Source organism: Mycobacterium sp. E2479 (genome assembly GCF_001667925.1).
Classification (GTDB): domain Bacteria; phylum Actinomycetota; class Actinomycetes; order Mycobacteriales; family Mycobacteriaceae; genus Mycobacterium.
This window is the reverse complement of the sequence record NZ_LZJR01000024.1, coordinates 1-56,757: the sequence shown is the minus strand read 5'-3', so window position 1 is coordinate 56,757 and position 56,757 is coordinate 1. Positions and strand designations below refer to the sequence as shown.

At 65.9% G+C, this 56,757-nt stretch carries 44 protein-coding genes and 2 tRNA genes; 23 read left to right on the top strand and 23 right to left on the bottom strand.

All coding sequences use genetic code 11. The features are described 5' to 3' along the window. Nucleotides 1–81: 81 nt before the first annotated feature. The 9 genes from A5686_RS02885 to dnaA all read right to left on the bottom strand — a co-directional run bounded on the left by A5686_RS02885 (nucleotide 82) and on the right by dnaA (nucleotide 11,296). A tRNA-Ala gene (locus tag A5686_RS02885) sits at nucleotides 82–154 on the bottom strand. Nucleotides 155–299: 145 nt separating this feature from the next. Further along, nucleotides 300–376 (bottom strand) — tRNA-Ile (locus A5686_RS02880). Between the two features lie 71 nt (nucleotides 377–447). Continuing rightward, entirely contained in the window at nucleotides 448–1,341 is an 894-nt protein-coding gene (locus A5686_RS02875) for a DUF3566 domain-containing protein (RefSeq protein ID WP_067930763.1), read from the bottom strand. 89 nt (nucleotides 1,342–1,430) lie between these two features. Further along, on the bottom strand, nucleotides 1,431–3,947 hold the full coding sequence (gene gyrA / locus A5686_RS02870) for a DNA gyrase subunit A (protein WP_067930760.1): 2,517 nt from the start codon (nucleotides 3,945–3,947) through the stop codon (nucleotides 1,431–1,433). Between the two features lie 42 nt (nucleotides 3,948–3,989). Then, on the bottom strand, nucleotides 3,990–6,023 hold the full coding sequence (gyrB, locus tag A5686_RS02865) for a DNA topoisomerase (ATP-hydrolyzing) subunit B (RefSeq protein ID WP_067930757.1): 2,034 nt from the start codon (nucleotides 6,021–6,023) through the stop codon (nucleotides 3,990–3,992). A gap of 257 nt (nucleotides 6,024–6,280) precedes the next feature. Further along, nucleotides 6,281–6,838 (bottom strand): DUF721 family protein, encoded by a 558-nt coding sequence (locus A5686_RS02860; RefSeq protein ID WP_067930754.1) that lies wholly within the window; start codon nucleotides 6,836–6,838, stop codon nucleotides 6,281–6,283. After that, nucleotides 6,835–7,992 carry a DNA replication/repair protein RecF gene (gene recF, locus A5686_RS02855; protein WP_067930750.1) on the bottom strand — a complete coding sequence of 386 codons (1,158 nt, stop codon included), beginning with the start codon at nucleotides 7,990–7,992 and terminating at the stop codon, nucleotides 6,835–6,837. Before recF ends, A5686_RS02860 begins: the two co-directional genes overlap by 4 nt. Next, on the bottom strand, nucleotides 7,993–9,192 hold the full coding sequence (dnaN, locus tag A5686_RS02850) for a DNA polymerase III subunit beta (RefSeq protein ID WP_067930744.1): 1,200 nt from the start codon (nucleotides 9,190–9,192) through the stop codon (nucleotides 7,993–7,995). A 568-nt stretch (nucleotides 9,193–9,760) separates the two neighbouring features. Further along, nucleotides 9,761–11,296: a chromosomal replication initiator protein DnaA gene (dnaA, locus tag A5686_RS02845; protein ID WP_067930742.1), complete on the bottom strand. Its 1,536-nt coding sequence runs from the start codon at nucleotides 11,294–11,296 to the stop codon at nucleotides 9,761–9,763. Nucleotides 11,297–11,890: 594 nt separating this feature from the next. On the opposite strand from dnaA, the gene rpmH reads away from it, so the two are divergent. The 9 genes from rpmH to A5686_RS02810 all read left to right on the top strand — a co-directional run bounded on the left by rpmH (nucleotide 11,891) and on the right by A5686_RS02810 (nucleotide 18,360). Next, entirely contained in the window at nucleotides 11,891–12,034 is a 144-nt protein-coding gene (gene rpmH, locus A5686_RS26345; protein WP_003874369.1) for a 50S ribosomal protein L34, read from the top strand. Between the two features lie 23 nt (nucleotides 12,035–12,057). Beyond that, complete coding sequence (gene rnpA / locus A5686_RS02840) at nucleotides 12,058–12,417, top strand: ribonuclease P protein component (RefSeq protein WP_067930739.1); 360 nt, start codon at nucleotides 12,058–12,060, stop codon at nucleotides 12,415–12,417. Nucleotides 12,418–12,449: 32 nt separating this feature from the next. Next, nucleotides 12,450–12,761 carry a membrane protein insertion efficiency factor YidD gene (gene yidD, locus A5686_RS26340; protein WP_082947443.1) on the top strand — a complete coding sequence of 104 codons (312 nt, stop codon included), beginning with the start codon at nucleotides 12,450–12,452 and terminating at the stop codon, nucleotides 12,759–12,761. Next, nucleotides 12,745–13,839, top strand: coding sequence for a membrane protein insertase YidC (gene yidC / locus A5686_RS02835; RefSeq protein ID WP_156749912.1), 1,095 nt, complete (start codon nucleotides 12,745–12,747; stop codon nucleotides 13,837–13,839). The genes yidD and yidC overlap by 17 nt, the downstream gene beginning before the upstream one ends. Nucleotides 13,840–13,918: 79 nt before the next feature. Further along, nucleotides 13,919–14,476: a R3H domain-containing nucleic acid-binding protein gene (locus tag A5686_RS02830; RefSeq protein ID WP_067930731.1), complete on the top strand. Its 558-nt coding sequence runs from the start codon at nucleotides 13,919–13,921 to the stop codon at nucleotides 14,474–14,476. 77 nt (nucleotides 14,477–14,553) lie between these two features. Further along, complete coding sequence (rsmG, locus tag A5686_RS02825) at nucleotides 14,554–15,291, top strand: 16S rRNA (guanine(527)-N(7))-methyltransferase RsmG (protein WP_067930728.1); 738 nt, start codon at nucleotides 14,554–14,556, stop codon at nucleotides 15,289–15,291. Next, nucleotides 15,288–16,304 carry a ParA family protein gene (locus A5686_RS02820; RefSeq protein WP_082947439.1) on the top strand — a complete coding sequence of 339 codons (1,017 nt, stop codon included), beginning with the start codon at nucleotides 15,288–15,290 and terminating at the stop codon, nucleotides 16,302–16,304. Before rsmG ends, A5686_RS02820 begins: the two co-directional genes overlap by 4 nt. Before the next feature lie 23 nt (nucleotides 16,305–16,327). Beyond that, the gene (locus A5686_RS02815) at nucleotides 16,328–17,314 is read left to right on the top strand and encodes a ParB/RepB/Spo0J family partition protein (protein WP_067930722.1); all 987 of its coding nucleotides are present in this window, start codon (nucleotides 16,328–16,330) and stop codon (nucleotides 17,312–17,314) included. A 266-nt stretch (nucleotides 17,315–17,580) separates the two neighbouring features. Next, nucleotides 17,581–18,360, top strand: a complete 780-nt coding sequence (locus A5686_RS02810; protein WP_067930719.1) for an acetyltransferase — start codon at nucleotides 17,581–17,583, stop codon at nucleotides 18,358–18,360. Here A5686_RS02810 and A5686_RS02805 read toward each other — a convergent pair. From A5686_RS02805 to A5686_RS02755, 11 genes are all read right to left on the bottom strand, one after another. Next, the gene (locus tag A5686_RS02805) at nucleotides 18,357–19,577 is read right to left on the bottom strand and encodes an N-acetylmuramoyl-L-alanine amidase (protein WP_067930716.1); all 1,221 of its coding nucleotides are present in this window, start codon (nucleotides 19,575–19,577) and stop codon (nucleotides 18,357–18,359) included. The two genes, A5686_RS02810 and A5686_RS02805, sit on opposite strands and share 4 nt — an antisense overlap. Nucleotides 19,578–19,708: 131 nt before the next feature. Then, the gene (trxA, locus tag A5686_RS02800; RefSeq protein WP_067930713.1) at nucleotides 19,709–20,062 is read right to left on the bottom strand and encodes a thioredoxin; all 354 of its coding nucleotides are present in this window, start codon (nucleotides 20,060–20,062) and stop codon (nucleotides 19,709–19,711) included. Then, entirely contained in the window at nucleotides 20,059–21,069 is a 1,011-nt protein-coding gene (gene trxB, locus A5686_RS02795) for a thioredoxin-disulfide reductase (RefSeq protein WP_067930710.1), read from the bottom strand. The genes trxA and trxB overlap by 4 nt, the downstream gene beginning before the upstream one ends. 93 nt (nucleotides 21,070–21,162) lie before the next feature. Then, a complete protein-coding gene (locus A5686_RS02790) occupies nucleotides 21,163–21,933 on the bottom strand; it encodes a hypothetical protein (protein ID WP_067930707.1) in 771 nt (256 codons plus the stop codon). Between the two features lie 72 nt (nucleotides 21,934–22,005). After that, nucleotides 22,006–22,593 (bottom strand): RNA polymerase sigma factor SigM, encoded by a 588-nt coding sequence (gene sigM, locus A5686_RS02785; protein ID WP_067930704.1) that lies wholly within the window; start codon nucleotides 22,591–22,593, stop codon nucleotides 22,006–22,008. A 79-nt stretch (nucleotides 22,594–22,672) separates the two neighbouring features. Continuing rightward, nucleotides 22,673–26,317, bottom strand: coding sequence for a murein biosynthesis integral membrane protein MurJ (locus tag A5686_RS02780; RefSeq protein WP_231986263.1), 3,645 nt, complete (start codon nucleotides 26,315–26,317; stop codon nucleotides 22,673–22,675). Continuing rightward, entirely contained in the window at nucleotides 26,314–28,713 is a 2,400-nt protein-coding gene (locus A5686_RS02775; protein ID WP_156749911.1) for a hypothetical protein, read from the bottom strand. The genes A5686_RS02780 and A5686_RS02775 overlap by 4 nt, the downstream gene beginning before the upstream one ends. Beyond that, on the bottom strand, nucleotides 28,710–29,444 hold the full coding sequence (locus A5686_RS02770) for an NUDIX hydrolase (RefSeq protein ID WP_067930701.1): 735 nt from the start codon (nucleotides 29,442–29,444) through the stop codon (nucleotides 28,710–28,712). Before A5686_RS02770 ends, A5686_RS02775 begins: the two co-directional genes overlap by 4 nt. An 85-nt stretch (nucleotides 29,445–29,529) precedes the next feature. Next, nucleotides 29,530–29,829: a hypothetical protein gene (locus tag A5686_RS02765; RefSeq protein WP_197520458.1), complete on the bottom strand. Its 300-nt coding sequence runs from the start codon at nucleotides 29,827–29,829 to the stop codon at nucleotides 29,530–29,532. A gap of 11 nt (nucleotides 29,830–29,840) precedes the next feature. Next, nucleotides 29,841–30,173 (bottom strand): hypothetical protein, encoded by a 333-nt coding sequence (locus tag A5686_RS02760; protein ID WP_231986262.1) that lies wholly within the window; start codon nucleotides 30,171–30,173, stop codon nucleotides 29,841–29,843. A gap of 26 nt (nucleotides 30,174–30,199) precedes the next feature. Continuing rightward, a complete protein-coding gene (locus A5686_RS02755; RefSeq protein WP_067930698.1) occupies nucleotides 30,200–31,729 on the bottom strand; it encodes a hypothetical protein in 1,530 nt (509 codons plus the stop codon). A 132-nt stretch (nucleotides 31,730–31,861) separates the two neighbouring features. Between A5686_RS02755 and A5686_RS02750 the strand changes: the two genes are divergently transcribed. The 11 genes from A5686_RS02750 to eccCa all read left to right on the top strand — a co-directional run bounded on the left by A5686_RS02750 (nucleotide 31,862) and on the right by eccCa (nucleotide 47,197). Continuing rightward, on the top strand, nucleotides 31,862–33,304 hold the full coding sequence (locus tag A5686_RS02750) for a CCA tRNA nucleotidyltransferase (protein WP_067930695.1): 1,443 nt from the start codon (nucleotides 31,862–31,864) through the stop codon (nucleotides 33,302–33,304). A gap of 24 nt (nucleotides 33,305–33,328) precedes the next feature. Next, nucleotides 33,329–33,841: a pullulanase gene (locus A5686_RS02745; RefSeq protein ID WP_067930692.1), complete on the top strand. Its 513-nt coding sequence runs from the start codon at nucleotides 33,329–33,331 to the stop codon at nucleotides 33,839–33,841. Between the two features lie 39 nt (nucleotides 33,842–33,880). Beyond that, nucleotides 33,881–35,860, top strand: a complete 1,980-nt coding sequence (locus tag A5686_RS02740; RefSeq protein WP_067930689.1) for an alpha/beta hydrolase — start codon at nucleotides 33,881–33,883, stop codon at nucleotides 35,858–35,860. Nucleotides 35,861–35,981: 121 nt separating this feature from the next. Further along, entirely contained in the window at nucleotides 35,982–36,317 is a 336-nt protein-coding gene (locus tag A5686_RS02735) for a DUF2563 family protein (protein WP_197520457.1), read from the top strand. Between the two features lie 336 nt (nucleotides 36,318–36,653). Further along, nucleotides 36,654–37,205, top strand: coding sequence for a hypothetical protein (locus A5686_RS02730; RefSeq protein ID WP_067930777.1), 552 nt, complete (start codon nucleotides 36,654–36,656; stop codon nucleotides 37,203–37,205). A 626-nt stretch (nucleotides 37,206–37,831) separates the two neighbouring features. Next, nucleotides 37,832–38,098 (top strand): hypothetical protein, encoded by a 267-nt coding sequence (locus A5686_RS28300; protein WP_067930683.1) that lies wholly within the window; start codon nucleotides 37,832–37,834, stop codon nucleotides 38,096–38,098. A 536-nt stretch (nucleotides 38,099–38,634) separates the two neighbouring features. Beyond that, nucleotides 38,635–39,354, top strand: a complete 720-nt coding sequence (locus tag A5686_RS28295) for a DUF5631 domain-containing protein (RefSeq protein WP_067930681.1) — start codon at nucleotides 38,635–38,637, stop codon at nucleotides 39,352–39,354. 92 nt (nucleotides 39,355–39,446) lie between these two features. Continuing rightward, nucleotides 39,447–40,355, top strand: coding sequence for a hypothetical protein (locus A5686_RS02710; protein WP_197520456.1), 909 nt, complete (start codon nucleotides 39,447–39,449; stop codon nucleotides 40,353–40,355). A gap of 285 nt (nucleotides 40,356–40,640) precedes the next feature. Beyond that, nucleotides 40,641–41,489 carry a DUF4226 domain-containing protein gene (locus A5686_RS02705; RefSeq protein WP_067930675.1) on the top strand — a complete coding sequence of 283 codons (849 nt, stop codon included), beginning with the start codon at nucleotides 40,641–40,643 and terminating at the stop codon, nucleotides 41,487–41,489. 2 nt (nucleotides 41,490–41,491) lie between these two features. Then, nucleotides 41,492–42,979: a type VII secretion protein EccB gene (gene eccB / locus A5686_RS02700; RefSeq protein ID WP_067930672.1), complete on the top strand. Its 1,488-nt coding sequence runs from the start codon at nucleotides 41,492–41,494 to the stop codon at nucleotides 42,977–42,979. A gap of 3 nt (nucleotides 42,980–42,982) precedes the next feature. Further along, entirely contained in the window at nucleotides 42,983–47,197 is a 4,215-nt protein-coding gene (gene eccCa / locus A5686_RS02695; protein ID WP_067930670.1) for a type VII secretion protein EccCa, read from the top strand. Here eccCa and A5686_RS02690 read toward each other — a convergent pair. Together A5686_RS02690 and A5686_RS02685 are read right to left on the bottom strand one after the other, a co-directional pair. After that, complete coding sequence (locus A5686_RS02690; protein ID WP_067930772.1) at nucleotides 47,178–50,033, bottom strand: RND family transporter; 2,856 nt, start codon at nucleotides 50,031–50,033, stop codon at nucleotides 47,178–47,180. The two genes, eccCa and A5686_RS02690, sit on opposite strands and share 20 nt — an antisense overlap. Then, complete coding sequence (locus A5686_RS02685) at nucleotides 50,026–50,406, bottom strand: hypothetical protein (RefSeq protein ID WP_067930667.1); 381 nt, start codon at nucleotides 50,404–50,406, stop codon at nucleotides 50,026–50,028. The genes A5686_RS02690 and A5686_RS02685 overlap by 8 nt, the downstream gene beginning before the upstream one ends. Before the next feature lie 133 nt (nucleotides 50,407–50,539). Between A5686_RS02685 and A5686_RS02680 the strand changes: the two genes are divergently transcribed. Then, nucleotides 50,540–51,757, top strand: coding sequence for a sensor histidine kinase (locus A5686_RS02680; protein ID WP_067930664.1), 1,218 nt, complete (start codon nucleotides 50,540–50,542; stop codon nucleotides 51,755–51,757). Next, the gene (locus tag A5686_RS02675; protein WP_067930769.1) at nucleotides 51,754–52,410 is read left to right on the top strand and encodes a response regulator transcription factor; all 657 of its coding nucleotides are present in this window, start codon (nucleotides 51,754–51,756) and stop codon (nucleotides 52,408–52,410) included. The genes A5686_RS02680 and A5686_RS02675 overlap by 4 nt, the downstream gene beginning before the upstream one ends. A 4-nt stretch (nucleotides 52,411–52,414) precedes the next feature. Here the strand turns inward: A5686_RS02675 and A5686_RS02670 are convergent, their stop codons facing one another. Further along, nucleotides 52,415–52,672: a hypothetical protein gene (locus tag A5686_RS02670; protein WP_067930661.1), complete on the bottom strand. Its 258-nt coding sequence runs from the start codon at nucleotides 52,670–52,672 to the stop codon at nucleotides 52,415–52,417. A gap of 553 nt (nucleotides 52,673–53,225) precedes the next feature. Between A5686_RS02670 and A5686_RS02665 the strand changes: the two genes are divergently transcribed. Continuing rightward, complete coding sequence (locus A5686_RS02665) at nucleotides 53,226–56,510, top strand: LuxR C-terminal-related transcriptional regulator (RefSeq protein WP_067930766.1); 3,285 nt, start codon at nucleotides 53,226–53,228, stop codon at nucleotides 56,508–56,510. The last annotated feature ends 247 nt before the right edge of the window (nucleotides 56,511–56,757 follow it).

Sequence of the window (56,757 nt, the reverse complement as noted above, 5' to 3'; positions counted from 1 at the left end):
AAAAACCCCGGCCGATGGCCGGGGAATCTGTAACCCATGACGCGACTCATCTGTCACCTATGACTCGACTCATCACATTTGTGGAGCCTAGGGGAATCGAACCCCTGACACCCGCCTTGCAAAGGCGGTGCTCTACCAACTGAGCTAAGGCCCCTCATCGTGATTGAGTGGCTGACCTTGGTCATCCACGGCCACGTGCCAGACCTCGACTCCACGTCGTGACCACACCACCGCTGCCAATCCGGCGATAAGTCCCAGCGGCAGTGCGAGTCTTACGCAACGTCTTGACGGGCACATGGTGGTGGGCCTAGGAGGACTCGAACCTCCGACCTCTTCGTTATCAGCGAAGCGCTCTAACCGCCTGAGCTATAGGCCCGTACTCGCGTACGGCCGAGCGACGAGATTACCGCAATCCCCGCCCGACTCCCAAAAATCGCAGCACCCACGCTAGTCGCGGTCCGCCAGCGTGACCTCGATGCCGCCGATCAGATCGGTCGTCAAGTTGTAGACGAACGCGGCGATGGTGGCCGCCGCGGTCAGCAGCACGATGTTCACCAAGCCGATCAGAACGGCACCGCCGAAAATCGTGCCGCTGGACACCAGTTCGCCGCTGCTGCCGCTGGTGTTGTTCAGCAGGTCACCGACGTTGCTGTTCAACTTCGACCACACGCCCATGCCGCCGAGCACCAGGTACAGAAACGCGACGGCGATCATCCAGACGAAGAACAGCGCCACGGAGAGCAGCAGCGACACCTTCAAGGTGCTCCACGGATCAATGCGGCGGATCTGCATGCTGGCACGCACCGGACCGCGCGTCCGGCGTGACACCTGCACCCGGTTGTCGCGATTTTCGCGGCCTTCCCGGCTTTCGGCGCTCGCCGGACGTCCGCCTGCCGATGAGGTCGACGACTCCGCCGGCCGCTCGGGGGCGGGCTTGCGATGCGGGCCGCGCGGCACCGGGCCAGACAGGTCCGGTAATTCGCTGGCGTAGGCCTCGGTCGGCGAAGTCTCACCACGGGAGGTCGCAGGCTCCGGCTCTTTGGCATGGGACGGGGCGCCGGCCCCTGGCGCCGCCGTGCCCGAGATGAAGCGGTTCAACCGCGCCTCGACGCCACCGGCCTGCCCCGATGGTCGTTTCTCGGGGAAAGGCTCGTTCTGTCGAGGCCCCGGGTCCTGTGGCCGGGGGCCACCGCGCTGCCAGGGTGGTCCCTCCCCAGCCTCTTGGGCGCGGCCACCCTGTGCGGGCGGCACCCCGTGGCGCGCACCGGCGCGTTCGACCGAACCATCCCCATTGGGGCCATCCCCCTGCTTGGGGGCGCCCGGCTCGTTCGGTGAGGTCACCCCGACTCCTTAGGTCTCCTACCCTGGCCGCCCAAGCGGTGGCAGTCGCATTATGTCTGGTCGGGCTGAGTCTAGTGGCTCGGTTCCGACTAGCTGTCTGACTCCGCACCGTCGCTTTGTTCGGTGACTTCGTCCGCGTTTTCCTCGGCGTTGCGGGCAATGGCCAACAGCGTGTTCTCCTCACCCAGGTTCATCAGACGCACGCCCTTGGTCTGCCGTCCCGCCTTACGAACCTGGCGCGCTGCGGTCCGGATGACGCCGCCTCCCGAGGTGATTGCGTAGAGCTCGCTGTCCTCATCGACAATCAACGCACCAACCAGCCTGCCACGCCGACGGTCGTACATCACCGTCAGGACTCCCTTGCCGCCGCGTCCCTGCACCGGATACTCCTCGATCGCGGTCCGCTTCGCGTATCCGCCCGACGTCGCCACCAGCAGGTAGGTGTCTGCGCGGACGACGTTGAGTGACAACAGGTAGTCGTCGGCGTTGAACCGCATGCCCTGCACGCCGGAGGTCGCGCGGCCCATCGGTCGCAGCGCTTCGTCGGTCGCCGAGAACCGGATGGATTGGCCGTTGGCGGAGACCAGCAGCAGATCCTCGTCCGCGGAGCACAGCACCGCACCGACCAGCTCGTCGTTGTCGCGCAGGTTGATCGCCACGATGCCGCCCGACCGGTTGGAATCGAAATCAGTCAGCTTGGTCTTCTTCACCAAACCGTTGCGGGTAGCCAGGACCAGGTACGGGGCGTCCTCGTAGCTCTTGATCTGGATGACCTGGGCGATGCGCTCCTCCGGTTGGAACGCCAACAGGTTCGCGACGTGCTGACCGCGAGCGGTCCTCGAGGCCTCCGGCAGTTCGTAGGCCTTGGCCCGATACACCCGGCCCTGCGTGGTGAAGAACAGGATCCAATCGTGCGTGGAGCACACGAAGAAGTGCCGCACGATGTCGTCCTGTTTCAGGCCGGCACCCTGCACGCCCTTGCCGCCCCGTTTCTGACTGCGGTACAGGTCGGTTTTGGTGCGCTTGGCATATCCGGTTTCGGTGATCGTGACGACGACGTCCTCGCGCGCGATCAGGTCCTCATCGTTGACGTCGCCGTCTGCGGCGATGATCCGGGTACGACGCTCGTCGCCGTGCTTGTCGACGATCTCGGCGAGTTCGTCGTGCACGATCCGGCGTTGCCGCTCGGGCTTGGCCAGGATGTCTTCCAGGTCCGCGATCTCGGCTTCGATCTTGGCCAGATCGTCGATGATGCGCTGGCGCTCGAGGGCCGCCAACCGGCGCAGCTGCATGTCCAGGATCGCCTGGGCCTGGATCTCGTCGATATCCAGCAGCTCGATCAGGCCGGCCCGCGCGATATCCACCGTCTCCGACGCGCGGATCAAGGCGATGACCTCGTCGAGCGCGTCGAGCGCTTTGACCAGACCGCGCAAGATGTGAGCGCGCTCGTTCGCCTTGCGCAACCGATAGGTGGTGCGCCGGACGATGACGTCGAGCTGATGCGCGACGTAGTGGCGGATCATCTGGTCGAGGCGCAGCGTGCGCGGCACCCCGTCGACGATCGACAACATGTTCGCGCCGAAGCTGGTCTGCAGCTGGGTGTGCTTGTAGAGGTTGTTCAGCACCACCTTGGCCACGGCGTCGCGCTTGATCTCCACCACGATGCGCAGACCCACGCGGTCGCTCGACTGGTCTTCGATGTTCGAGATGCCGGCCAGCTTGCCATCGCGGACCTGCTCGGCGATCGAGGTGATGAAGTTGTCGTGGTTCACCTGGTACGGCAGCTCGGTGATCACCAGCGAGGTGCGCCCGCGTGAATCTTCTTCCACCTCAACGACTCCGCGCATCCGGATGGATCCACGGCCGGTGTTGTACGCGTCGTGGATGCCCTGGGATCCGACGATCAGACCGTGGGTGGGGAAGTCCGGGCCCTTGACCCGCTCGCAGACCGCGGCCAGCGTGGCCTCTTCATCGGCCTCGTGGTTGTCCAGGCACCAATAGACCGCTTCGGCCAACTCGCGCAGGTTGTGCGGCGGGATGTTGGTCGCCATGCCGACCGCGATACCGCCGGAGCCGTTGGCCAGCAGGTTGGGGAAGCGGCTGGGGAGCACGGTCGGCTCTTGGACGCGACCGTCATAATTGGGGGTGAAATCGACTGTCTCCTCGTCGATTTCGCGAAGCATCTCCATTGCGAGCGGGGTCAGCCGCGCTTCGGTGTACCGCATGGCGGCTGGCGGGTCATTACCCGGTGAACCGAAGTTGCCCTGTCCGTCGACGAGTGGATAACGCAGCGACCATGGCTGCGCCATTCGCACCAGGGTGTCGTAGATCGACGCGTCGCCGTGGGGGTGGTAGTTACCCATCGTCTCGGCGACCGAGCGCGCCGACTTGGCGTGGCTGCGGTCTGGGCGGAACCCGGAGTCATACATCGCATAGAGCACCCGGCGGTGCACCGGCTTGAGGCCGTCGCGCACCTCGGGCAGGGCGCGGCCGACGATGACGCTCATCGCGTAATCGATGTAGCTGCGCTGCATCTCCTGCTGAATGTCCACCGGCTGGATCCGGTCGACAGAGTCGTCACCTGGCGGCAGCGTGGTGTCAGTCATGTATTCCTCGTTGGTTGGTCAACTCCTGGCGGGTCCGATCGCTCAGACGTCCAGGAAGCGAACGTCCTTGGCGTTACGGGTGATAAAGCTGCGGCGCGCGTCGACGTCCTCGCCCATCAGGATGGAGAACAGCTCGTCGGCGGCCGCGGCGTCGTCGAGCGTGACTTGACGCAGCACCCGGACGGTGGGATCCATTGTGGTCTCCCACAGTTCTTTGGCGTCCATCTCGCCGAGACCCTTGTAGCGCTGGATGCCGTCGTCCTTGTTGATCTTCTTGCCCGCCTTCTGGCCGGCCTCGAGCAAGCCGTCGCGCTCGCGATCGGAGTAGGCGAATTCGGGATCGCTGCGCTGCCACTTCAGCTTGTACAGCGGCGGCTGCGCCAAGAACACATGCCCGTGTTCGATCAGCGGCCGCATGAACCGGAACAGCAGCGTGAGCAACAACGTCGAGATGTGCTGACCGTCAACGTCCGCATCGGCCATCAGCACGATCTTGTGATAGCGCAGCTTGGTGATGTCGAACTCGTCGTGAATGCCGGTGCCCAGCGCGGTGATGATCGCCTGGACTTCGGTGTTCTTCAGGACCCGGTCGATGCGGGCTTTCTCCACGTTTATGATCTTGCCGCGCAGCGGAAGGATGGCCTGGAACATCGAGTCGCGGCCGCTCTTGGCCGAGCCCCCGGCCGAATCGCCCTCCACCACATACAGTTCCGACTTGCGTGGGTCGGTGGAGCGGCAGTCGGCCAGCTTGCCGGGCAACCCGCCGAGGTCGGTGGCGCTCTTGCGGCGCACCAGCTCTCGCGCTTTGCGCGCGGCGATTCTGGCCTGGGCAGACGACACCGCCTTGTTGACCACGACCTTGGCGTCCGCGGGGTTGGCTTCGAACCAGTGCGTGAGTTGTTCGTTGCAGACCTTCTGCACGAACGACTTGACTTCGGTGTTGCCCAGTTTGGTCTTGGTCTGGCCCTCGAATTGCGGTTCGCTGACCTTGACCGAGATCACCGCAGCCAGCCCCTCGCGGATGTCGTCACCGGTGAGGTTCGGATCCTTGTCCTTCAGCAGCTTCTTGTCTTTGGCGTACTTGTTGACCACCGTCGTCAGCGCGCTGCGGAAGCCTTCTTCGTGGGTACCACCCTCGTGGGTGTTGATGGTGTTGGCAAAGGTGTGCACCGATTCCGAGTAGCCGCCGTTCCATTGCATTGCGATTTCAACCTCGTGGCCGGGGCCCTTGCCGTCGAAGTCGATGATGCTCTGCTGAATGGGGCTTTTGGTGCGGTTGATGTGCTTGACGAAGTCGACGAGCCCACCCGGATAGTGGAAGGTGCGGTGTTTGACCTTATGTGGCGCAGTCGATTCCGCGGCTTTTTCTTCTGCCGACTTCGGGGCCTCCGCGGTGTCGCTGACGACCTCGTCAACGACCTCCTCGTTGCTCACCCGTTCGTCGGTGAGATTGATCGTCAACCCCTTGTTGAGAAAAGCCATCTCCTGCAACCGGCGCGCGACGGTCTCGAAGTCGTATTCGGTGGTCTCGAAGATCTCGGGATCGGCCCAGAATCGGATCGTGGTGCCGGTGCGCTTGGTGGCCTCACCCTGTTTGAGGGTGCCGGGCACGGCACGGTCGTAATACTGCGACCATTCGTGGCCGTCGCGGGCGATGTCCACCTCGAGACGGGTCGAGAGCGCGTTGACCACTGACACACCGACCCCGTGCAGGCCGCCGCTGACGTTGTAGCCACTGTTCTCCCCGCCGAACTTGCCGCCGGCATGCAGTTGCGTCATCACCACGTCGACGGTGGGGGCGCCGGTGGCGTGCATGGCCACCGGGATTCCCCGGCCGTTATCGGAAACCTCGACGCTGCCGTCGTCAAGAATGCGGACGTCGACCCGGTCGGCGTAGCCGGCCATCGCTTCATCGACCGAGTTGTCGACCACCTCCCAGATGAGGTGGTGCAAGCCCCGCTCACCGGTGGACCCGATGTACATACCGGGACGTTTGCGGACGGCCTCGAGACCTTCCAGCACGGTGATCGCTGAAGCGCCGTATTCGTCTTGCGCCTTCTTCTTCTGGGCAGCCACGGTCGGAATGCTCTCCTTGGGGTTTCATGCGGGCGGTTCTAGTCACCGCAACAGTCGCATCCCGCCAGTCTAGCCTGATCGGCCATCCGCACCGATATTCTGGCCGCGTTTCTACCCAGCTAACTGCGCCGTGCGCACGATTTCTTTATTCTGGCCGCGTCCCGACGTACGTCGAGGGGGTCCGCCTCGTCCTGGCGGATTTCAGGGGCCTGTGAACGAACTCCCGGCTAGGGATTCGTGGGCCGGTGTCAAACTCCCTAACCGTAGGTGTCGCGCGGACCCCTGCCAGCGATATGACGCGGCCCCTTGCGCCACGAGGGCGCGGCCGGTCCGGTGATCTTCAACGACGTCACTACCCCATTGCCGACGGCAGTGGCGATCTTGGCCAGTAACTGTGACTGGATCATCCGCAGCTGGGTTGCCCATGCCGTCGATTCGGCGGCCACGCTCAGCACACCCTCGTTCAGGGCGGTCGGCGCCGCGTGGTCGGCGATCTGTTGGCCGACGACCGTCGCCCAGTTGCCCAGCACAGTGCCCTCGGCGACTTGCGCCGACCAACCCCGTTTCTTCGCCAGATCGCGCGCCAGCCTGCCCAGGGGTTGCGGGTCGCGGGCATCGGGTCCTGGTCCCGACCAGTTCCGCCGGGCACCCGCCACCCGCCGCGGCGCAAGCCCCGCCGCTCGCCCGCGGCCGGCGTCTTTGCCCTGAGCCCGAGCCGCGGCTCGGGCTTCCTCGAGGGTGCGCCGCACCAAATCGAGCCCGCTCAGGGCATTTGGTGGCTCGATCGGCCGCGGACTCTCTTCGCCACCGGTCATGAGTGCATCTTCGATACCCGCCCGGCGTCGCCGTCGCGTAAGTCGACATGAACCTCACGGGCCGCCCAATCCGTCGGGATGTCGTCGAGCACTGCGGCCGTGACCAACACTTGTTCGGCCGATTCGGCCACGGTGGCGAGCGCGCGGCGACGGGCGGTGTCGAGTTCGGCGAACACGTCGTCGAGCAACAACACGGGTTCGCTTTCTTGCGTTCGCAGTAATTCGTAGGCGGCCAGCCGCAGCGACAACGCGAACGACCACGACTCCCCGTGGCTGGCAAAGCCTTTCGCGGGCTGGTCTCCGAGCCACAATTCCAAGTCGTCGCGGTGTGGTCCGACGAGACACACGCCGCGTTCCAGCTCCGCGTCGCGGCGTGCCGACAATGCCGCCAGCAAGGCGGCTTCCAGGAACTCGCGGTCGGCGCCAGCGATATCCGCCGCCGCCTCGGCGCGCAGGCTGGATCGATAGCCGATGGAAGCGGCACGTGATCCGGGGGCCAACAACTGATAGGCCTTCTCCACCTCCGGTGCCAACTGATTCACCAAATCGACACGAGCGGCCATCAATTCGGCGCCGTGCTCAGCGAGACGACTGTCCCAGACGTCGAGCGTGTCCAGTGCGCTCTGGTCGCCGCGATAGCGGGCGCCGGACAGGGATTTCAACAGCGCCGTGCGTTGCCGCAAAACTTTCTCGTAGTCCGAGCGCACCACGGCCACCGCCGGGCGACGCACCGTCGCCAAATCGTCGAGGTAGCGGCGCCGGTCGGATGGATCGCCGCGGACCAGGGACAGATCTTCGGGAGCGAACAACACCGCTCGCAGGACGCCGATGACCTCCCGTGTGCTGCGCACCGGTGATCGGTTCAGTCGTGCCTTGTTCGCCCGGCCGGCCGCGATTTCCAGATCGACCGCGCACTCCCTGCCCTCGTTGACCACGATCGTCGACACCACCGCTCGGTCGGCGCCCGCGCGTATCAACGGCGCGTCCGTTCCCACCCGATGGGATCCCAGGGTGCTCGAATACCACAGCGCCTCAAGGAGATTCGTCTTACCAAACCCGTTGGAGCCGATGAATACCGTCCGACCAGGCTGCAATTCGAGGTCGGCGTGTGCCCAGGACCGGAAGTCGCGCAGTCCTAAATGCCGGACGTACACCTAGCCAGGCAACCGGACGGGCATCAACAAGTAGACGTAATCGGTCGGTAGGGCGCTATAGGGGCCGGTGCCGGTTGGGTGGCTGTCGTCATTCAACGCCGGACGCAGCAACGCCGGCTTGCCCGGGGTCGTGAAACCAAACGACACTCGCTCCGAGTGGACCGATCCCAGCCCGTCGGTCAAATAGGTCGGGTTGAAGGCGATCGTCAACGGCTGGCCGGCGAAGTCGACCGCCAGATCTTCCTCAGCCCGGCCCACGTCGTCGGCGCCCGCGGACAGCCGCAGCGATCCCTCGCTGAATTCCATCCGGACCTGGGCGCCCCGATCCGCTACCAGTGCCACCAGCTTGATGGCCTCGGTCAACTCCGCCACATCGATGGTGGCGACCGCCGTGTGCTCGGCCGGCAGCAACTGACGGAACTTCGGGAATTCGGCATCGAGCAGACGGGTGGTGCTGCGCTTGCCGTTACCGCTGATGCCCAGTAGTCCGTCTGTTCCGACGCCCGATCCCGCACCCAGGGACAACCGGACCTCGGAGCCGTCGGTGCCCGTGCGGGCGGCCTCCGCCAGCGTCTTGGCCGGTACCAGCACCGCGGCTTCGATATCGGGTGAGGCCGCCGACCAAGTCAGCTCACGGACTGCCAAGCGGAACCTGTCGGTGGCGGCCAAAACCACGGTGTCACCAGAAATCTCAACCCTGATTCCGGTCAGCATCGGCAACGTGTCGTCACGGCCGGCCGCAATCGCAACCTGGCTGATCGCCTCGGCAAACAGATCGGCGGGCAACGTACCGGTCTCTTCGGGCAACGCCGGCAGCGTCGGGTAATCCTCAACCGCCATCGTCGGCAGCGAGAACCTGGCGTTTCCGCAGTGCAGTGCCACCCGGTTACCGTCGGCATAGAAGTCGATCGGTTTGTTGGGCAGTGCCCGCACGATGTCCGATAGCAACCGACCGGATACCAAAACGCTTCCCGGAGAAGCTATTTCGGCGGCCACCTGCGCTTCGGCGGAAACCTCGTAATCGAATCCCGAGATCGTCAGGCCCTCGTCGGTTCCTGACAGGAGCACACCGGAAAGCACCGGCACGGCAGGTCTGGACGGCAAGTTCTTCGCCACCCAGGACACTGCGTCTGCGAAAGATTCCCGCACCAAACGAAATTTCAAGTCGCTGAGCCCAGCCGTTGTCGTCGCCGCGTCCATAGCGTCCCTCCACCTACCCAGCGTTTTCGAGTCCATTGGCTAGCCACCGCCCGCTAGCTCGGGGCTCCGCCACGAACGCCGATGGCGGCTAATGCCAGCGACGACCGCAACGGCAGTCGAAGAACAACCGTAGATCCTTCGACGCCATCTTGAAAGCTAATCGCAAAGCCCGACAACCCCGGTCTGCGTCGGTTCAGACGACCGGTGTGCACCGTGCGTCCCCAAGCCTGTATTTCAAAGAAGAACCGATGTAGAGATCTCAGTACCAGTATTAAGGCCTGTGCATTCTGGGGACAGGATCATCTCGGCGCAGCTAGCGCCGTGATCGGGTTGTGCATCGTGGTGCAAACGCCTGTGGGCGATGTGTTGGGTGAGTGGGGACGAATGACAGTTGTGCACCGAAGCTCTGTCACTGCACCGGCGCGTAATTGCGTTGTGCACAACTCTGCGCACAAGTCCAGGGTGGGGCGGGTGTGACAGATGTGCGTGAAGTTTCTCGAAAAAAAATTACCAACACGGGCAGCGAGCGCCCGAAAATCGGCGGTTCGGAGCTCTGGGAGAGGAGGATTCAGCGCTTGGAGCGCTGGCGGATGCGAGTGGTGAGTTCCTTGACATGATCAAAAACCTCACGCCGCTCGGCCATCTCGGACAGGATCTTGCGCTGCGCATACATAACCGTCGTGTGATCCCGGCCGAATGCCTGGCCGATCTTGGGCAGTGAGAGATCGGTGAGCTCACGGCACAGGTACATGGCGATTTGGCGCGACTGAGCCAGCGCTCGAGTCTTGCCGGGGCCGCGGAGCTCTTCCACGGTGGTGTCGAAGTATTCGGCGGTAGCCGCCATGATGGTGGCGGCGCTGATCTGCATGGTGCTGGCATCGGCGATCAGATCGCGCAACACGATCTCGGCTAGTGACTTGTCGATTGGCGTTTTGTTCAGCGAGGCGAACGCGGTCACCCGAATCAGCGCCCCTTCGAGTTCTCGAATGTTGCGCTCGATGCTGCTGGCGATCAGTTCCAGCACGTCGTCGGGGACCGCCAGCCTCTCCATCTGAGCCTTCTTACGCAAGATGGCGATTCGGGTTTCCAGCTCTGGGGGCTGAACATCGGTGATCAAGCCCCACTCGAACCGCGTCCTCAGCCGGTCTTCGAGGGTGGCGAGTTGCTTGGGCGGCCGGTCGGATGAGATGACGATCTGTTTGTTGGCGTTGTGCAGGGTGTTGAAGGTGTGGAAGAACTCCTCCTGGATACCTTCCTTGCCCTCGATGAACTGAATGTCATCGACCAGCAGCACGTCGACGTCGCGATAGCTGCGCTTGAATGCGACCTTGCGGTCGTCGCGAAGCGAATTGATGAAGTCGTTGGTGAATTCCTCGGTGGAGACGTATTTGACTCGCATCCCCGGGAAGAGCCGCTGTGCGTAGTTCCCGGCGGCGTGCAGCAGGTGGGTCTTGCCGAGACCGGACTCTCCCCAGATGAACAACGGGTTGTACGCCCGGGCAGGCGCCTCCGCGATCGCCAGGGCGGCGGCGTGAGCGAATCGGTTGGAGGCGCCGATGACGAAGGTGTCGAAGGTGTAGCGGCGGTTGAGGCTCGTTCCGGCGGCCACCGCCGGATCGATGGCGTGCGGCCGCTCGGTGAAGTAGTTGGGCCAGCCCTGCTGGTTGTCGTTGACCGTCTCGCTGTTTTCGAAGGCTTCCTCGGTGTCGACGACCGCATTGTCGGCGGCAAAGGACGGGTCGGATCCAGGGAACGCGTCGGCCGGCCCGATGAGCGCATCGTCGACATCCTCGGGCGGGGGAGCGATGCGGACACCCAATTGGATCTGTTGCCCGAGCCGGCGGCTGAGCGCATCGGTGATGGGCGCCCGGAGATGTCTCTCGATTTCGTTTTGGACGAAGCTGCTCGGCACCGAGAGCAGAGCGAATCCCTCGACGATGGTCAGTGGGCGGACGAGATTCAGCCACGCCCGTTGCTGTGGAGTGAGGGGAGTGACAAGGGTCGTGCGGCTGGCGGGCATGCCGTCTGCGGCGGGTTCCCCGTTGAGTTCGGAAACGACGGCATTCCACACTGTCGTGAAACTGGAACCGGGGTCATCGGTCAACGACGCATCTCCCTGGTTCTCGAACGTCCCGACCCGAGTACACCACGCTTGGCGGCAAAACAACTGTCCACATAGTTATACACAGGTGTGGACAGGATGATCGTAGGCGAGCCACAGCCTACTGGCCGGCTCGCGATCTCCGCGCTGGAAGAGAACCTCGAAAGGTTGTCTAGGCAGCTAGTCGATCCACCATCCTCGCTTCGTTGCCGAGCGCTGCTTCAGTCTAAAACGACTTCGCAGAAGCTAACAGTTTTCTGTTCGGCTGCCAACAGTTCTGCTGCTTTCCAATCGGGTCATTTAGGGTACGCGGGGCTTGCTTCGGCTCGTTATGGTAGCGACGGCCGCGGCGAGTGTGACGGAAACGGAAATCTTTCTGTCGCCTGTGTGTGGGTTCGTTGTGGCAAGCCAGGTTTGACCAGGCGAAGCCTCGTCAGTACCCTCAAACAGTCGCCCGAAAGTCGGCGATACGGCTGCGACCCGAACCACATGGGGACCGCGCCGGCCAGCAACACCAAGACCACCTCCGGTCGAACCGCAGATGAGCCAGATGCGAAAGTCTGAGCGGCTGGATGGCAACACAACGAGGAGAACGTCGTGGCCAAGGGCAAGCGGACCTTCCAGCCGAATAACCGGCGCCGAGCCCGCGTGCATGGTTTCCGCCTGCGGATGCGCACTCGCGCCGGACGTGCGATCGTGTCCGGTCGGCGCCGCAAGGGTCGCCGCGCGCTCTCTGCCTGATCGCGGCTCCAGGTCGTTCAGCGGTGCTTCCGGCACGCAACCGCATGACGCGGTCAATTGACTTTGACGCGACGGTGAAGCACGGGATTCGCCTGGCACAGCCCGATATCCTCGTGCATCTTCGCCGGGGATCCGATCGGGACGAAATCGTCGCGCCGCAGGTCGGATTGGTGGTGGGCAAGGCCGTCGGATCCGCCGTGGATCGACACCGCGTGGCTCGCCGGCTGCGCCATGTGGCCCGTGCCCTGCTGGGCGAGCTCGGCCGGTCGGATCGATTGGTGATCCGTGCGCTGCCCAGCAGCCGGACGGCATCCTCGGCCCGACTCGAGCAGGAACTGCGCCGGTGTCTGCGACGCGCGTCGGCGGCAGGGAGCGAGTCGTGACGGCGTTGACCGGGTTGCGCGCGTTCGTCCGGATGGCCGGAACGGCGGCCGCGCGCGGAGTGATTTTTTTGATTCAGCTGTACCGGCATATGGTGTCGCCGCTGCGTCCGGCGACATGCCGCTTCGTTCCGACCTGCAGCCAGTACGCGGTCGATGCGCTGAACGAGTACGGCCTGATTCGGGGGAGCTGGTTGGCTGCGGCCAGACTCGCCAAGTGCGGACCATGGCATGAAGGCGGATGGGATCCGATACCGGACCGCCCGGAAAGTCACGTGAATTGCCAAGATGCCAGCGCCGTTCGGGTTGTCCGAGCGGCGCGAGGGGAGAGTGGATCCTTTGTTTGATTTCTTCAGCCTCGACTTCGTCTACTACCCGGTGTCGTGGATCATGTGGGTCTGGTACAAGTTGTTCGCCTCGATGCTGGGCCCGTCGAACTTCTTCGCCTGGGCGCTGTCGGTGATGTTCTTGGTCTTCAGCCTGCGCGCGTTGCTCTACAAGCCCTTCGTGCGGCAGATCCGCACCACGCGCCAGATGCAGGAGCTACAGCCGCAGATCAAGGCGCTGCAGAAGAAGTACGGCAAGGATCGCCAGCGCATGGCGCTCGAGATGCAGAAGCTCCAGCGCGAACACGGCTTCAACCCGATCCTGGGCTGCTTACCGATGCTGGCGCAGATCCCGGTGTTCATCGGTCTGTATCACGTGCTGCGCTCGTTCAACCGGACCACCGGCGGCTTCGGTCAGCCCCACTTGTCGGTGGCGCAGAACCGCATGACCGGAAACTACGTCTTCACCCCGACCGACGTGGGGCACTTCCTGGACGCCAATTTGTTCGGCGCCCCGATCGGCGCCTTCATGACGCAGCGCACTGGGCTGGATGCGTTCACCTTCTTCAGCCGGCCGGCTGTGATCGCGGTGGGCCTGCCGGTGATGATCCTGGCCGGCGTCGCGACCTACTTCAACAGCCGGGCGTCGGTGGCGCGCCAGAGCCCGGAGGCGGCGGCGAACCCGCAGACCGCGATGATGAACAAACTCGCGTTGTACGTGTTCCCACTCGGCGTGGTGGTCGGTGGGCCATTCCTTCCGCTCGCGATCATCCTGTACTGGTTCGCGAACAACATCTGGACCTTCGGGCAGCAGCACTACGTCTTCGGGATGATCGAGAAAGAGGACGAAGCGAAGAAGCAGGAAGCGATCCAGCGCCGGGCGGCGAACGCGCCGGCGCCGGGAGCCAAGCCGAAGCGGAACCCGAAGGCGGCGTCGTCGGGTGGCAACGGTTCGACGGCGGCCGACGGCGACGTCGATGCGCCCGGTTCCGCGACGACAGATTCCGACGGAGCCGACCGCCCGGCGTCCGGCGGGGGCGGGGGCCCGAGCAACCGCACGCCGAGGCCCGGGGCGCGACCGAAAAAACGCAAACGCTGATACGGGCGGAATAGCTATCGGGGCCGTCCGCACAGGGTGACCCCAATTGGGCCGGGGCCCACGGATTGAGGGAGAAGACATGACAGACGCCGAGACCACCGAGCGCGACGTTGACACGGAGCTTGACACACGGTCGGACGCCGAAGATGCCGTTCCAGAGGACACCGATGCTTTGGAGGAGCGGTTGGTCGCCGAGGGCGAGATCGCCGGCGACTATCTCGAAGAGCTGCTAGACCTGTTGGACTTCGACGGCGACATCGACCTGGACGTCGAGGGCAGCCGTGCCGTCGTGAGCATCGATGGCAGCGACGACTTGAACAAGTTGGTGGGTCGCGGCGGCGAGGTGCTTGACGCGCTGCAGGAACTCACCCGCTTGGCGGTGCACCAGAAGACCGGGGTGCGGAGCCGGTTGATGCTCGACATCGCGAGTTGGCGGCGGCGGCGGCGCGAGGAACTGGCGGCGCTGGGCGACAAGGTCGCGCGCCGAGTTCTCGATTCCGGCGAGCGCGAAGAGCTTGCGCCGATGACGCCGTTCGAACGCAAGATCGTCCACGACGCCGTGGCCGCGGTCTCCGGAGTGCACAGCGAGAGCGAGGGCGTCGAGCCGGCGCGCCGCGTGGTCGTCCTGCGCGACTGAGGGCCCAGAGTTACAGCCGTGTAGTTCCCGTCGCGACCGACCTCTGAAGGGTTGAAAGTGGGCGCTCCGACTCGAAGATGTTTCACGTGAAACATGACGGCCCGCAGAATGTCGCGGGCCGCTCGGGGGAGGATGCCGGGATCAGGAACGCGCCGGACTCCGCGGCCGCCATCTTCGCCGAGCGGCTTGGAACCGCACAACAGTACGCGGAAATCCTTGCGACCGCGGGCGTGCATCGGGGCCTGCTCGGCCCCCGAGAGGTCGACCGCATTTGGGACCGCCACATACTCAACAGCGTGTCCCTCGCCGAACTCCTCGACCGGGGCGAGCGGATCATCGACATTGGCAGTGGGGCGGGCCTGCCCGGGTTACCGCTGGCGATCGCTCGACCCGATCTCGAGGTCGTGTTGCTCGAACCCCTGCTGCGACGCAGCGAATTTCTCAACGAGGTCATCAACGAACTAGGGTTGGCCGTCGAAGTGGTCCGTGGCCGTGCGGAGGAACCGGGTGTGCGTAACCGGTTCGGGGAGAGGGATGCTGCGGTGTCGCGAGCGGTTGCATCGTTGGACAAGTTGACGAAGTGGAGCATGCCGTTACTACGCCCAGGCGGGCGGATGCTCGCCCTGAAGGGGGAGCGGGCTTCCGATGAAGTTGAACAATATCGGCGTGTGATGGCAGCATCGGGCGCCGCTGATGTCAGGGTGGTGACATGTGGCGCGACCTATTTGCGTCCCCCCGCAACCGTAGTTTCAGCGCGCCGCGGGAGGCCGCCACACCACAAACCGGCACGGACCGGGAAGGCCCGAACCCGATGACTTCTTCAGCAGATTGGCCGGCGGCTTCTCAAACGCCGGCAGACGTCGTCCCGGCGGGACCGCCCGTTTCGGCCGCGGCGGATCCGGACGCACCCGCACCGTCGGCGGCCGCCGCAACGGCGCCCGCGCCAGCGAATGTTTCACGTGAAACATCGGACGAATTCGACACCCCGATAGGGGCTGCCGCCGAGCGCGCGATGCGGGTGCTGCACACGACCTACCCGCCGCTGCGCCGACCGTCCCACCGCCGCGTGTTCACCGTCGCCAACCAGAAGGGCGGGGTGGGCAAGACGACTACCGCCGTAAACCTTGCGGCAGCGCTCGCACTGCAGGGACTCAAGACGCTCGTCATCGACCTCGACCCCCAGGGCAACGCGAGCACGGCACTTGGGATCACCGATCGGCAATCGGGCACACCCTCCTCATACGAAGTCCTACTCGGCGAGGTCGCCGTGCGCGACGCGCTCCGGCGAAGTCCGCACAATGAGCGCCTGTTCTGCATCCCGGCCACGATCGATCTGGCCGGCGCCGAAATCGAATTAGTCAGCATGGTGGCGCGCGAGAATCGGCTGCGCACCGCATTGGCCGACCTCGACAGCCTCGACTTCGATTGCGTCTTCATCGATTGCCCGCCATCGCTCGGATTGCTGACCATCAATGCGCTTGTCGCCGCGCCGGAGGTGATGATCCCGATTCAGTGCGAGTACTACGCACTCGAGGGCGTCTCGCAACTGATGCGCAACATCGAAATGGTGAAGGCGCACCTGAATCCGAAGCTCGAGGTGAGCACCGTGGTGCTGACGATGTACGACGGCCGCACCAAACTCGCGGACCAGGTTGCCGAAGAGGTACGCAGGTACTTCGGAAGCAAGGTGTTGCGCACGGTCATTCCGCGCAGCGTGAAGGTTTCCGAGGCGCCGGGCTACAGCATGACCATCATCGATTACGACCCCGGCTCACGCGGGGCGATGAGTTATCTAGATGCGAGTCGTGAACTCGCCGAGCGTGATTGACCACCATCCGCGAAGGGACGACCATGACGCAGCCGTTACGCAAGAAGGGAGGCCTCGGCCGAGGCCTGGCTTCGCTTATCCCGACCGGCCCCGCGGAGGGCGACGCTGGGCCGGCTACGCTCGGCCCGCGGATGGGCGACGCGGCCGCCGATGTCTTGATCGGGGGACCACCGCCGCAGGACGCATCGTCGGTGGGCGCGGTCTACCGCGAGATCGCACCCGCCGACATCGAACGCAACCCGCGTCAGCCCCGTCAGGTGTTCGACGAGGAAGCCCTGTCGGAGCTGGTGCACTCGATCCGCGAGTTCGGCCTCTTGCAGCCGATCGTGGTGCGGGCGATCAAAGATTCCGCAAGCGGTGCGCGTTACCAGATCGTGATGGGGGAGCGGCGCTGGCGCGCGGCCCAAGAGGCCGGCCTGGCGACCATCCCGGCGATCGTGCGCGAGACCGGCGACGACGATCTGCTGCGCGACGCCCTGCTGGAGAACATCCACCGGGTGCAGCTGAACCCGCTGGAAGAGGCGGCGGCCTACCAACAGCTGCTCGACGAGTTCGGCGTCACCCACGATGAACTGGCGGCGCGCATCGGCAGGTCGCGGCCATTGATCACGAACATGATCCGCCTGCTCAAGCTGCCGATCGCGGTGCAACGGCGGGTGGCCGCCGGAGTACTGTCCGCCGGTCACGCGCGCGCGCTGCTGTCGCTGGAGGCCGGGCCCGAAGCGCAGGAGGAGTTGGCCGCCCGGATCGTCGCCGAGGGACTCTCGGTGCGAGCCACCGAGGAAGCGGTCACCTTGGCCAACCGCAGTGGTGCGGCCACGCCGACCGCCCCGCGACGCAAGCCAATCCAGATGCCCGGCCTCCAAGACGTTGCTGACCGGCTGTCGACCGCCTTCGACACCCGCGTCACCGTTAGCCTCGGCAAACGCAAGGGCAAGATCGTGGTCGAGTTCGGTTCGGTGGACGATCTACAGCGCATCCTCGACGTTATGTCCCCGCCCAAGGCATGAACCAGGACACCGTGTAATTACGTCACTGTGACACCGCGGCGGCGTTGGTGCCAAATTCGCGTATACCAGGAACACCGGCTCAGCGAAACGGCATGCACATCAACAACTTTCGGCCCTGGAGGGGTTGAGGCTCCTTGATGCGGACCGGTCCGGGGGCGCCAAACTCGATGACCAGGCCAAAGCTGGCCCGATCACGGCCACCTCTCCTATCCTGGAGGGGTTGCCGGTGCAGATGGCTGCAGTACCGCACAGAAGCCAGGAGGCTAGTGTCCGCTCGAATCATGCCGCTAAGGCTCGAGGCATTCGAGCAGCTTCCCAAGCACGCACGCCGGTGCGTCTTCTGGGAAGTCGATCCTGCGACCCTCGGTAATCACGACCACCTCGCGGACCCGGAGTTCGAAAAAGAAGCGTGGTTGTCGATGGTGATGCTGGAGTGGGGATCGTGCGGGCAGGTCGCGACCGCGGTCCCGGACGAGCGAAGCCAGGCCGAGCCACCATGCCTGGGCTACGTGTTCTACGCGCCGCCACGGGCGGTGCCGCGGGCACAGCGGTTCCCGACGGGTCCGGTGTCGGCGGATGCGGTGTTGTTGACGTCAATGGGTATCGAACCGGGACCGGCGGCCGACGACCTGCCACACGGCTTGATCGCCCGGGTCATCGATGAACTGGTACGCCGTGGCGTCCGCGCGCTCGAAGCGTTCGGGCGCACCCCGGCGGCCTCGGAACTGCAGGATCCGCGCTTGGTCGGTCCCGACGTACGGCCCGTGCTGGAAGCCGTCGGCGATTGCTCGGTGGACCACTGCGTCATGGATGCAGATTTCTTACAAGACACGGGTTTCGTTGTGGTAGCCCCACATACGTACTTCCCTCGGCTGCGCCTCGAACTCGACAAAGGCCTCGGCTGGAAGGCGGAGGTGGAGGCTGCCTTGGAACGCCTGCTGGAGAACGCACACCTGGAGCAGCCGGTGGGCGCCGGGTCCACGGCAGGGGGCACCGGATCCACGACAGCGAATGCGCGCGAAACCACCCTGGGTGGCTACGGTTAGGAACCGCCGAGTTGGCTGGTGCGTTCCACCGACAGTTCGTGGGCCAGCAGCTCGGCGAAAGTGAAAGTGCCAGTGGGGCGGTCGTTCTTGCCCAACAGGTACAGCCGCTTGACCGCGGCCAGGATTCCCTCGGCGATGGCGTCGCGAGTCTGCGTTGAGACCAGCATGGATCGGTCGCGGGGATTGGTGATGTAGCCGACGTCGACCTGTACGGTCGGCATCCGGGTCAGGCGCAGCAGGTCCCACGTCCGGCCGTGTGTGCGGCAGTCCCGTAAACCAGTGCGCGCCACCACTTCTCGTTGGATGAAGTCGGCCAGGTTGCGCCCGATGGTGGAGACCGAACCGTGCGAGTTGCCGAAATGGAAGGAAGCCACCCCGTTGGCGGCGGGGCTCGCCTGACTTTCGCAGCGCAGGCTGATCATCAGGTCTGCGCCGACATTGTTGGCGGTGGCGGCCCGTTCGGCATCGAGCGGACTGCGGTTGACCGGCCTCGACAGGAAGGTCTCCATGCCAATCGCGGCCATCCGCCCTTCCAGGCGGCTGGCCAAGTCCCACAACACATCTGCTTCGCTGACCGGTCCCGACGGGCCCTGCATGATCATGCCGTGGTCTGGGCCCCCGCGGCCCGGATCGATGATGATCCGCTTGCCCGACAACTTGGGACCGGATGAGCGAACCAACTCCTCTTCGCGTAGCGCGTGCGGAGATCCGCCGGTGACCCGCGAACTCAGGAAATGAAAGGAACGCAATGTTTCTGGCCCGCAGATCCCGTCGGCGGACAGGCCGTACTCGCGCTGATACGACATCAACGCGTTGTGGGTCTGCAACCCGAAGTATCCGTCGACCAGCCCGGTGTAAAAGCCCAGATCCTGCAAGCGAGCCTGCAGCGTGGCGACGTCGTCGCCGAACAGCGGGGCACCGAATTGGTGATACAGGATGCGGGCACCGAGCCGGTACGACGCCTCTTTGAGCGCCCGGTAGGTGGCCTCGCCGACGATGCCGTCCACCAGCAGGCCACGATGCTGCTGAAAGGCACGAACCGCTTGGTCGAGTTCGGCGTCGAAGAGCTCGAGGGCCACGTGCCGGCCGGTGTTGAGATCGTCCTCGGAGCTATCCAGCAGGCCCAGCGTGGCCAGCGTCGCCCGGATCTCGGTCACTGCAGCGCTGTGATCACCACAGCGCAGCGCGTCGCCGTATTCGCGGCGCGGACTCGGCATACCAAGGGCCCTCCGGGACTAATTGACAAGCTCAGATGTGGGCAACAGCTAACGGTATTGTCGCAGACGCTTGGTAAATTCGGGAAAACCCCAGGCTATGCGCGGGGCGTGGTGCGACGAACTAAATGAAATCAGCTGAGGTCGGGAACCGCGTCGGACAGCTCACGCAGTAACGCCGCCTTGCCTTTCGCGCCGACGATCCGCTTCACCGGCTGCCCGTCTTTGAACAGGATCAGTGTGGGGATGGAGACCACCTGGAAGTTCTGTGCGGTTTCGGGGTTGGCATCCACGTCGAGCTTGGCGACCGTGAGTTGTTCGCCTCGCTCGCTGGCGATCTCCTCGAGAACCGGCGCCACCATCTTGCACGGGCCGCACCACGTTGCCCAAAAGTCAACCAGCACAGGCTTATTGCTGGACAGCACGTCAGTGGAGAACGACGCGTCAGAGACTTCTAGTGTGCCACCGGCTTTTTCGGCGTCGGTCATTGTGGTGCTCCAATCAATGTGTCGGTACTGCCCGGAAATTCGGTGGTGTCGCCTTGTGCGGCGGCGCTGGACTCTTCGTGGTCGGCGAGCCAGCGTTCGGCGTCGATGGCCGCCGAGCAGCCGCTGCCGGCGGCGGTGACGGCCTGGCGGTAGGTGCGATCCACCAAGTCCCCGGCGGCGAACACCCCGTCAATCGAGGTGGCCGTGGTACGCCCGCGCACCAGCACATAACCGTCGGGATCGGTGTCCACCACCTCCCGGACCAACTCCGAGCGCGGATCATGCCCGATCGCCACGAACACCCCGCTCACCGCCAACGTCGAGACCTCCCCGGTGACGGTGTCGCGCATCCGCAACCCGGTCACCGACTGCTCACCCTCGACCGCCTCGACCGCCTTATTGGTCACGATGGTGATCTTGTCATTGGCACGCGCGCGATCCAGCATGATCCGCGAGGCCCGAAACTCCTCGCGCCGGTGCACCACCGTCACGCTGCGGGCAAACCGGGTCAAAAACGTGGCCTCCTCCATCGCCGAGTCCCCGCCCCCGATCACCGCGATGTCTTGATCCTTGAAAAAGAACCCATCACAGGTCGCACACGAGCTCACCCCGCGGCCCAGCAACTCCTGCTCGCCGGGCACCCCCAGATACCGGGCGGCCGCGCCCATCGCCAAGATCACCGCCCGCGCGCGTACCGTCTGACCCTCGGCCGTGGTCACCGCTTTGACCGGGCCCTCCAGCGAGACCGATTCGACGTCTTCCATCCGCAGATCCGCCCCGAACCGCAACGCCTGCTCCCGCATCTGATCCATCAACTCCGGACCGGTGATCCCGTCGCGAAAACCGGGGAAATTCTCTACCTCGGTGGTCGTCATCAACGCCCCACCAAACGCCGTGCCCTCAAACACCACCGGCGCCAACTGCGCCCGCGCCGCATACAACGCCGCGGTATACCCAGCAGGACCCGAACCAACAACGATCACGTCATGCACTGTGTCGGCGGTCATGGAAACCTTTCAAGCGATTCGTCTCTGGACTTGTGTAAACGCCAGCGTAGGCAAGGCTGTTCCCCGGTGTGTCGCATCACCCATCGCACCACATTAGGGGCGGGGGACCTGGGTATTGGCCAGTAATCCGGTATCGGCGGCGCTGCAGTTGGGGGAGACCGCGAAGACAGCCAGCGTGTGTGGGCTGTCGCCGGCTATGACCAGAACGACGCCGGGACGGGCGTTGATCTCGACCGGACGCGCCCCCAGGACCTGCGTGGATGCCGGATAGCCGAGGCCGGTGAGGCAAGAGGCGCGCCGCGCCGGGTCGTTGAGCGTTCCGTAGTCGGGGCTGCGGTCGAGCAGGCCGAGGATCTCGTTCCGTGAAAGCGGGACCTCCATCGGCGGCGTCGACAACGTGATGTGCTCGACGTCGCCAGGGGTGTCCGGGACGGGTTCGGGCGCATGCAGGAGCGCCACGGTCCCGAAGCCGATGGCGGAGAGCACCGCGCACAGGCCCGCGGCCGCCGCGACGGTCCGGGCCGGACGGATGTGTGGGCGGGCGGAGTGAACGGCCGGCCCGGTCGCATCGTCGGAAGCGGGCTCCGCCGAGCGCAGCGCCGCGGAAATTCGGCCGGTCATCTGCGGAGGCGGGTCAGGTGCGGAGCCTGGATCGGCGCCGACGGTGGCGAGGTCGCGGCGGACCCGATTCAAGGCACCCAACACGGCGGCGGCATCCGGGTCCGCGCGGACTCGACTGCGAACGCGGGCGGCGGCCTCGTCGTCGAGCATGCCGGCCTGCAGGTCGGCGAGCAGTTCGACGGTCAGCGGTGGGTCTGGTCCCGCGTCGCGGCCATCCGCCGCGTCGTTGTCCGCTGCATTCATCGGACCCAGTGTCCGTCATGCGCGCGCCGATGGCCACGCATAGCCCCGCGTGGGTGGGCGCTCGTCGACCGGTCAGGGCGGGCCGGCGGCGGCGTCGGGTAGAGCGTGGGCGCCGGTGTTGAGGTAGCCCAGCAGCTCGGCGAGCCGAACTCGGCCGCGGGCACAGCGGCTCTTGATCGTGCCTTCGGCGACGCCGAGGAGGCGGGCGGTGTCGGCCACGGAGTAACCCTGCATGTCGACGGCCACCACCGCGGCCCGCTGCTCGACGGGCAGCCGCATCAGAGCGCGCTGCACCGCGAGCGCGGTGTCGACCTGAGCCGTGCGATCGGCCACCGGATAGATGTCTTCCAGCGGCACGGTGGGGTGGGATTTGGTTCGGCGTAGCCGGTCCAGGCACGCGTTGACGACGATGCGGTGCAGCCAGCTGCCGACCGCGGCGTCATGACGGAATGCGCCGGCACCGCGGTGCGCGGAGAGCATGGCATCTTGCAGCGCGTCTTCCGCGTCCTCGGGGGTGCGCGTGGTCAGCCGGGCAAGCCGGTGCAGGTGCCGCCGGTGACGGTCAAAGAGCTCGCTGAACGCGTAACGGTCACCGGCCACATGGGCTGCCAGCAGTTCGGCGTCACTACGCTCATGCTTTGCATTTCTCCCCAAGCCCACGGCCGGACAGTAACTAATCGCCCATGCCGCGGCACTTCACTCAGAACGGCTTGTGTGAGTGCGGCAATTGGGCAGTAGATCAGGATGCCGCCTGAACGGTGATCTCCGAAAAGCCGGCTTGGCTCTTGCCATTGGTCGTTCCCAGCGTGGAGATCCACACCAGCAGGTTCGACGTCGGCGAGCCCGCCCTGACTGGGATCACGTTGTGGCCGGGCTTGAGCGTGAAGCCCTGGGCCAGCACGGTGGTGTCGTTGAGGCTCGACGGCGACGGTGAGGATGCCGCGCGGATCTCCACCTTCGTTCCGCTGCTCGGGGTGTCGATGGTGACTTGGCCGACCACGGTGGGGCCCGGCAGCTGCAGGATCAGCCCCTCGCCCTGCTTGAAACTAGGGAATGGGACGGCGTCGGTGTAGACCTCGGTCGCCCAGGCGGTCGAGGGATCGCCGTCGATGGCCTGCCCGGCGGTGCCCGCATTGTCGGCGTCGCCGTCGGGGGAGAAGACGGTCGCTTTGGTGGGTTTGACGACGCTGCCCGCCGCCGCGGGCGGGGCGCTCGACGAGGCCGACGCGGACGACGACGACGAGGGGCCGTTCAGTCCGAGCTCGTCCTTATTGAGGCCCCCGCCGACGTTGCCGAAGATCTTGCTCACGATCGACGCCAGCACCAGTAGGGCCACCACGATGACGGCGAGGCCGGCGCCGACCCCGATGAGCACGTTGCGTCGCCGACGGGCGAAGATCTCCTGGTCCTGACCGGGTGAGATCAAAGCCGTCGAAGGCGAGGGCGAATCGTCGATGGGACCTAGCACCTCGGTGCGGTCGGCGACTGCGGTGGCCTGCTGAAGCAGATTCAAAAGCGTTGAGGCGCTGCGTATTCCACCGTCCTCCTGGACCGCCCGCACGGCGACCGCGGAGATCTGAAAGGGGATATCGCGGTCGACCGTCATGGGCTCGACGGGGTTTCCGGAGGAGTCGCGTTGGGCGGCCGCGAGCCCGCTGCGCACCCCGCTCTCCACGATGGGCCATCGATTGACCAGTAGGGCGTAGAGCGCGGCGCCGATGCCGCGGATGTCGTCCTGCGGGTTGGCGTCGGGCATGGTGGCCGGGTAGGCCAGCACGACGTCGCCTTCGATACTGACCCGCACTCGGCTGGGGTGGTCGATCGACAGGGCGACGCCGGCGCGGTGGGCCGCATCGGCGGCCGCGGCCAGCGACTGCATGGCCCGCACAGCTCCCACCGGGGAGGGTGCGGTGTCGGCCACCTCCTGTAATGAGCCGCCCCGGATCCATTCGGAGACCACCAGGCCGCCGGAGCCGGTGTGCACCACGTCAAGGACGCGGGCGATACCGGGTTTGTCGATGCGGCTGAGCCGCAGGGTCCGCGACAAGATCTCCTGGAGGACCTCGTCGGGCAGGGCGCCGTCCGGGTCGACGAAGGTCAGTGCCACCTGCCGGTCCAGGGCGGTGTCCAGCGCCTGCCAGAACTGCAGTGGCGGGGCGCCGCCGTGGAACACCAGCAGTCGGTACCGGCCGCCGGCGATGCGGGCGCCGGGGACAAGGTGCACGTCGTCTCGTGTGGAATCCGCCGAATGTTCGCGCGGCGCTTCGAACGGGGTCTGTGCGTGCCGGGTACCGGGCAGCTCGGCGTTGGCCTGGTCGGACGGGCGCGCAGGGGGGGACCGCTTCGGCTCGTCGGCGGGGATGTCGGGTTGGAAGTCGTCGGCGACCGGCCGCGGCAGCGGAGTACCCGAGCCTGCACCAGGCCCAGAACTGGGGGCTGCGCTCTCCATCGGGCGGTCGGTCACCTCCGGTCCTTTCACTAGCCGGGCTCGGTTTGCCCGCTCCGGAGGCCTGCGCCGGATCGGCTCCTGGACCGCATTTACCCCAGGCGGGGACGAATTCCTCTGCTCAGGGTACGTGACCGGGCGCCGCTGAGACGATCGATCCTTGGCACTCGGTCTGCGCGGGCGCGGTCCGCGACCCGTGATGCGGTACCGCAGGGTGTCCCGCGCCGGCAGCGCCTCGGGGACCTGTGCGCGCAACATGACTGCGGCCGTGATCGGCAGCATGATCAGCCCCAGTACGAACAGCCGAAGCAGGGAACCGGCGCCGCCGTGCTCGGTGAGGGCTTCCAGCCCGGCCAGCCGGTCGACAACATGGGCGATCAATCCGGCCAGCATGGACGCGGTGAGTGTCACCAGGATCGTCCGGACTTCGCCCACGCCGATCAGGTGGCCGCCGGCCGGCAGCAGGGTGCGTCGCAGCAGGACGTAACCGATGATCGCGCCGGCGAGGAATCCGACGCCGTTGGCCAGTCCCAGAAAACCGGCCACCAGGTTGGGGTCGTCGGTGAGATGCGGCGCCAGCACCGAGCCGAGGATCTTGACGGCCGTGATGACCAGGATGATGACGATCGGCGTCCACGGCTGCTCGCGTGCGTAGAACACCCGCAGCTGCAGGAGCACCAGCCCGTAGGGGATCAGCGTGAAGGCCGAAAGGGTGATTGCGGCGCCCAGGTATCCCGCGTCGACGCTTCCGAAATGGCCGTAGGCGAACAGGGCGCTGCCAATCGCGGGGCCGCCGACGGTCATGAACGCCACGATCGGAATCAGCGTGATCAACGTCAGCCGGGTGGCCAACGACAGGTCTCCGAGGACGGCCTCGGTGTCGTCGGCTGCGGCGTTGCGGCTCAGCCGCGGCATCACCACGGTCAGTACCGTCACGCCGATCATGCCGAACGGCAGCATCAGGACCAGCCAGGTGTAGTTGTAGATCGCCGGGCCTGATGCCGCTGCGGTGCTTGCGATCTGGTTGCCGACCACCAGCCCGAGCTGGCTGATCAACACGTAGAGCACCATGGCTGCGGCCATCGTGCCGAAGCGCTTGAGTCGCTGGTCGATTCCCCACAGGGGGCGCAGGTCGACGCGCTGGCGGCGCAGTGCCACCCACAGCAGCCCGGTTTGGGCGAAGACGCCCAGCGTGGTGCCGACTGCGAGCACCAGCAACTTGGCGTTTCCCATCCGGACGGGATCGACGGACAACTCACCGGGAACCAGCGCGTAGACCGCCAGCGTCACAAGCGCGACGACGTTGTTGACGACCGGCGCCCAGGCGGTCGGCCCGAATACGTTGCGGGTGTTCAGGATCGCCATGAACACCGATGTCAGGCCGTAAGCGAGGACCTGCGGCAGCAGCAGGTAGGCGAAGGCGGTGGTCAATGGCTCGTTCACTTGCGGGTTGTGGCCGAGCATCAACCGCACCAACAGCGGGGCGGCCACCACCGACAGCGCCGTCGCGAAGATCAGCAGCGCCGTCGTCAAGGTGACCAGCCGCCGCACGAATGCCGCGCCGCCGTCGGGGTCGTTCTGCTCGGCGCGAGCCAGCACCGGCACGAAGATCGCCGTGAACGTCGCCTCCAGCACCAGCGCCGCCACCAGGTTGGGCAACTGGTTGGCCACCGAGAACGCGCTGGACAGCGCGGCGCCCAGGATCGCGGCCAGCAGCACCACCCGCGCGAAGCCGGTTAGCCGGCTGATCAACGTGGCGAAGGCCATCGCCCACGACCGTGATACCAGCGCGGCGTCAGAAAGCTCGGGACGCCGACGATCGATCTCGGCGGCAACGGGCGGCAGCGGACCGGTCGGCGGTGAGCCCGGCACCCGGGAATGCCGCGCCGGCTCGGGCAGGCGATGGTGTGGCTGGGCCTGCCGATAGGTGGGGGTCATACTCGGTGCTCTTGTTCGACCTGGTTATCGGCTGCGTCGGATCCGGCGGCGTGCCGGGCATCGGGTGGGTCGGGGCGGTCCAGGTCGGCGCGGTCGGGTTGGCCACGGAAGCGGTGCCACAGGCGTCTGCCGGCCAGCAAGATCAGGACCGCCGCGGCGGACAGCGTGATGGCGAACAAGACCTTGCCGTAGGCGTTGGAATGCACCGACAACCGCACCGGCTCGCCCAGCCGCAGACCGTCCGGGGTCCGCAGCGTCGCGTCAACGGCGACCCGCTGCGTGAAGTTCACTTCGACCGGAATGCGCAGCGGAAGGTAACCCGGCGGCAGCTCGATCTGGCCGATGTCGGTGACGTTCATCCCCGGGGGCGCATCGACATGCAGGCGCACCCGAATCGGAACGGCCAGGCCGTTGTGCAATGCGAGTGGCAGCGGGCTGTGCTCGGTGGCCAGGGTGTAGGAGCCGCCCGGGTTGACGATCGTCACCGCTCCGAACAGGTCGTTGATCGTTTTGCCGACCACCGCCAGGCGTTGCTGGGCCAACCCGTTGCGGGTGTCGGGCGGTTCGGACTGGCTCAGCGCGCGCAGCATGTCCTCGCGCAGGGGCGCGGTGTACTGGACGCCGGTCAGCCCGGTGCGATCGTCGGTCATCAGCGATGAGGTCAACCCCCACAGCCGGCCGACCTGCCCGGTGATGCCGGCGGTGACGTCATCGCTGAACTGGCCGGGTGCCGACGTGTAGGCGCCGACCTCTTCGGGTGTTTCGGTGGGGGCTTGCGCAGCCTGGTTGGCGTCGGCGACCACGACGGGCAGCGGGCGAGGCACCGCAAGGCCGGAGCGGATGGTGGTGGTAAGCGCCGTCAGGATGACCTGGGCGTCGTCGGCCTGCAGATTCCAGGTCGACGGCGGAACCAAGATCTGGGTGCGCGGATCGTCGCGGTTGAGCGCACGCCAGAAGATCGAGCCCAGCGCGTCCTGTCGCCGTGCGGTCACCGAGTCGTGTCCCAGCCGAACCGTCAGGGACGAGTCCAGGTACGTCGGCGCTCCTGGGCTGGCACCTGCCCCGGCCAGCGCGGCGCCCACCGCGGGGTCGAACGGCGCGACCATGACCTGCGGGGACAGTCGCCGGGGTGCGGTGTCGACCCCGGCATCAGCGGAGCCCTGTGCGTCGGTCGCGGACAGGTCGGCGGCGGCGATCGCCACCGTGTTGTCGTTGGCGCCGAGCAGCTTGACTGCGCGGCTGGTCAGCGGGCCGTCGGCTACCAGCGTGGCGCCGCGGATGGACGAGACGTCGAGGATCTTGTCGATGATGCCGTTCGCATTGGTGGTGGCGATGGCGCTCAGTCCCGGATCGCTGACGCGCTGCACGGCATCCAGATCGGCTTGGGCGTACGGGAGTGGGGCCACACAGGTCCGGTGCGCCAGGGCGCGCAGGCGGTTCAGCCATTCGGTCGCGGTGGCCTGCCCCGCGCCGGGGTGGGTAGGGGTACCGGGCAGTTGTGCGGAGTCTTCGGTGGAGTTGGACACCACATAGCCGGCGGTCATCGCGTTGACCGTGACCAGCAGATCCGGGTCGATCGCCAGGCACAGCGCGCGGCCGACCGCGCCGTCGGGATCGACGTCGTGACTAGTGGCGACTTCGGCCGAGGACAGCAGAATGTCGAGCCGACCGCCGCTGGCCAACGAGGTGGCTAGCTCGTCGTCGACAAGCCGCACCGGGATGGTTCCGCCCGGGACGCCGGGCGCCAGCCTGGGCCGGTCGGCCAGCGGCCACAGCATGGTAATCATCACCGGTTTAGCGGTGTCGGGCGCGACGACGGAGCCCACGTCATCGGCTCGGTCCGCCGGCACTCCCACCACCGGTAGCAGGAATCGTGCGTTGTCCAGGCGGGCGGGTGCGCCGTAGTCGGGGGTGCCGTTGGCGTTGACCAGGACGGGGTATATGCCGGGCTTCTCCACTCCCAGCGACGGCTTGGTCAGGGCGCGCAGCGGGGCCGACAGGGTGAAGCCGACTTCTTGCCCGCGTTGCAGTTCGGGCGCCACCGTGAGGAAATCCGCGGCGGGTTGGTATCCGTCGGTGTCACCGTCCAGCGTGGTGCGCAAACCCGCGGAGGTGGTGACGGCGTCGGCGTGCTCGAGGCGGACCATCACGTCGCGGACCGGCCGGTCGCCGATGTTGGTCACCATGCCGCTGACGGTCACGACGGGTGGACTGGTCGTGGTGACCACGTCCGGGGTGACCTGATCGATGCGGACTCGGACAAACGGCGTCACCCCGGGCTCGCCCGCCGCCGCACGCGGCATGACCGGCGCGGTGAGCATCGCAAGTCCGGCCACGATGGCGAGCACGGCGGCGATGCGCACCAAACCGGCCCACCGGAGACGCGGAGCTGTCACGGCCCGGGTCCGTGGCCGTTCTTCCGGCCAGCGGCCGGTTTGTCCGAATGCCGGGTCCGCGAATGCGTCTGCGGTCGGCGCCGCGGCGAGCTGGGCGGCAGCGGGGGAAGCGACGCCGGACCGTCGCTCTGCAGCTTGTCGATCAGCTCGTTGGCCACGCGCGCCAGGCGGCGTTCGTCGGCGTAGGCCAAGCGGGAAGGCAATTCGCCCATCGGCACCCAGGCCACCTCGGCGACCTCGAGATCCTCGTCGGAAAGCTCACCGCCGGAGAAACGCATTAGGTAGTGGTGCACGGTCTTGTGCACCCGACGGCCATCGGTGACGAACCAGTAGTCGATGCGGCCCAGCGCGGCCAGCACGCTGCCCCGGATGCCGGTCTCTTCGGCTACTTCTCTGATAGCGGTCTGCTCGGCGGTCTCACCGAGTTCGATGTGCCCTTTGGGCAGCGACCACAGCATCCGCCCGCGCCGGTCGATACGCCCGATCAGGGCGGCGACCTGAGACTCCCGTGGTCCATCGAGACCGTCGATGACCAGCCCCCCGGCCGAGGTCTCGTGGACGGTCCGCAGCTGATCCGGTCCGCGGCGAGACGATCGGGATCGGCGGGATTTGGTGGCCGTCGAGTCGCCCGTCGCTCGACCGTTAGTGGGCTTTTCGGGCGAAGTCGCGGCGCCACGGCCACGGCGCCGCCCCCGGCGCCGACGTGGTTTGCCTTGTTCGCCGTCCGACACCCAAGCGATAGTAGCTGGCACGGCATCTTCTCCTGGAGATGCTCGCCGCCGGGTGACTGCGCGAAGGTTCGGCGCGGGCCGTTCGTCAGATCGGGCCTATTGCTGCGGCGATAGCCCACAGTGCGCCAAAGATAAGCAGCGAGATGGGCCCGGACAGGCTTCCGATGAGCATGCCGCGCCCGATCTGACCCATTGTCCCCGGAGCCAGCATTACCAGAGCCGAGATCGCCATGTATATCAGAACGACCGGCAGCACGAAGACGATTGAATACGGCATGAAAAGCCACGTGGCGAACTCGACGATGAAAATGTGAAGTACCGCCACCACGAAAGCGACCGGGCCATAACGCGACTTCGATACCGGTATCAGCGATTCGTCGGTCACCACAACACCTTTCAGCGCAAGACCAAGTACGCGTAAACAATTCCACCGATAAACACGGTCGCGGACGATCCCGCAATGCTCAGGGCAAGACCGCGATTGCGCGGCGACGACGACTGCGCGAGTGCGGCGGCGACCGCAAGAGACACCAGCGTGGTGATCGCGGCGGCGACGAACATCCAGCTACGTTCGGTGAGTCCGCGCTCGGTTGCGAAGGGTCCCTTGCCCAACCCCCACATCACGACAAGAAGCAACCCGACGACGATCTGGACGACGAACGGCGACGACAACGTTGCCGTGCGCCATGCACCCGCGTCCAGGTCACGAACTCGAGCAAAATACGACATGTCTTGCTGCTTTCAGTAATTCGCGGTCATGCGGGAACCGCGGTCCCGGTGGGCAGGGTAGGAACCGAGGGTATGTCGGTAACCAGGCCGAAGTCGATCGGGGGCAAAGGAGCCGGCACATCATATTTCATGTTCCAGCCATTTGAATCGAACGGCGCGAACGCCTTGCCGCCGAGGGGGCCGACGTCGTGATGGCCGGGCAGGTTGAAAGCCGGTCCCCATGATCGGCCGGATTGAGCCGGGTCGATCAGTGCTGTGCGGGTGCCGCCGTTTTGCGAGTCTTGATACACCTCCAAGGAGGGGTAATCGGTGTGCGTCCCGTTGACCTGGACACCCCCTTGTCCGGGGGTGAAAACCAGGTCGCCGTTGACCGTTAGTGTATGGCCCGCAAACGGCCCGGTGGGATCTCCGGTGACCCTTGGGGCGAAAGGGTTGCCTGCGTCGTATTTGATACGAACGGATCCATCGCAAAGTTGCGTCACGCTGCCTTTGGGTATGCCGACCTTGACCCGACCTGGCTCGCCGGTGGAGGTCTCCTCGACTGAAGGGTTCTGCCTTAGGACGATGAGCCCGTTTTCGTAGTCGATGTAAGTGGTGACCTTGGTGTCTTCAGGGTCGAAGTTGGGATTGGGTCCCCGGTTGTTCCCAAGGTCTCGCTTCCACGGCGGAAAGCTGGTCACGTCGCGTTGTTCAATCCATTGCGAGACACGGACGACGCCTTGCCCGGGCACCGGGCGAATCTTCACCACTCGGATCTGCGATTTAGCGCCCTTGAACATCGGGTCGTAAGTCTGCTGATCGAGAGCTGCCGCAGTCTCCCAGTCGGTGGCCGAAGTCGGTTCGCGGCCGAAGACTTGCCTGAAGGCCTCGATCTGGTTGTGCCGCCGCTCCTCATCTTGGACGTTCTGCGTAGGCCATTCCGGGATGTCGCCGTCCAGGGCTTGGATCGGTGGCTGATACCCGTCCTGGTTGTGCAGGTTGGCCAGCGAGGTGTGCAGCCGCCTAGAGTACCGACCGCGGACGCGCTTGAGGTTGCTCAGCGAAGCCTTGGTGTCGCCGACTGCATGCTTCTCGAGTCCATCGATGTAGTGCTCCAGCAGTCGCCTTTCGAAGACCGTCAGCGCCAGGTTGTTTTCCAGCTCGACCGCCTCACCGATCTGATCGTCGAGACCTTGGAGCGCGCCTTCGAGCGATGAAATCTCGCCCTTTCCCGATCGTTGGGCCTCGGCCAGTGCGGCTGCGATGTTTTCCAGATCGGCACCGATTTGGGGCAACTGAGCTGTCTGTACCCCGAGTGAGGTCGTAGCCCGCTGAACCTCGGCCGACTCGTTGATCGGATTCTCGCCGTTCTCCCGCGTCCAAGCTTTGTTGAAGCGAGTTCGCGCCAAGTTGAATGCTGCTTCCGCTTCCGCCGTGGCTCGACCGGCGTCATGAAACGCTTTCGCGAGGTTCGAGATCTGGGCCGGCCGCCCGCTCTGCAATGTGGCGTTGATCTTCCACGGGTCTCCACCCGCGAACGCGATCAGTGCGCCCTTGCTTATGAATCGGAGATGCACCGGACGGTCCCCCAGTTCGCCTTTCTTGTCGCAGTAACGCTACTGACGCTCCGCGCCGGGTCAATTCACCTTTGGTGACTGCGAGGCTCCTCACACGGGCTTTTCGCCCGCGGCCGACTAGGCTGATCGAACGTGCCCGACGCCGCCCAGGATGCCGACCTGTTGACCGCCGCCGCGGTCGCGCTGAATCGGCATGCGCCCATGCTGGCCGAACTCGGCTCAGCGTTCGGCGCCGCGGGGCATGAGCTTTATCTCGTAGGCGGTTCGGTACGGGATGCCTTACTGAGCAGGTTGAGCCCCGATCTGGATTTCACCACCGACGCACGCCCGGAGCAGGTGCAGCAAATCCTGCGGCGGTGGGCCGACAACCTATGGGACACCGGGATCGAATTCGGCACCGTCGGCGTCGGAAAGGGCGACCAGCGCCTGGAGATCACGACCTTTCGCGCCGACACCTATGACCAACAGTCCCGCCATCCCGAGGTGCGGTTCGGCGACCGCCTCGCGGACGATCTGGTGCGCCGCGATTTCACGGCCAACGCGATGGCCGTGCGCATCACCCCGCAGGGACCGGGCGAATTCCTAGACCCGCTAGGCGGTTTGGCGGCACTGCGCGCGCGGGTGCTGGACACACCTGCCGAGCCGGAGGTGTCCTTCGGCGACGACCCACTGCGGATGTTGCGCGCGGCGCGGTTCGTCTCGCAGCTCGGCTTCGGTGTTGCACCGCGTGTGCGAGAGGCGATCGATCAGATGGCCCCGCAGCTCGCGCGGATCAGCGCCGAAAGGGTCGCCACCGAACTGGACAAGCTGTTGCTCGGCGATGACCCGACGGCGGGCATCGATCTACTGGTGCAGACCGGCATGGGTGAGGTGGTGCTGCCCGAGGTCGGCGGCATGCAGATGGCCATCGATGAACATCACCAACACAAGGACGTATACCAGCACTCACTGACCGTCTTGCGCCAGGCGATCGCCTTGGAGGACGACGGCCCGGACTTGGTGTTGCGTTGGGCCGCGCTGCTGCACGACATCGGCAAGCCCGCGACTCGGCGCCACGAAGCCAACGGTGGCGTGAGCTTTCATCACCACGAGGTCGTCGGCGCCAAAATGGCCCGAAAGCGGTTGCGGGCCTTGAAGTATTCGAGGCAAATGGTCGAGGACGTCTCGCAACTGGTCTATCTGCATCTGCGGTTTCACGGCTACGGCGATGGGAAGTGGACCGATTCCGCCGTGCGCCGCTACGTCACCGATGCCGGCCCGCTGCTGCCTCGGCTGCACAAGCTGGTGCGAGCCGACTGCACGACCCGCAACAAGCGGCGGGCGGCGCGACTGCAGGCCAGTTACGACCGACTCGAGGCACGCATCGCCGAGCTGGCCGCCCAAGAGGATTTGGCGCGGGTGCGACCCGATTTGGACGGCAACCAGATCATGGAGCTCCTCGGCATCCCGGCCGGTCCCCAAGTCGGCGAGGCGTGGCGTTATCTGAAGGAGCTCCGGTTGGAGCGCGGACCGTTGGACCACGACGAGGCGACCGCGGAACTGTTGGCGTGGTGGCGGTCTCGTGGGAACGACTAGCGGCATCCGCGCGTCCGAATACGCATGGACTACTGCATAGCTGGCGATAACGGCGCTGCCGTCATTTGGCACGCGCAACCCGACCTCGACCTGGACGGCGACGGGCGGTTGGAATCGATCGGTATTGATTTCGACCACGACGGTCTGCGCGACGACGCACTCGCCGATCTCGACGGCGATGGCGTCGTCGATCACGCCGTGCTGGACATCGACAACGACGGCACCCCCGAGGCGTACTTCACCGACGACGGATCCGGAACGTGGGCTGTGGCCATGGACGGGGGCGGCGGCCAGCTGCGCTGGTTCGGCCTCGATGGTGTCGAGCACACCGGCGGTCCTCTGGTCGACTTCGACGGGCACGGGCGCGCCGACGCTCGCCTCGTCGACACCGATGGCAATGGGCTGGCCGACCGTGTTCTGCGATCTGACGAACGCGGCGTGACCGGATACGTCGACACCGATGGCGATGGCAAGTGGAACGTCCGGCTGACCGACACCGACGGCGACGGTCTCGCCGATGGCGCGAGCGCGCTCTGACGGCAATTCGGTGCCTTAACGCGCTTCGTCGGGGACCCGATGCAACTGCGCCACCTGAACATTCCGTTTCTCGTTGCCGAGGCGGTCGGCGATCCCTGGTCGATCGACGCCAGTATGCAAGCCGGAGCCCCAGCGCAGATCTCGGCTCTAGCCAAAGCCTTTCGTGACGCCGGGGTAAACACGGTGGAGGCCAGCTTCGCGTTTGAGGCTGCCCGTCGCCGGTTCGAGGCGTCGTGGAATCACCAGAATGGTGAGCATCCGATCAACGACGTCGACGAGGTACAGCGCGCGACCCGCTCTCTCGGCCTGCAGGCCGAGCGATTGCCGGAGATCGCAATCGCTTTGGAGAATATCGCCGCCGCGTTGGCCGAGGCGCAACGCGCCTCCGCGTGGTACCTCGCTGCGCTGGAGTACGACCTCGAGGACATCGACGCCGAGCTTTGCGACGCTTTCGCGGACGACGACCACTGCGCGGCCGACAACCTGCGCGGGGACGCTGTTACCGAGGTGAACGCAATAGTGCAGGTGCTTCGCCAGATTCGCGATCGGTATTCGGCCATGCTTGCAACGGGGCTAAGGCATCTGCGTGCCGAGGGCGCCGATCCGGCGGAGGTTCAAGGTGTCGACAAGCTGTCGATTCCATGGCCGGGCAACAGCCCAGAAGAAGTCAAACGATGGTGGGACGCGTTGAGCGCAAACCAGCAACGTCTGCTGATCGAGCAGCACCCTTACGAGTTGGGCAACCTCAACGGCGTACCGGCGGAGACGCGTGACTCGGTGAACCAGGCAGCGATGAAAGACAACCTGCGCAGGGTCGAAGACGCGGTCCGCCAGCGTGGGCTCGATCCCTCGACGCTCCGAGACGACGCGCTCAACGACCGGAATGCGGACGTGTTCTCCAACCCAGGCGATTATGGGCTTTGCGCCACAGACATCGCCCGATACCAAAACGCGGTGAAAACAAACGACTTCCTCGAGCGCGACAAAGGGTCCGACGCATCTCGCGGTGTCCCAATTATGTTGTGGGCGTACGACCCGCTGGCGTTCAACGGCAAGGGCAGGGCAGCCATCGCGATCGGCAACCCGGACAAGTCCCGCAACACGGCGGTCATCGTCCCGGGCACCAACAGCAGTGTGCGGGGAGGGTGGATGTCCGACGGGACAGACGACGCCCTCAATCTTTATGAGCAGTCGATGAAGGCCGACCCTCGCCATACCACCGCTGTGGTGGCCTGGATGGGTTATGACGCACCAGAATTCGACCACCCGCACTGGCAGCAGGCCCTCACCGACCCATCGATGTTGGAACAGGTGGGCACCCCGTGGCGGGCACGCCAGGCGGGCGCGCTGCTGGCCGCCGATGTCAATGGCCTTGGCGCCACCCATGAGCCGTCGACCCCAGCACATGTAACGGTTCTCGGCCATTCCTACGGATCCACCACGGTGGCTGACGCATTCGCAAACAGCGGCATGCGGGCCAATGACGCCGTGCTAACCGGTTGTCCAGGAACAGATTTAGCGCACAGCGCCGGGGACTTTCGTCTCGACGGTGGCCGATTGTATGTGGGTGCCGCTTCGACCGATGCGGTCAGCTGGATCGGCGATTCGGGTACCGGACTCCCGAATGGCTTGAACGCGACGCTGGACCAACCGCTGGGCCCATTGGCCGGGCTGGGCACCGATCCCGCTCATGCAGGTTTCGGGGAGGTGCGGTTTCACGCCGAAGTCGCGGGCTCGCGCAGCGTAGTGCCGTGGTTCACCGACCACTCGCACTATTACGACGTGGGCAGCGAATCGCTGCACAACATGACCGAGATCGTCACCGGGCACGGCGATCGCCTGTCCGGCGAAGGCATGCTGGCGCGTGATCGATCCGCAGCGCGCATCGCCCTTCCTTTCCAGTTGCATACCCGCTTGGGGACGGTTTCGCTGCCGCACGTCGGGATCCAGGTGCCCGTCACCGTCGATCCGGAATGGGATCGACCCGCGCGATCGGTCACCAATGGTCATGGGTTCTAGCGACGGCTCCCATTGGCGGGCGGTTCAGGTGAATTGACCACTCCCAAAGTGGCATTTAGCTTGATCAAATGGCGTACGCGGCCGGGAGGCTGTGCTCGAACCCATCGCGTGAACGGAAGGAGTGCCAGTGTTCGTCGATGCGGAGCTGTTGCGTTCCGGAGGCAACCAGTCCCACCGCGCAGGAGGTCACGCCCAGGACGGGGCGGATCAGTTGGCAGGCGGAACCGTGGCATCGGGAATGTTCGGTGACTTCGCGGCGGCCGACGCCTTCCACAGTGCGGTGTCGGCAGCGCACGGGCACCACGTGAAAACCCTGCAAGGCCACAGTGAGACGCTCACAGGAGTCGGCACCAAGGCGCACCATGCGGCCAACGGGTTCACCAGCATGGACAAAAACAACGCCACCGAAATGCAAGCGCTGCGACCGAGTTCGGGTCCGTCGGCACACGACGTATAGACAAAGCCCGTCGCGGAGGACCCACACCGCGCGGCCACGTTCACAAATGTGGCCGGCGATTGGTCTGGGTGCGATTGCCGTCCTGCTGGGCGCCGGGGTCCTCATTGTGGCATTTACCCTTCGTACGAACAGTCAGCCAGCGGCGTCCTCAACCACGTTGACGATGCCCTCATACACTGCTGACCAGGCTGCCGCTACACATCAGAAGTTGTGGAGACTCGCGGCGCACAGTGAATTGCTTGGCGTCCGGTTCCTTGCTCCACTATTGATGGAGCGAAGGCCGTTTGGACGATTTGTATGGTGTCGCGCACAGACGTGCCGAATAGAGGAGGGAATATGGCGGGAGACCTGCCTTCGGATCATGGTGCAGGGCCATCTGTCCCGCCGCCTGCTGGAAGTTGGCCTCCACCGCAAATCCCGCAGCCAAAATTTCGTCCACGCCCATGGCTGACAAGCGCGGTAGTTGCGACCGCCGCGGTGGCTGTTGCTGCGCTAGTCGTAGCACTAACGCGACCGACGGCTTCGCACTCCTCAGCCGTTACCACTACGGCGCCCACCTATACGGCGGCGGAGACCGGCGCCGCGCAGAAAGCGCTTTGCGACACCTACAAGCTGGTAGCGCGAGCGGTGGAAGTGGACACCAACGGAACGGACAAGGCACTGGCCCGTATTGCGGATACCAATGGCGCCGTGATGCTCGACATGGCGTCCGAAGCTCCCGCTCTTGATACCAACCATCGAGACGCGGCGCACGCTTTGGCGACTGCTTACGGAACAGTTACTGCCCTGGGCAGTAGCGCTGTCGCCAGCGATGCAGATTATCGAGCTGCCCTCGACGACGTCATCGCGAAAGACGCAGTCATGAAAAAGGTATGCGGTGGGGGTTGATCTTCCGCCGGGTAAGTGGTCAGCGGCGCTCGTCGGTGCGTGGTGGCCAGCGCCGTCAACGACACTGCGGGCAGGCGCACAACACTGGAGTCAGGCTTCTGCAGAGCAGCAACGATACTCGCAACACCTGCGTAATCTTTGGACAAAAATCGCGGCCCACAACAAGGGTCACACGGCAGACGACCTCATTTCGCGATATCAACAGGGCGAGAAATTTCACCTGGATCTTGCGGAGAAGTATCGGACGAAGACCTCGGCATTCAACTCCGGCGCGGACGCCATCGATTACTTGCGGAGCCGCTTATCCGAAATAGCGAACAAGGGCAATAAAGATATAGATGAAATTCTTGCATCGAAAAAGCCATTCCCAGAGCAACTAGCGGAAGTGCAACGTGTCCAAGCGCGCTGCACCGCCGATGCCGCGAATGCCAGCCGGGACGCGGGCGACAAGATGATCGCGGCGACGCAAAAAATCCTTGATGCTGAAGGCCTGGGGGGCAATGCCCGGGGCTGGGCGCAAGCAAACGGCTTTGATGTCGATGGTGTCGCACCACCGAAACCGATCAGCGAGCATGACCTGAAGGCGCCACCGCACGGCTCTGGGGGGCGGGACGGCAGCGGAGGGGTTGGAGCAGCCCGGGCAGGTGTTCATGCGGCTGCCGGGCGTGGTCCTGCATCTGACGGAAATCCTGGCAGCGGTGGGATCGGTACTCATGGAGGCATTCCAGGTGGTGCTCAAGGCGGCAGTGGCCGCTACGACGCTGGTTCAGTTCCAGGCGCGCCACCAGCAGCCCCGTCGACAGGTATCCAAACGCCCGGCGGTGGCGTACCCGCATCGCCGGGGATGCCCGGGGTGCATGGCGCGCCTGTTTCGGCGTCACCGGCTGGTCTAGGTCAGGGCCTGCAGCCTGGGTTGGGACAAGCCTTCACCTCCGGCTTGGCGACCGGCCAGACGACAGGGCCTGGCGGGCAAGCGTTTACGGCGGGGCCCCTACAAGCGATGGAGACCGGCAGCCCGCAAACTGCGGCGACTACGCCAGCAGTGACGCCGACCGTACCCGGTGGGGGAACTTTCATTCCGACAAGTACGCCGGTCGACGCGCCCCCGGCGCCGTCACCCGCGCCAGCGCCCACCAGCGGCGGCGCTTCAGTTGCGCCGGTCATTACCGGTGGCTCATGGTCGTCACCCGCGCCGACCCTAGGCGCAGCATCCATTCCCTCAGGACCGTTGCCCGCCTACGGTTCTGACCTGCGCCCGCCTGTCGTGGCGCCCCCGTCAGTGCCTGCTACGCCGGCCGGCCCCGTGTCGGGCGCGCCAGTGGCGTCTTCACCGGCATCATCTCCATCTGCGGGCGGGCCACTTGTCTCGCCAGTGGAGCGGACGGCGTCCGGGGCCGCGGCGAGCCAGGCCGGCGCGGGGTCATCGACCATGGCCGGTGCATCGGCAGCCTCCGCGGCGACGGGCGCGACGGCTGGCACGGTGTCGGCCAGGACGGCCGAACAACAACGGTTACAGCGCCTCGTCGACGCGGTGGCCCGCCAGGAACCGCGCCTGTCGTGGGCGGCAGGGCTGCGCGACGACGGCACCACGACGCTGCTGGTCACCGACCTTGCCGGAGGCTGGATTCCGCCGCACGTCCGGTTGCCAGCCCACGTAACACTGCTCGAGCCAACGACGCGACGCCGTGATGCAAACTTGGTGGATTTGCTAGGCGCCATCACGGCCGCAGCTGCCCATCACGCCAACACATATGTCGGCGAGCCGGGTCCCGACGAGCCCGCGCTCAGCGGTGACCGGCCCGCCCGCTCGGCGGCGCCTCAAGTCGATGAGCTCGGGCCCACCCTGGTCGATGCCGTGCGTCGCCGCGATGGTCTGCCACGTATCGCCCAGGCCGTCGCGGCGCCCGCGGTGCGGAAAACCGGCGTCCTGGAAAGCGAAACGGAGATGTTGCGCGTATGCGCCGCAGCAATTCAGCATTCGGTGCTAGCGGCCTATCCCAATCACGACCCAGAGGTGGTCGGAGATTGGATGCTCCTGGCGGCCATCGAGGCACTGATCGATGGCCATGAGTACCTCGCGAACTATCACCTGGCGTGGTTCGCCGCAATCAGTCATCGGAGTGGCCACATAGGCCGGATCTCGACCTGAATACCGATTGCGTCGTGCTGTGACAAAATGTGCTAGATCCGACGCCGAGGGGCTTTGAGCACTTGTGGATCCGAATGGGGTGGAGGTGAATTATGGGCGGTCCAGGGCAGAACATTAAGCAGTCTCCGGGCTCGACGGTTGACGGAGTCCCGGTGCACTTGCCGGTCCCCGGTCCAACTCCACCAGGTGGCACCTCAGTCGCCGACGGTTGGCAGAGCGCCTTGGGCGGCGTCGGCAACGCTGGCGTCCCCAAAGATGCCGCGGACGCCGCAGCTGCAGACGCCGACCGTCGCGCCCATGCCGCCGATGCCGAAGCTAAGTTCCCGGCCAACGAGGCAAATGGGCAGCAGGAAATGCAGATGGTCCAGCAGACGCTGCAGGGCGTTACTGGTGCGATCGGCGGCGCGATCGGCGGCATCATGGGGCCGCTGACCCAGCTGCCGCAGCAGGCGATGCAGGCCGGCCAAAGCGCGTTCCAACCCTTGATGAGCGCGGTTCAGGGTGCCCATGGCGCCGCCCTCGCTGACAACGCGCATCTGGTCGACAGCGTCGGCAGTGGCGCGGGCTCCGGCCTGGGCGCCGGTTCCGCCGGCGGCGGTGGGGGCGGCCTCGGGGGTGGCGGCACCACTCCAGCCAGCTCGCTGGGCCCACCGCCGGTGCCAACGTCGTCCCCGCCAACCACGCCGGCGGCCGCGAAGGCGGCCATGATGCCGCCAACCGGAGGGATGCCAGCCATGCCGGCCCAACCCGGCATGACCGGTATGCCGATGATGCCGCCTGGCGCGATGGGCGCCGGTGGCGAGGCCGGCACCAAAGACAAGCCGGCCGAGAAGCGGGTCATGGCACCGGGTGTGCCTAACGGCCAGCCGGTAAAGGGCCGCTTGACGATCCCCCCGAGCACCCCGGGCAGCAAATCCGGTGAGGCCAAGCCGACGGTGGTTACTAATAGGCCCAATCGCCGGATCGTGATCATGCCGTCCGAGGACGAGCCGAAGGAATAGGCCTCCTCCAGCCCAGGGGAAGGTGAGTGGTCGCGCAGTTCGCCCGGCAGTAAGGTCGCTACGTAATCGCGGCCGACCCAGCCCTGAGCGCGGGCCTGTTGGGTCGCCCGTTATTGACAGCAGAACTGTCGATACGTGCATGCTATTGAGCACGTCGGCAGCGACCGCGGATCACGCGGCCAGGAAGGGTGTGGGAGTACTAACGCGAGTGGCCGGCAAGGATGCGGCGCCCAGAGGGCGCGCAGGTGAATCACGGCGGGGAAGCCGGTGACAGATCCGCTGAAAATGCGAGCGATCACGGTGTTGGCTCGTGCCCACGATCTGTTCGCGGGAACCGCCACGGACCACGGCATCGGTGGCGCGCCGATAGAGACGCGGGCGCGCGCTGAGGCGATGACGCATGGTCCTGGTGGGCTGCCCGGCGCAGCGGCCGCGCGGTCGGGCTCCTCGATATCACGGTTGGCGCGCTCGGCACATTCAGACCGGACGCTCGGACAGATCATCACCGCGGCGCGGTCCGATCACACCCAGGGCCGTGCGGCGACGCGGACGGTGCTCGACGCCGCCTTAACCGACACGACGCCGGCCGCCGATACGCCGATGGGCCGACGCGAGGCGGTCGCCCGTATGGCGGACCGGCTGCGGACCCAACATCGGCACGTCGCCGGATCACGCCGGCGCGCAAAGCTGCTCGCGCTGAAACTGCGACGCTTGCACTACCTTCGAGGGCGGTCGATGCACAGAAACCAGGCCAGCGGACGCCCGGCGGTGCTGGCAGCCATCCGTAAAGCGTTGGACATCAAGGGTATTCATGACCCGGCTGCGCGCGCTCGTTGGGAACGCGGCATGGACCTGGTGGCTCGCCGCGAGTCCAATTACAACGCGACTGCAGTTAACGACTGGGATTCCAACGCGGCGCGGGGCACACCGAGTAAGGGTGCCTGGCAATTCATCGCGCCAACCTTCGCGGCGTACCACCAGCCGGGGACCTCGCGCGACATCCACAATCTGGTAGCGCAGGCGTGCGCGTTCATCAATTACGCGATGGGCCGCTATGGGGTGGCCGCCGACGCATCGAATCTGGCCGATCGAATTCAGCAGGCCGATCCTCACCGAGCGCCCAAGGGGTACTGAGCATGCCGCTGAGTTTGTCTAACCGGGACCAGAACTCTGGGCACCTGTTCTATAACCGACGGCTGCGCGCCGCGACCACCCGTTTTTCGGTGCGCATGAAACACGATGACCGCAAGCAGACCGCCGCGCTGGTGTTGTCGGTACTGTTGGTGGCCATCGCGTCGGGATGGATGCTGCTGCTGAATGTTCTCAAACCCACTGGCATTGTCGGTGATTCGGCGATCATCGGCGACCGCGATTCCGGGGCCCTCTACGCCAGGATTGACGGCCGGCTGTACCCGGTGTTGAATTTGACGTCCGCCCGGCTGGCGACGGGGACGGCGAATCAGCCGACGTGGGTGAAACCGGCTGAGATAGCGAAGTATCCGACCGGACCGCTCGTTGGCATCCCTGGCGCGCCGGCAGCGATGCCGGTTCATCGAGGGGCGACGTCGGCGTGGGCGGTGTGCGACACGGCGGGGCGACCACGCAGCCCCGAGCGGCCGGTAGTGACCTCGATCGCGGGACAACTCGACGGCTTCGACCGCGCCACACCGCTGAGTGATGATGCCGGGGTGTTGGTCACGTTCGAGGGCAACACTTTTGTGATCTGGGGCGGCAAACGCTCGCAGATCGATCCGACGAACAGGGCTGTCACGCTGAGCTTGGGACTCGACCCGGGAGTGACGCTGCCGGTGGAGATTTCGCGGGCGCTCCACGACGCATTGCCGGCGACGGAACCGATCGGCGTGCCCGCGGTACCACTGGCGGGCACGCCTTCGACATGGGTCTCGGGCTCCCAGGTCGGCGCGGTGTTGCAGTCCCAAACGGCCAGCGGCGGCAAGCAGTTCTATGTGCTGTTGCCCGACGGCGTGCAAAAGATCACCAGCTTCGTTGCCGACCTTCTGCGCAGCGCCAACTCCTATGGCTCGACAGCGCCCCGCGTGGTTGCTCCCGACGTGCTGGTCAACATCCCCGAGGTGTCCTCGCTTGCGGTGGACTATTACCCGACCAAGCGTCTGAATTTCATTGATAGCGCAGCCAATCCGACTACGTGCGTGGGGTGGGAGAAGGGCTCGACGGATCCGCAGGCGCGTGTTGTGGTCTACAACGGCCGCGGACTTCCGACGCCGTCATACCTCGACAACCGCATCGTCCACCTGGTGCGTGACGACCGCGACCCGGCCTCGGTGGTCGCCAGCCAGGTGCTGGTGTTGCCGGGCGCCGCCAACTTCGTGACGTCGACCAGCGGTGTGGTCACCTCCGATTCGCGGGAATCGTTGTTTTGGGTTTCCGACAATGGGGTTCGGTTCGGCATCACCAATGACGACACGACGTTGCGCGCGCTGGGGCTGGACCCGGGATCGGCAGTCCAGGCACCCTGGCCGCTGCTGCGGACCTTCGCGGCGGGCCCGGAGTTATCAAGGGACGCAGCGCTGTTGGCGCGGGACACCGTCCCGGCGTTCGGCAAGGTGGCTGTGGTGACCACATCGGCGAAGCCCGGAGGCTAGAGAATGTCCAAAAAAGCATTCCCCATCAACCGTGTCAGGATCGAGCCGCCGAAACCGGTGCGGGTAGCACCCAGTGCGCCGATCGCGCTGCCGGAACGCGAGCCTCGCAACATTTGGGTGATGATCGGAGTGCCGGCGCTGATCGTCGCGCTCATCGGCACCATCGTCATGCTGTACGTCTCGGGTGTGCGCAGCCTGACCACCGGCTTCTTCCCCCTGATGGGCATCGGCGCCTTCAGCATGCTGGCATTCTCCGGCCGCTTCGGGCGTGCCCGCAAGATCACTTGGGGCGAAATGGAAAAGGGCCGCCGCCGCTATCTTCGTGAGCTTGACAGTAACCGCGATGAGATCCAGACCGCCGTGTGCGCGCAACGTGAATGGCAGAACTCCGTGCACTCCGATCCCCGCGGGCTCGGTGCCATCATCGGCGGCCCCAGGATGTGGGAACGCGGGCGCGCCGACGCGGACTTCCTGGAGGTGCGCCTAGGCACGGGTGTTCAACACGCACCCGACTCGGTACTGTCAGTGACATGGCCCGACATCGCCTCCGATGAGGAGCTAGAGCCCGTCACGGGGCAGGCCCTTCGCGATTTCATCCTGGAGCAGCGCAAGATTCGCGATATCGCCAAGGTGGTCAACCTACGCTCGGCGCCCGGATTCAGCTTCGTCGGTGCGGATCTGGATCGGCTGCGCTCGCTGATGCGCTCAGTGCTGTGCGCCCTGGCGGTGTTCCACAACCCGCGCGACGTCAAGCTGCTCGTGGTGACCCGTAACCCCGAGGTGTGGTCGTGGATCATCTGGCTGCCGCACAACCTGCACGATGAGCTGTTCGACGCGTGCGGGTTCCGGCGTCTGGTCTTCGCCACGCCCGAGGAACTCGAAGAAACGCTCGGTGCCCAGCTGCACATGAAGGGCAAACGCGGCGCATGGGCGCCGCTAGCCGCGGTCAGCCCCACCGCGATGGGCTCGACGCTGGAAACCGGCACGGACATGGTCGATCTTGGCCCGCACCTGGTGATCGTCGACGACAACACCGGCAGCCCCGATGCCTGGGAGAGCGTGGCCGGGCAGGTCGGTAAGGCGGGAATCACTTTGCTGCGCATCGCCTCCCGCATTGGTACCGGCGTGGGCTTCGCCAATGACCAGGTCTTCGATCTCAGCGAGCGCCACAGCGCGCCCAAGGGAGCGGTTAACGGTGATATAGCTCTGCACCGCGTCGGTTCCGACGCCGACGACGAGGACGACCGCCCGGCACCGCTGCTGCGGGTGCGTAACAAGTTTTTCGCCCACGCCGACCAGCTTTCCGTGCACCGCGCCTATCGGTATGCGCGGGCCATGGCCCGTTGGTCGCCGACGAGCCGCAGTGAGATCGCCGACTCGGTCAGCGGCGCAACCGAACTGCTGCGGGCCCTGGGAATCGGTGACCCACGCGACCTGGATGTCGACCGGTTATGGTCCGAGCGGCGGGGGCGCGGCGACGAGCGTTGGTGCGAGGTCCCGGTCGGTGCCAAACCCAACGGTGAGCTGCAGAACATCATCCTCCGTGCGAAAGACTTCGGCGGCTTCGGGTTCCACTCGGTGGTCATCGGCACCAGTGGCTCGGGTAAGTCGGAATTCTTTCTGTCGTTGGTCTACGGCATCGCGCTGACCCACTCGCCGGAGACGTTCAACGTCATTTTCGTCGACATGAAATTCGAATCGGCGGCGCAGGACATCTTGGGCATTCCCCATGTGGTGGCGGCGCTGTCGAACCTCGGCAAGGACGAACGGCACCTGGCCGAGCGGATGCGCAGGGTCATCGACGGTGAGATCAAGCAGCGCTACGAGCTGTTCACCTCGGTGGGCGCGCGCGACGCCAACGACTACGAAGAGATCCGGCTCGCCGGACGGGATCTGCCCCCGGTGCCGGTCCTGCTCGTCATCGTCGATGAGTACCTGGAACTGTTCGCCAACCACGAGAAGTGGATCAATCTCATCATCCACATCGGCCAGGAGGGCCGCGGCGCCAACGTGTTCTTCATGCTCGGTGGGCAGCGGCTGGACCTGTCGTCGCTGCAAAAGGTCAAGTCCAACATCGCGTTCCGCATCGCGCTGCGCGCCGAGTCCGGCGACGACAGCCGCGAGGTGATCGGCTCGGATGCCGCCTACCACCTACCGTCGAAGGAAAACGGTTTCGGCCTGCTGAAGGTGGGACCGCGTGATCTCGAACCATTCCGCTGCTTCTATCTTTCCGCCCCCTTTGTGGTGCCGAAGGCCAAGGAGGTGGCCACCACCGTCGACATGACCTTGACCAAGCCGCGGCTTTACAACTGGCAATTCCAGCCACTGGACGCCTCCGACGCCTCGGCGTTGGAAGCAGCCGCCGCCGTAGACGCCGAGCCCGACGAATTCCTCTACTACGAAGATGGTTTCAAGCGGAAGAAGATCGTCGACGTGCTGCGCGAGTCGTTGCACGACGTGCCCCACCGCTCACCGCGCCGACCTTGGCTGGAGCCACTGGAGGAGCCCGAGTCCATCGACGCCCTGGTCGCGGGATACCGCGGCAAACCCTGGCACGTCGACTACGGACACAACGCGGGGTTGATGTTCCCGGTCGGTGTCATGGACATCCCGGAAGAGTCCAAGCAGATCGTTCACGCGGTGGATGCGTTGCGCAGCAATGTGATCGTGGTGGGTGCCAAGCAGCGCGGCAAGACCACCACGCTGATGACGCTGATGTGCTCGGCGGCAACGATGTACAGCCCGTCGCGCGTGACGTTCTTCTGCATCGGCGGCGCCACCCTCGCCCAGGCCGCATCGTTGCCCCACGTCACCGATATCGTCTCGCCAAAGGACGCCGAGGGTATCGAGCGCATTTTAAGCAGCATGGACGCGTTGATCGACGCCCGCGAGGACTCGTTCCGGCGCCTCAAGATCGACCTCGACGGTTTCCGCGAGCGCCGATTCGGCCCGGGCAGCGACGGATTGGGCGGCACCGACGCCGGCGACCCGTTCGGCGATGTCTTCGTGGTGGTCGATGACTACGACGACCTGTACTCGAAAGACACCGTGCTGGGCGACCGCATCATCTCGCTGAGCAGCCGCGGCCCCGAATACGGGGTGCACCTGATGTGCAGCGCCGGCGGCTGGATTCACGGCCAGCGACAAAGCCTGCTGCAAAACGCCACCGCGCGCATCCAATTGCGGCTGGCCGACCCGAGCGAAAGTCAAATGGGCCACTCGTCGCTCGAGTCACGCGACGCGGCGCGGCGGACGCTGAACCGGCCCGGCTTCGGCCTGACCGACAGCTTGCACGAGCTACGGGTGGGTGTTCCGGCCCTGACCGATCCGAACACCGGCGCGGTAGTGAGCATCGTCGACGTCGGCGCACGCATCGCGGATGTCGCCGGAGTCACCAAGCACGCCACCCTGCAGCGCCTGCCGCAGCGGGTGGCGCTGAAGGCGATTCTGGACTACGAGGCCGCGCACCCCAGCGGCGATGACCTGTCGATCTCTTTCGCCATCGGCGAGCGTCACGAATTGGGCCCGGTTCCCATCAGGCTGCGCGAGAGCCCCGGTTTGATGATCTTGGGACGGCAAGGGTGCGGAAAAACCCTGTCGCTGGTCGCCATTGGTGAGGCGATCATGAACCGATTCAGCCCCGAGGAAGCGCAGCTGACGCTGATCGACCCCAAGACCGCACCGCACGGTCTACGGGATCTGCACGGACCGGGTTACGTGCGCGCATACGCCTATGACCAGGATGAGATCGACGAGGTGGTCACCGCACTGGCCCAGCAGGTCCTGCTGCCGCGGCTGCCCCCGAAAGGGCTGAGTCAGGAGGAGTTACGCGCACTCAAACCCTGGGAAGGACCGCGGCACTTTGTGCTCATCGACGACATCCAGGACCTGCGCCCGGATCAGAGCTACCCGCCCAAACCCCCGGTGGGCGCGGCGCTTTGGAAGCTGATGGAGCGTGCGCGGCAGATCGGGTTGCACGTCTTCACCACCCGCAACAGCGCGAACTGGGCTACGCTGCAAATGGATCCATGGATGCGCTTCCAGAACTCGGCGAAGGTCGCGCAGCTGTACATGGACAACGATCCGCAGAACCGGATCAACCGAAACGTCCGCGCGCAAACACTGCCGCCGGGGCGCGGACTGCTGGTCAGCGTCGACGGAGACGTCGAAGGCGTTCTGGTCGGGCTGCCCTCGTCGGTTACACCGCCACCGCAGTAACCAGCTGCGGCTCGGGCGTTTTCATCGACGACGGGACGGTGTGGCGGGGAAGCGGACTCGGCCACCAGAACCACCGGCCCAGTAGCGTCACGATCGACGGCACGATGAACGTCCGCACCACCAGCGTGTCCAGTAGCAATCCGACCGCGATCGTCGTGCCGATCTGGGCGATGCTGAGCACGCTGCTACTCAGCTGCGCCAGCATGGTCAGTCCGAAGATGACACCCGCTATCGTGACCACGCCGCCGGTACCGCCGAACGCCCGGATGATGCCGGTCTTCAGGCCCGCCGCCGCTTCCTGTTTGATGCGCAACGCCAGCAGCAGGTTGTAGTCCGCGCCGACGGCGGTCAGCGCGATGAAGGCGATCGGGGCCACGGCCCAGTGCAGGTCGTGATGGAGCAGGTGCTGCCAGATCAGCACGCTGGCACCGACGGCCGACGCGTAGGAGGTGACGACGGTCCCGACCACGACCAGTCCCGCGACCGGGCTGCGCAACATGGCCGTGACGATGAGGAAGATGAGAACCAGTGCGGCACACACCAGAAGCGTGGTGTCCCCGGCGACAAAACGCTGCAGATCGGCGGTTACCGGTCCAACTCCGGCGAGGTCGACCTCGGTCGGAGTCAGGGTGCCTTCCTTGGTGGCCTCCCTGATGGCGGCGCGCACCTGGCCCGCGCGCTCGACACCGTTGGCACCCCACTCCGACCCATCGCCATACACCAGCAGGTAAGCGGCACGGCCGTTCTCTGAGACCAGGTGGCCCAGCGCCGTGGTGTACCGGGGGTCGGTCAACGCCCGCTGCGGCATGTAGAAGTCCGCCGCTGCGCTGCCCTGAAACTGTGTGGCGATCTCGTTCAGGTAATCGGTCAGCCGGTGCATTTGGGGCCCGAGCGCGTCGGACAGACTCAACAAGTCGTGCGTGGCCGAACGCGCTTGCCCCAACGCATCTCGCATCGATGCCACACTCTGCGGCAGGGTCGCCATCGCGGCGGCGGCCGTGCTCGATCCGCTGGTGAGCTTGGCCGCGCCCGAACCCAGGTCGGCGGATGTCTGCACCAGGCTATCGACGGGCTGGAGTACCCGGTCCACTGTCGAGCAGATCGGATTGGTGGCGCAGTCGGGGGTGCGCCCGACGAAGTCCCGCAGCGGGTCGAGGTAACCCGACACCGTAGTGACATTTTGCTGCAGTCCGTCCATCCCGGCTCGCATTTCTTGCGCGGCGCCGGACATGTCGGCCAATCCGGCACTGCCACCGCGCAATCCGCTGCCCAACCCGTCGACCGCAGCCTGGGTCTGCGCCAGCGCACTGTCCAGTTCGGAGACTCGCTTGAGGCGCTGCGTCAGCGAATCCATGGTTTCACCGAACTGACGGCCGAGCACACCGGCCTGATAGCTCAACGTCGCCTGTTCGGGCACCTTGCCGTCGGGGCGGCTGGCGGATTGCACCGCACGCACCCCCGGCACGGCCATGATGTGGCGGGTGATTCGCTCGATGGCGATCAGGCCGGCTGGATTGCGTAGGTCGTGGTCGGCCTGGATTGCGATGACATCGGGCAGCAGTGCGTTGGCCGCGAAATGCCGGTCGGCGCTGGCATAACCACGGTTAGAGTCGGCGGACGACGGCGTGGCAGCGGGTTCGTTGAAGCCGACCCGCATGCCGACCAACGGCAACGCGACCAGCAGGGTCGACGCCAGCGCAGTGACCAGGATCGGTCCGGGCCACCGCGCCACGGCCGTTCCGACACGACGCCAGCGATGCGCCGTTTTCGACGGACGCGGCTCGAGATACCCCCGGCGTATCGCCAGGCTCATGAGCGCGGGCGTCAGGGTCAGTGCCGCGACCATGGTCGCCAGAATGCCGATCGCGCAGGGCAACCCGGCGCTGCGGAAGGCGCCCACCTTCGCGAAGACCAGGCACGCCAGTGCCACCGACACGGTGAGCGCCGATCCAATTACCACGGGCGCGATGGACCGGTAGGCCTGCGTCAACGCCTGGGTCGGAGCCACGCCGCGGCGCCGGCCTTCGTGGTAGCGGCCCACCAGGAAGATCGCGTAGTCGGTCCCCGCGCCCAATGTCATGGCGGCCATGAGCGCCACCGAAAAAAGCGACACCTCAACCACATTGGCCTGGCCTAGGGCGGCGACGACGGCGCGAGCCAGAGCCAGCGCGAGTCCGACCGAGATCAGCGGGATCGCGGCTGGGATGGGTGATCGGTAGACCACCAGCAGCAATAGCAGAATGAGCCCGATGGTGGCGCCGGTGATTTTGAGCATCTGCCGATCGATCGCGGAGAATTCGTCGACGATTGTGGCACCGGGACCCGTGACATGGACTACCAGGCCCGGCGGCGGTGAGAGCTTTTGGACGGCCCCGCGCACGGCGTTCACCGAATCACGCGCCTGCGCGGTGCCCAGCATCCCGGCCAGCCGCACCATCACGCTGACCGCCTTGCCGTCCGGGCTCTGCGCGCCGGCGGCGGTGGCCTGCTGCGACCACAGGTCGGTCACCGCATACACGTGGCGCCGATCCGAGCCGAGCGATGTCGTCAGCGCATCGTAGAACCGGCGATCCTGCGGCGCCAGCCGCTGATTGCGTTCCAGCACAACGTAAACGAAGTTATTGCTGGGCGTCTGGTTGAATAGCCGGGCGGCCCGGGCGGCGGCCACCGCGCTCGGCGCGCCGGTCGGCATGAAGGACCGGGCATGGGAGTCCACGACCCGCTCCAATTGCGGGACCGCCACATTAGCGATTCCCGCCGCCAGGACCCATAGGCCGGCGACGAGGACCGCGTACCGGCTGGTCAGACGCGCAAGGCTGCCCGTTCGGTCATGCAACGGTCTGCCGATCACTGGTGGGCCCGCCGAACAAGCCCACGGCCACATGCTCACCACGCGTGAGGGAGCGCACGCGCAGCGAGCAGCGGGTGCCGATCTTCACCAACGCGTGCAGCCCGGGATGGGCGGCTTCGAGATCGGCACGCACCTGTTCGGCCGAAGCGCCCTCGTAGGCCGCCTGATCCAGTTTGGCCACCAGCATCGTGATCCATCGGTGGCCGAGTGAAAGCATCAAGCCCTCCTTGTCGCCGAACAGCTCGGGCACCTCGGATGACTTGTCGATCAACGCAAGTGCCGCCTCGGGGTCCGTCTCGGCGGCTCGTATCACCTCGGCCATGAAGGCCATGCGGTCGTGCAGCAGTGTCCATGTCATGACTCGACGCTAGGAGAGCAGAGGGTCGGCGCGCGTCGTGCCGAAGTGCAGTCTTTGTCTCCTACCACGGGCGGAGACGCATGCCGACCGCAGGAGGATGTGATGAGGCGCCGAGCTCTTTTAGGATTGGACGATGTTGCATGCCGCAGCGAATTACCTGCGGGAACAGGTGCGTCGACGAAGCGAGCTGATTCCCGTCGGTATCACGTGGGCGGCCTTGATCGCCGTCGATGTCTCGCTTTTGCTCGGCGGCACGATCGGGACGCTGCAACGGCCCGCCGCCGATCTGCCCGTGGCGCTGACTGCGTTCGCCATAGCCCTGTCGCCCGAGGTGGCGTTTTTCGTGTTCAACACGAAGATCACCCCGTTGCCGTTGTGGGCAACCTGGTCGGCGTCCACCGCGCTGACGCTGTTCGGCACGTCCACGCCCATTCACGCCGATTTCGCACCGGCGCTCTTGGTGTTGATGGTCTTGGTGGTCTCGACGTTGGCGTCAGTCTTGGGCGGCTTGCTGGCAACCATGTCGGCCGTCGCGATGTTGCTCACCGCGTCCGCCCTGCACCGCCTGGACGCTGTGGTGCTGTACCTGGGTTTCATCGGGACGGGCTGGCTGCTCGGTTACCTGATGCGCACCCAGCGGCTGCTGCTGGCGGAACAGATTGCGGCGCAGGACATGTTGGCCGAGCACGCCGCCGCCGACGAACGTCGCCGCATCGCGCGCGAAGTACACGATGTCATCGCCCATTCGCTGAGCATCACTCTGTTGCACGTGACCGGTGCGCGCCGCGCGCTGCAGCAGGACCGCGACGTCGATGACGCGGTCGACGCCCTGGAGCAGGCCGAGCGGCTGGGCCGCCAGGCGATGGCAGACATCCGACGTACCGTCGGACTGCTCGACAACTGGCCGGCCAAGACCGCGCAGACCGCTCCCGAACCCGGCATCGACGACATCTCGGTGCTGGTCGAGGGTTTCCAGCGGGCCGGTCTGTCCGTCTCGCTCTGCGTCGAAGGGCCTACCGATCACGTGTCCGCGGCAGCCGGCCTCGCGCTATACCGCATTACCCAGGAGTCACTGGCCAACATCGCCAAGCATGCTCCGGAATCGAAAGCCGGTGTCATGTTGGATATCTCGTCGGCCTCGGCGAGACTCGCCATCACCAACCGGCTTCCCGCGGCGGTGGTGGCCGCGCAATCGGTCGAGGGCCGCGGCGTGCGTGGCATGCGCCAGCGGGTCGAGCTGCTCGGCGGGGCCATCGACGTAGGCCCCACCGGCGACGGGTGGGCGGTGTGCGCCGAAATCCCGTTGCACGAAGGCGACGCCGCCTGGCGCCAATGGTGGTGCAAGGCATGATCGACGCAACGCCCGAGATCACCGTGCTGCTCGTCGACGACCAGGACTTGGTGCGCTCGGGCCTGCGCCGGATCCTGCGCCGCAAGGACGGTTTCGCCATCGTCGCGGAGTGCGCCGACGGTGACGAGGTGCCGGGCGCGGTGGCCGAGCACCGGCCCGACGTCGTCGTGATGGATCTGCGGATGCGCCGCGTCGACGGGATTGAGGCGACGCGCAGGCTGGGCGGCCGGCCGCCGGTACTCGCCCTGACGACCTTCAACGAGGACGAGCTGTTATCGGGAGCACTGCGTGCCGGCGCGGCCGGTTTCGTGCTCAAAGACTCGTCCGCCGAGGAACTGATCCGCGCGGTGCGGGCTGTTGCCAGGGGCGACAGCTATCTCGATCCCGCGGTCACCTCGCGCGTGCTCACCACGTACCGCGAGGCCGCTCCCGGTCCCCGCGGCGCCGCGATCGGGGAGCTGACCAGCCGCGAACTCGACGTCCTGACGTTGATCGGCCAGGGTCTGTCGAATACGGAGATCGCCGACAAATTGTGCATCTCAGGCGTCACGGTCAAAAGCCACGTCGGGCGGATCTTCGGAAAGCTCGATCTGCGGGACCGGGCCGCCGCGATCGTCTACGCCTACGACAACGGCATCGTCGCACCGCGCTGAAGCCCTACAAAGGCGCCGACTCCGCCAGGTTCAGCAACACGTAGGCCATGCACATCAAGAAGTTGAGCACCACCATGACCAGGCCCGCGAACAACAGCGAACGGGCGCCGCGCTTCTTCAACCGCTTGTAGCGCGCCGCGCGCGATTCGCGGTCGAGCCGGATCGCGATCAACGCGAAGTTCACGTTGATCATTTCGTGTGCCGCCAGCGGCGCGCCATCGAGCATTGCCCGCAGCCGCTCCGGTGCCGTCCGAACGCCCACCCGTTCGAAACTGTGGCACAAACGTCGCGCCCGCCGTTGGCGGAGCGTCTGATACGGCAGCCGAAGGTGCCGCGCAATTTGCCCTCGATCGCCCCCCCAGGGGTAAGACGGGGTCATCACAAGCGGGATTCTAGATCGCTCGGCGCCACTTTCGCGCAGTGAACGCGAATTATGTTGCGAGATATCACTTAGGCGTTCACCGGCCAGGTGCTCGGCCAGGGTGGATCCACGTAACTTTCGAGGTGGCGAAGTTTCCAGTGGCGCCACGGGTAGCGCTCACACACGCGGCGGGGGCACTGCCGGTTCAGTGCTCGCTCGGAGCGCTGTTGATGATCACGGTCATGGCGGTCCTCCTCGGCCTGTGCGTCCGATTCGACTGTGCAATTTTCGGAGCGTCAGACTGGGGAGAACCCGTAACTGGGCGGCCGGCCGGTCGCGGATATGAGCGGGTTGGGCGGCTGGCGCGACGTTTCGTCGACGCGGGACCGCGGCCGGGGCCAGATACGGGATTTCCCCGATGTTTGCGGTTCACCGTCCCGAGATGCTGGCTAGCATGACCGAAACTGACCCGCGCGCGGAGTTGAACTGGAGCGACGTGCTGCCAACTGGAACGGTGACGCTGCTGCTCGCGGACGTCGAGGGCTCGACGCGGCTGTGGGAGAGCGAGCCCGAGGCGATGACGGCCGCGTTTGCTCGCCTGGACCGCACGCTGGCCGAGTTGCTCGACACGTATGGCGGGGTGCGGCCCGTCGAACAGGGGGAGGGCGACAGCTTCGTGGTGGCGTTCGCCCGCGCAACCGAAGCGGTCGCGTGCGCCTTGGCATTGCAGCGGGCGCCGCTGGCCCCGATCCGATTGCGCATCGGCGTGCATACCGGCGAGGTGCAGTTGCGCGATGAAGGTAACTACGTGGGCTCCACGATCAATCGGACTGCGCGCCTACGAGACCTTGGCCACGGCGGCCAGACGTTGCTCTCGGGTACCACCGAGGATTTGGTGGCCGATGCGCTTCCGGCCAACGCGTGGCTGACCGATCTCGGCAGGCACGAACTGCGCGGCGTCGCCCGTCCCGAACGGGCGGTGCAGCTCTGTCATTCGGATATTCGCAACGACTTCCCGCCCCTTCGAACATCGAAATCCGTTGCCGCTGAGCATTTGCCGGTACCGCTGACGAGTTTCGTCGGCCGTGGCGCGGAGATCGACGATGTGCGGCAGAGCCTCGCCGCCAACCGGCTGGTGACCTTGACCGGCGCGGGCGGCGTGGGCAAAACCCGGCTGGCCATCCAGGTAGCGGGCCAGATGACCGGCGATTTCGATGACGGAGTCTGGTACGTCGACCTGGCGCCGATCGCCGACCCCGATCTGGTGCCGGTCGCGATGGCGGGTGCCCTCGGCCTGCAGGAACAACCGGGGCATTCCACAACCGCGACGCTGATCCGGTTCATTGCAGGCCGACGGATGTTGGTCGTTCTCGACAACTGCGAGCACCTGCTGGAGGGGGTTGCCGAGCTGACCACCGCGCTGTTGAGCGCCTGTCCCGGCTTGGCGCTATTGGCGACGAGTCGCGAGCCGATCGGCGTCGACGGCGAGGTCATTTGGCGGGTGCCGTCCCTCTCCGTGGACGACGAGGCGGTCGAGTTGTTCGCGGAACGGGCCCGCCGGGTGCGATCCGATTTCATGATGACCGATGAGAACCTGCACGCGGTGCAGGAGATCTGCCGTCGCCTCGACGGCATGCCGCTCGCCATCGAACTGGCGGCCGCCCGGGTGCGGGCGCTGTCACTCGAGGAGATCGTGGACAGCTTGAACGACCGCTTCCGGCTGTTGACCGGCGGTCGGCGCACCGCGGTGCGCCGTCAGCAGACGTTGCGCGCCTCGGTGGATTGGTCCCACGCCCTGCTGACCGAGTCCGAGCGGGTGCTGTTTCGCCGGCTTGCGCCGTTCATGGGTGGCTTCGATCTCGCCGCGGCCCGTGCCGTGGCCGGCGGCACGGAAGTCGAGCGCTACCAGGTCCTCGATCAGCTCACCCTGCTGGTGGACAAATCGCTGGTGGTGGCGGACAACACCGGCGGCCGAACGCGGTACCGGCTGCTCGAAACCGTACGGCAGTACGCGCTGGAAAAGCTCGGCGAGTCCGGCGAAGCCGATGCCGTGCGGGCGCGTCACCGCGACTACTACACCGCGATGGCCGCCCTGCTCGACGCCCCAGCGGAGACCGGCCACCAGGGACGTGTCGAGCAGATAGAAGCCGAGATCGATAACCTGCGAGCGGCGTTCGCCTGGAGCCGCGAAAACCTCGACCTCGAGCTCGCGCTGCAGCTCGCTTCGTCGCTGCAGCCGCTGTGGCTCACGCGCGGCCGCCTACGCGAAGGGATGAGTTGGATCGACGAGGCGCTGGCCGACCTGAAGACCGTCGACGGGGAGGTGGCGCCGGCGGTACTGGCGCGGGCGCTGGCCGACGTGGCCCTGTTGGACGGGTGGGTGGGCATGCCGCAGCGGCAGGAACAGGCCGCCGAGGCGCTTGCGATCGCGCGCCAGCTCGACAACCCCTCCTTATTGGTCCGGGCCCTCACCGGCTGCGTGGGTACGGCCGCGTTCAAGCCCGATCAGGCGGCGACATACTTCGCCGAGGCCATCGAGTCGGCGCGCGCCCTGGGCGACAAATGGAGGCTGAGTCAGCTGCTGGGCTTCCAGGCGTACGCGACCATGATCGCTGGCCTGCCGATATCAGAGCGTGCGGCCGAAGAAGGGCGTGACCTTGCCGACGCGATCGGTGACCGGGTCGCCTCGGGTCAGTGCCGCCTATGGGGGATCGCCGGAGGTCGGGCGATGCGTGGCGACCTCCAAGGCGCCGAGGACGAATTCCGGGAGTTGATCGCCGACGCCGATGCTGCCGGCGACCAGTTGACCCGGTTCAACGCCCTGATGACGCAAAGCTTTGTCCTTGGGTGGCAGGGTAAGAGGACGGAGGCGCTCGCCGCCGCCGAAACGGCCATCGAGTCCGCCGCTGAGCTCGGCGCGGCGGTCGAGGGACTCGGCTATCTCGCGTTAGGTGCCGCACACCTGGCCGCGGGCGACGTCGCCGCAGCGAAAGACGCCCTCACACAGGGCTATAGCCGCCTACCTGGTGCCGATTTCAATATGACGAACATGCCGTGGCGAGCCGAAACCGAGCTTGCCGCAGGCGATGTCGTTGCGGCCCGGCTCTCGGCCGATCGAGCGGTGTCCTCAACCCGAGGGATGTTTCGGGTAATGGCGTTGAATGCCCGTGCCCGCGTTGCGCTCGTAGAGGACGAGGCAGAAGCGGCCGAGCGTGACGCGCACGACGCGCTGGCGTGCGCGGCCGACACAGGAGCACAGCTAGGCGTGCCCGACATCTTCGACTGTCTAGCTCGTCTGGCCGCGCGAGCCGAGAGTTATTTCGAGGCAGCCCGGCTCTTCGGTGCGGCGGAGGGCGTCCGGCGGCGCACCGGCGAGGTGCGGTACGCGGTACGCGAAGCCGACTACGAAGCGTCGGTCACGGCGCTGCGAGATGCCATGGACCCGAACGACTTCGACGCCGCCTGGGCCGAGGGCGCCGCGTTGTCCACCGAGGAGGCGATCGCCTACGCGCGGCGCGGCCGCGGCGAACGCAAGCGCCCGTCCACCGGCTGGGCGTCGCTCACTCCGGCGGAACTCGACGTCGTCCGGCTCGTCAGCGAGGGCTTGGGCAACAAGGACATCGCCACAAGGCTCTTCATCTCACCGCGCACGGTCGAGACCCACCTCACTCACATCTACACCAAGCTTGGCCTGGCTTCGCGCGTCCAGCTTGCCCAAGAGGCCACGCGCCACGCCTGAGCGCTCGCCCGCATGAGCAGACGCAAAACCGCACGCAAACGGATCGCGCGCACGCGATTTTGTGTCTGCTCGCGAGAACCTGAATTGGCGCATTCAGCGCGGGTCTCACGGTCCGGTTTTGTCGGTGGTGGCTGCGATGATGTGGTCATGTCGTTGACCGCATCTGCTGACGCCGTGGGGGTGACCGCGAGCGAGCGTCTTGAGGTGTTGTTCGGGGAGTTGGCGGAGTTGTGCGGTCAGCGCAACG

Excerpts from the sequence above, each read along its gene's own strand:
- gyrA (WP_067930760.1), bottom strand. The coding sequence starts at position 3,947 with ATGACTGACACCACGCTGCCGCCAGGTGACGACTCTGTCGACCGGATC.
- A5686_RS02860 (WP_067930754.1), bottom strand. The coding sequence starts at position 6,838 with ATGACCGGTGGCGAAGAGAGTCCGCGGCCGATCGAGCCACCAAATGCC.
- dnaN (WP_067930744.1), bottom strand. The coding sequence starts at position 9,192 with ATGGACGCGGCGACGACAACGGCTGGGCTCAGCGACTTGAAATTTCGT.
- yidD (WP_082947443.1), top strand. The coding sequence starts at position 12,450 with ATGGCCGGAACGGCGGCCGCGCGCGGAGTGATTTTTTTGATTCAGCTG.
- A5686_RS02830 (WP_067930731.1), top strand. The coding sequence starts at position 13,919 with ATGACAGACGCCGAGACCACCGAGCGCGACGTTGACACGGAGCTTGAC.
- rsmG (WP_067930728.1), top strand. The coding sequence starts at position 14,554 with ATGTTTCACGTGAAACATGACGGCCCGCAGAATGTCGCGGGCCGCTCG.
- A5686_RS02820 (WP_082947439.1), top strand. The coding sequence starts at position 15,288 with ATGACTTCTTCAGCAGATTGGCCGGCGGCTTCTCAAACGCCGGCAGAC.
- A5686_RS02815 (WP_067930722.1), top strand. The coding sequence starts at position 16,328 with ATGACGCAGCCGTTACGCAAGAAGGGAGGCCTCGGCCGAGGCCTGGCT.
- A5686_RS02805 (WP_067930716.1), bottom strand. The coding sequence starts at position 19,577 with ATGCCGAGTCCGCGCCGCGAATACGGCGACGCGCTGCGCTGTGGTGAT.
- trxA (WP_067930713.1), bottom strand. The coding sequence starts at position 20,062 with ATGACCGACGCCGAAAAAGCCGGTGGCACACTAGAAGTCTCTGACGCG.
- trxB (WP_067930710.1), bottom strand. The coding sequence starts at position 21,069 with ATGACCGCCGACACAGTGCATGACGTGATCGTTGTTGGTTCGGGTCCT.
- A5686_RS02790 (WP_067930707.1), bottom strand. The coding sequence starts at position 21,933 with ATGAATGCAGCGGACAACGACGCGGCGGATGGCCGCGACGCGGGACCA.
- A5686_RS02780 (WP_231986263.1), bottom strand. The coding sequence starts at position 26,317 with ATGACCCCCACCTATCGGCAGGCCCAGCCACACCATCGCCTGCCCGAG.
- A5686_RS02760 (WP_231986262.1), bottom strand. The coding sequence starts at position 30,173 with ATGTCGTATTTTGCTCGAGTTCGTGACCTGGACGCGGGTGCATGGCGC.
- A5686_RS02745 (WP_067930692.1), top strand. The coding sequence starts at position 33,329 with ATGGACTACTGCATAGCTGGCGATAACGGCGCTGCCGTCATTTGGCAC.
- A5686_RS02740 (WP_067930689.1), top strand. The coding sequence starts at position 33,881 with ATGCAACTGCGCCACCTGAACATTCCGTTTCTCGTTGCCGAGGCGGTC.
- A5686_RS02730 (WP_067930777.1), top strand. The coding sequence starts at position 36,654 with ATGGCGGGAGACCTGCCTTCGGATCATGGTGCAGGGCCATCTGTCCCG.
- A5686_RS28295 (WP_067930681.1), top strand. The coding sequence starts at position 38,635 with ATGGCCGGTGCATCGGCAGCCTCCGCGGCGACGGGCGCGACGGCTGGC.
- A5686_RS02710 (WP_197520456.1), top strand. The coding sequence starts at position 39,447 with ATGGGCGGTCCAGGGCAGAACATTAAGCAGTCTCCGGGCTCGACGGTT.
- A5686_RS02705 (WP_067930675.1), top strand. The coding sequence starts at position 40,641 with ATGCGAGCGATCACGGTGTTGGCTCGTGCCCACGATCTGTTCGCGGGA.
- eccB (WP_067930672.1), top strand. The coding sequence starts at position 41,492 with ATGCCGCTGAGTTTGTCTAACCGGGACCAGAACTCTGGGCACCTGTTC.
- eccCa (WP_067930670.1), top strand. The coding sequence starts at position 42,983 with ATGTCCAAAAAAGCATTCCCCATCAACCGTGTCAGGATCGAGCCGCCG.
- A5686_RS02685 (WP_067930667.1), bottom strand. The coding sequence starts at position 50,406 with ATGACATGGACACTGCTGCACGACCGCATGGCCTTCATGGCCGAGGTG.
- A5686_RS02680 (WP_067930664.1), top strand. The coding sequence starts at position 50,540 with ATGTTGCATGCCGCAGCGAATTACCTGCGGGAACAGGTGCGTCGACGA.
- A5686_RS02675 (WP_067930769.1), top strand. The coding sequence starts at position 51,754 with ATGATCGACGCAACGCCCGAGATCACCGTGCTGCTCGTCGACGACCAG.
- A5686_RS02665 (WP_067930766.1), top strand. The coding sequence starts at position 53,226 with ATGACCGAAACTGACCCGCGCGCGGAGTTGAACTGGAGCGACGTGCTG.